The following is a 57,671-nucleotide window of genomic DNA, read 5'->3' as shown; positions in this document are numbered from 1 at the left end:
TTGCAATACATGGGTCGCCTGTTGGGTGTTGCCGATGTGCCGAAGAAATACTGGCCGCTGTTGATGCTGACCAGCATCATCAATGCGGTGATCGCCATGCTTGTGATGCGTTTTTTTGTTTAGGAGCTAACCGGTGTCCAACGTCTTAGAACATTATCATTTTCTGCATGAAATCCCGGAACTGGGTTTTCAGGAGTTTAAAACCTCAGCCTATATCGCCGACCAGCTGGAACAGGCGGGGATCAAAGTCACTCGCGGCATTAACAACACCACCGGCATTGTGGCGGAAATTGACAGCGGTGTGCCCGGCCCGGTGCTGGCATTGCGTGCGGATATGGATGCACTGGGACATGTCATTGATGGTGTCGCTTGTGCACGCCATACCTGCGGCCATGATGGTCACTCCTCGGTGGTACTGACTGCCGCACAGGAGCTGTTGAAAGAAGGGGCAATCAAAAAAGGCCGCCTGAAGTTATTGTTCCAACCCGCTGAGGAACTGGGCGCAGGCGCGCTGTCGATGATCGAGGGCGGGGCGATGGAGGATGTCGAGATGATCCTCGGTTTCCATGTGCGCCCGCTGGAAGAATGCCATGTGGGACAGGCGACGCCTGCGGTGATCTATTCTGCCTGTAGCACGCTGGAAGCGACCATCAAAGGCGTTCCGGCCCATGCGGCACGCCCGCACCTTGGCGTGAATGCGCTCGACGCGGCGGTACAGGCGGTGCAGGCCGTGAACAGTATCCATCTGTCACCGGGGCTGAACTGGAGCGTCAAAGCGACACGTTTTCTCTGTGATGCCGGTGTCACCAACTCGGTACCGGATGAAGCGCGCGTGGTGTGGGACCTGCGTTCGCAGGAAAACGAACCGATGGATATCCTCAAACATAAAGTGACGCAGGCGGTGCTCAATAGCGTTGCGGCACTGGGGGCAACTGCCGAGGTGGTGGTGCTGAAGGAAATGCCTGCGGCGGAGATCCATGAGGAAGCGACGGCGGTGATTCGGGCGGCGATTGTTGATGTGCTGGGCGAAGAGGGCCTGCTGGGCGCGAAAACGACGCCAGGCAGTGAAGATTTCTTCTATTACCCGGTGAAATGCCCAACGGTAAAAGCCGGATTCTGGGGATTAGGCACCAACCTGGTGCCGGGCCTGCATCACCCTGAGATGCGTTTTGAACTGAGTTCGCTGGAAATTGGGGTGAAGATCTTCAAAGCCGCTGTAACACGGGTTCTGGGTTAGTTTGTCCTTGCCCTCACCCTAACCCTCTCCCGCCAGCGGGAGAGGGGACCGATCGAGCATATAGCACACCTCCTTCTCCCGCTGGCGGGAGAAGGCTGGGATGAGGGGGCAGCGTGCACCCAACATTCCCCACCTCACTGAAATATTGTATGCTATGCCGCCTGAATAACCGCTGGCTCAGCCCCGGTCACCCTGATTTATTCGCAGCGCGCGGCTCGTGCGTTGCCCTTTGAGAAGATTTCACTGATGTCTAATGCTCCCTTTTTACAAGAGGTGGCGCGCCGCCGTACCTTCGCGATCATTTCGCACCCGGACGCCGGTAAAACCACTATCACCGAGAAAGTTCTGCTGTTCGGACAGGCTATCCAGACCGCCGGTACGGTAAAAGGCCGTGGATCAAACCAACACGCCAAATCCGACTGGATGGAGATGGAGAAGCAGCGTGGTATCTCCATCACCACCTCGGTGATGCAGTTCCCCTATCGTGACAGCCTGGTGAACCTGCTGGATACCCCCGGGCACGAAGACTTCTCGGAAGATACCTACCGTACGCTGACGGCGGTGGACTGCTGCCTGATGGTGATCGATGCCGCCAAAGGTGTTGAAGATCGTACCCGTAAGCTGATGGAAGTGACCCGTCTGCGTGATACGCCGATCATCACCTTTATGAACAAACTTGACCGTGATATCCGCGACCCGATGGAGCTGCTGGATGAAGTCGAGAACGAGCTGAAGATCGCCTGTGCGCCTATTACCTGGCCGATCGGCTGCGGCAAACTGTTTAAAGGCGTGTATCACCTCTACAACGATGAAACCTACCTGTACCAGACTGGTCAGGGGCACACCATTCAGGAAGTGCGTATCGTTAAAGGGCTGAACAACCCGGATCTCGACAAAGCCGTCGGTGAAGATCTGGCGCAGCAGCTGCGCGATGAGCTGGAGCTGGTGCAGGGTGCATCCAACGAATTTGATGAAGAGTTGTTCCTGAGCGGCGAAATCACCCCGGTGTTTTTCGGCACCGCGCTGGGTAACTTTGGTGTTGACCATATGCTGGATGGCCTGGTTTCCTGGGCACCGGCACCGATGCCGCGTCAGAGCGACACCCGTACCGTGGAAGCTAAAGAAGAGAAGTTCAGCGGCTTCGTGTTCAAGATTCAGGCCAACATGGACCCGAAACACCGCGACCGCGTGGCTTTTATGCGCGTGGTATCCGGTAAATATGAGAAGGGCATGAAGCTGCGTCAGGTTCGCATCGGCAAAGATGTGGTGATCTCTGACGCGCTGACCTTTATGGCCGGTGACCGTTCACATGTGGAAGAAGCCTATCCGGGCGATATCATCGGTCTGCACAACCACGGCACCATCCAGATTGGCGACACCTTTACCCAGGGTGAGAACATGAAGTTCACCGGTATTCCGAACTTCGCCCCTGAGCTGTTCCGTCGTATTCGCCTGCGCGATCCGCTGAAGCAGAAACAATTGCTGAAGGGTCTGGTGCAGCTGTCGGAAGAGGGTGCGGTACAGGTATTCCGTCCGGTGCATAACAACGATTTGATCGTTGGTGCGGTGGGTGTGTTGCAGTTTGACGTGGTGGTCGCGCGCCTGAAAAGCGAATACAACGTTGAAGCAATTTACGAATCGGTCAACGTGGCAACCGCGCGTTGGGTTGAATGCGCTGACGTGAAGAAATTCGATGAATTTCAACGTAAAAACGAGATCAACCTTGCGCTGGATGGCGGTGATAACCTGACCTATATTGCCCCGACCATGGTGAATCTGAATATCACCCAGGAACGTTATCCTGACGTGACTTTCCGCAAAACGCGCGAGCATTAATCGCCGTTTTCTCCAGGGCCTGTGGTTTCCACTGGCCCTGTTTTTCCCTTCCAGACTCCTCTTAAAAACGCTGTTTTTTTCGCTTTTTGGCGAGATATCAACCACAAAAACCGGCAAAACCCTCAGTCCCGTCTATGATCATTCTGTCGGACGAGAAAAGAAACTTCAGGTTTCATTGCGTCTATTATCGCAGCAACGCCGTTTGTTGCTGGCTCATTCGCGGTTGCGGATGCGTAAACGGATAGAAGGATGATATCGATGATTAAGACTAAGATTGCCAAAACCCTGATTGCCGCGCTGGCGGGTTCGGCCCTGATGAGTGGCGCTGCACTGGCCGATGAATCCCTGACGCAAAAAGCGCAGGCGACCGCCGACAGTGCCGGGGCAAAAATCGATAGCTCTATGAAAAAAGTCGGTGGGTATATGGATGACAGCGGTATCACCGCCAAAGCGAAAGCGGCGCTGGTGGATGATGAAGCGATAAAAAGCACGGATATCTCAGTAAACACGCATCAGGGCGTGGTGACCTTGAGCGGTTTTGTCACCTCTCAGGACCAGGCGGAAAAAGCCGTGGCCGTGGTGCAGAAAGTTGAAGGGGTGAAATCCGTCAGTGACAAACTGCACGTTAAAGACAGCAAAACCACTTCACTGAAAGGTTATGCCGGGGATGCGGCAACCACCAGTGAAATCAAAGCTAAACTTTTAGCGGATGACATCGTGCCATCACGCAACGTGAAGGTGGAAACCACGGATGGCGTGGTGCAGTTGTCCGGTACGGTCGCCAACAAGGCGCAGTCGGACCGCGCTGAGCAAATCGCCAAAGCCATTGAAGGCGTGAAAAGTGTCAAGAATGACCTGACGATTAAATCTTAACCCTGGGCGCTGCGGCTTTTCGTATCCGCCGCAGCGTAATAACAACATCTTTCTGCACACCCACATTGGGATGAACTAAGCAGTTCGATTTTCACGATGGTAAGGAGAGGCTTATGTTTCGTTGGGGCATTATCTTTCTGGTGATCGCACTGATTGCTGCAGCATTAGGATTTGGCGGTCTGGCGGGTACGGCAGCATGGGCGGCTAAAATTGTCTTTATTGTCGGTATTATTCTGTTCCTCATCAGCCTGTTTACCGGGCGTAAACGACCCTGACTCTGAGTCATAGTTCGCTCACCCGGCAGTAGCCTGAAGCGGAGACCAGTCAGGGCATAATAATGACTGGTTCTCCGGGTTGCGGGCGGTGGCGATTCTGCGCTTTAGCACCCCTCAGAGAAAGAACCGCTGAGGGACACATCTTGGGTATACGCATCCCTGTGACGCTGGGAACCATCGAACCCTTAGCGCTCACGCCCTTCAAATCAAACAAAATTGCGCTGGTGTGCGAAGGTGGCGGTCAACGCGGCATTTTTACCGCCGGAGTGCTGGATGAGTTTCAGCGCGCAGGCTTCAATCCTTTTGATCTGATGCTTGGCACCTCCGCAGGCGCACAAAATCTCTCAGCGTATGTCTGCGCCCAACCGGGTTATGCGCGGCGCGTGATCACCCGTTACACCACCAGCAAACTCTTCTTTGATCCGGTGCGTTTTGTGCGTGGCGGAAATCTGATCGATCTGGACTGGCTGGTAGATATCACCAGTCAGGAGCTGCCGTTGGCGATGAGCACGGCGGAGGGGCTGTTTGCCAAAGGCAGTGAGTTTTATATGTGCGCCTGCCGCAGCGATGATTACAGCGCGCATTACTTCAGCCCAACCCGCAATACCTGGCTCGATATCATCAGAGCCTCCAGCGCCATTCCGGGGTTCTATCGCAGCGGCGTGGAGATGGATGGCATCAGTTATCTGGATGGCGGTATCAGCGATGCCATTCCGGTGCGTGAGGCGGCCCGGCGGGGTGCCGATACCGTTGTGGTGATTCGCACCGTTCCGTCGCAGATGTCGTACACACCGAAATGGATCAAGCGCATGGAACGCTGGCTGAGCGACAGCGCTTTGCAGCCAATGATCAACATCTTGCATCAGCACGAAGAAAGTTATCATGATATTCAACAATTTATCGATCAGCCGCCGGGGGATTTGCGCATTATCGAGATCTTCCCACCCAAACCCTTAGCCAGTAACGCGCTGGGCAGTCGCATCGCCTCGTTGAATCAGGATTACCATCTGGGGCGGCGCTGCGGCCGCTATTTCCTGGCCACGCTCGGTCAGTGGCTGAGTGATGCTGAGCCATTTGTGCGGCATACTGTCGTTACGCCACCTGCTGCGGTGGCGAATGCGCCGGATAACCGCGAGGTCAACACGCCTGACGTGGCCGGTAACGATGCTGATTATGATGCAGGTTCGCTGGCATGAGATTTATCGATACCCACTGTCATTTTGACTTCCCGCCGTTTGTTGATGCGGCGGAAGCGAGCATTGTGCGTGCTGCGCAGACAGGGGTTGAACGTATTATTGTACCCAGCGTCGATGCCAGTCGCTTTGCGCTGGTCAGCCAGTTGGCACAACAACATGCCGCGTTATATGCCGCGCTGGGGCTGCATCCGATTCAGATCGCCGTGCATCAGGATACGCACCTCGATCAACTGACGGATTGTCTGCACACCCCGGACGTAAAACGCGTGGCATTGGGGGAGATCGGACTCGATCTGTATATGGACGATCCCCAGTTCGACAAACAAACCCGGCTGTTGGATGGGCAGTTGAAGCTGGCCAAACGTTTCGATCTGCCGGTGATCCTCCATTCACGTCGTACCCACGATCAGCTGGCGCTGCATTTGCGCCGTCACGATCTGCCGCGCCGTGGTGTGGTGCACGGTTTTGCCGGTAGCCTGCAACAGGCACAGCGTTTTATTCAACTTGGCTATGCGATCGGCGTCGGTGGCACCATTACCTATGAACGCGCCAGTAAAACGCGTAACACCATCGCAGCATTGCCGCTGGATTCCCTGTTACTGGAAACCGATGCGCCTGATATGCCGCTGAACGGTTATCAGGGCGAACCCAACCGCCCGGAGCGAGCACGGCTGGTGTTTGATGTCTTGTGCCAGCTACGCCGTGAGCCGCCGGATATCATCGCTGATGCGCTTTGGCAAAACAGCCTGCGCGTCTTCTATCTCCCCGACTGAGCCTGGTCTGATCCCTGCGTGCTGCTCTGAATTGGCTACATTTACAGGGTGGTGGCGACACAACTTTCTCAATTAATGTGATAATAATAACATCTGCATTCCCGATCATGTCGGGCGCGCAATGGCGATATTTTGTGATGTTTATCACTTAATAAATGTATTATTTGCACAGTTTTCTTTTTTCATGTGATGAGTGATCGAATATTTCGTCGCTCAGATTGTTAGAATTATCACATTCCCTGGCGGGCGACTTCCGCCCAGGCTGACTTTTTTGGAGAGCACCATGACTGATTTCACCGCAGCCGCGCAGCGCGCACTGCAACTGATGGATTTGACCACACTGAACGATGACGATACTGACGAAAAAGTGATCGCGCTGTGCCGCCAGGCCAAATCACCCGCCGGTAACACCGCCGCTATCTGTATCTACCCGCGCTTTATCCCGGTGGCGCGCAAAGCGCTGCGTGAGCAGGGCACACCGGAAATCCGCATCGCCACGGTGACCAACTTCCCGCATGGCAATGATGATCTGGATATCGCACTGGCGGAAACCCGCGCGGCGATCGCTTACGGTGCCGATGAGGTGGACGTGGTGTTCCCGTATCGCGCGCTGCTGGCGGGCAACCGTCAGATCGGTTTTGATCTGGTGAAAGCCTGCAAAGAAGCTTGTGCGGCATCCGGTGTATTGCTGAAAGTCATTATCGAAAGCGGTGAACTGAAAGATGCGGCGTTAATCCGTGAGGCTTCCGAAATCGCTATCGATGCCGGTGCCGACTTTATCAAAACCTCCACCGGTAAGGTGCCGGTCAACGCCACGCCGGAAACCGCCGCTATCATGCTGAGCGTGATCCGCGATAAAGGCGTGCAGCAGCAGGTCGGTTTTAAACCGGCAGGTGGCGTGCGCAGCGCAGAGGATGCGGCCCACTATCTGCAACTGGCCGACGATATCCTTGGTGCGGGTTGGGCGGATGCGCGCCATTTCCGCTTTGGCGCTTCCAGCCTGTTGGCGAGCCTGCTTAATACGCTGGGCCATGCCACCACCGCCAGCAAAGCTGGGTATTAATTGTTTTCGTAGCGGCGCGATTTATCGCGCGATTTTCAGCCGGGGAGGCAACCTTGTTCCTGCCACAAGAAATTATTCGCAAAAAACGCGATGGTCGTGAGTTGAGCGAAGCGGAGATCCGTTTCTTTATCAACGGTGTGCGTGATAACAGCGTATCAGAAGGACAAATTGCCGCGCTGGCGATGACCATCTGGTTCCACGATATGTCGCTGGCCGAACGCGTGGCGCTGACGATGGCGATGCGTGATTCCGGCACGGTGTTGAACTGGCAGGCGCTGAACCTCAACGGGCCAATTGTCGATAAACATTCAACCGGCGGCGTGGGTGATGTGACTTCGCTGATGCTTGGCCCGATGATCGCCGCCTGCGGTGGTTATGTGCCGATGATCTCGGGTCGTGGTCTTGGCCATACCGGCGGCACGCTGGATAAGCTGGAAGCGATCCCCGGTTTTGACATCTTCCCGAGCGATGATCGTTTCCGCGAGATCATCAAAGAAAATGGGGTGGCGATCATCGGGCAGACCAACTCGCTGGCACCGGCTGACAAACGTTTTTACGCGACACGCGATATCACCGCCACCGTTGATTCGATCCCGCTGATCACCGCCTCGATCCTGGCGAAAAAGCTGGCGGAAGGGCTGGATGCGTTGGTGATGGATGTCAAAGTGGGCAGCGGTGCCTTTATGCCAACCTTTGAAGCCTCAGAAAATCTGGCACGGGCGATTGTCGGCGTTGCCAATGGCGCAGGGTGCAAAACTACCGCGCTGCTGACCGACATGAATCAGGTGCTGGCTTCCAGCGCCGGTAACGCTCTGGAAGTGCGCGAAGCGGTGCAGTTCCTTACCGGCGAAGCGCGTAATCCCCGCCTGCTGGAGGTAACGCTGGCGCTGTGCAGTGAAATGCTGATATCCGGCAAGCTGGCGTCAAATGACTCCGAGGCTCGGCAGCAGTTGCAACGGGTGCTGGATAACGGCCAGGCGGCAGAGGTGTTTGGCCGTATGGTAGCCGCGCAGCAAGGCCCGACGGACTTTATCCAGCGTATGGACCATTACCTGCCTGCCGCCATGCTGAGTAAAGCGGTGTATGCCGACCAGCCGAGCATTGTCAGCGCGATGGATACCCGCGCCCTCGGCATGGCGGTGGTGGCACTGGGCGGTGGCCGTCAACGCGCCAGCGATACCATTGATTACAGCGTCGGTCTGAGCGAAATGATTACCCTTGGGGCGCAGGCTGATGCACAACGCCCGCTGGCGGTAATCCACGCCGCAACCGAAGCGCAATGGCAGCAGGCTGCCGCTGCGGTCAAAGCAGCCATCACCCTGAGCGACATTGCACCGCCTGAGACGCCGGTGGTTTATCGCCGCATCAGCGAATAGTTGCCGCCGCCGCGTGCCAGGCCGAAGCCATTCGGGTATACTGATCTGATCGCTTTTTTTTGACTTGTCATCGCGCAGTTGCGCAGGAGACTTGCATGAAACGTGCTTTTATTATGGTGCTCGACTCCTTTGGGATCGGCTCCAGCAAAGACGCCGCTAAGTTCGGCGATGAAGGATCGGATACGCTCGGCCATATCGCCGAAGCGTGCTTTGCAGGCCAGGCCAATGAAGGCCGCGAAGGCCCGCTGCACTTGCCAAACCTCACCGCGCTGGGGTTGGGTAAAGCCGCTGAACTCTCCACCGGGCGTTTCCCGCCAGGGTTGGATCCGCGTGCAGAAATTATCGGTGCCTATGCCTACGCCAGTGAACTCTCCTCCGGTAAAGATACGCCGTCAGGCCATTGGGAAATCGCCGGTGTGCCGGTACTGTTCGACTGGGGCTACTTCAGCGACAAGGAGAACAGCTTCCCGCAGGAACTGCTGGATAAACTGGTACAACGCGCCGATCTGCCAGGCTACCTCGGCAACTGTCACTCATCCGGGACGGTGATCCTTGACCAACTCGGCGAGGAGCACATGAAAACCGGCAAGCCGATTTTCTACACCTCGGCGGATTCGGTATTCCAGATTGCCTGCCATGAAGAGACGTTTGGACTGGAGCGGCTATACCAGCTGTGCGAAATCGCCCGTGAGGAGCTGACAGAAGGTGGCTACAACATTGGCCGTGTGATTGCGCGCCCGTTTGTTGGCGACAAGGCCGGTCACTTCCAGCGCACCGGCAACCGCCACGATCTCGCGGTTGAACCACCGTCACCGACCATGCTGAAAAAGCTGGTGGATGAGAAGGGCGGCGAAGTGATTTCCGTGGGCAAAATCGCGGATATCTACGCGCAGCAGGGCATCACGCAAAAAGTGAAAGCCACCGGTCTGGATGAATTGTTCGACGCCACGATCGCGCAAATGAAGAAAGCGCCGGATCAGTCGATTGTGTTCACCAACTTCGTCGATTTTGACTCGACCTGGGGCCATCGTCGCGATATCGCCGGTTATGCTGGCGGGCTGGAGCTGTTTGACCGTCGCCTGCCTGAGCTGATGGAGCTGGTGAAGGAGGATGACATTCTGATCCTGACCGCTGACCACGGTTGTGACCCCAGCTGGCACGGTACCGAACATACCCGTGAGCATATTCCGGTGTTGATCTACGGCCCGAAAGTTAAACCCGGCTCTCTGGGTTATCGTGATACCTTTGCCGATATCGGCCAGACAATCGCACACTATTTTGGCCTGTCCAGCATGGACTACGGCAAAAGCATGCTGTAAAACAGCGACCAATTTTTAATAAGGAAAATAACGATGGCAACGCCTCATATTAATGCAGAAATGGGTGATTTCGCGGACGTGGTTCTGATGCCGGGCGATCCGCTGCGTGCGAAGCACATTGCAGAAACCTTCCTCGAAAATGCGGTTGAAGTGAACAACGTACGCGGCATGCTGGGCTACACCGGGACATACAAAGGTCGCAAAATTTCGGTGATGGGCCACGGTATGGGTATCCCATCCTGCTCGATCTACGCCAAAGAACTGATCACCGAGTTTGGTGTGAAGAAGATTATCCGTGTAGGTTCCTGCGGCGCGGTGCGTGCGGATGTGAAACTGCGCGATATCGTCATTGGTATGGGTGCCAGCACGGATTCCAAAGTGAACCGTATGCGCTTCAAAGACCACGATTTTGCTGCGATTGCCGATTTCGACATGGTGCGTAACGCCGTTGATGCGGCTAAAGCTCTGGGTGTTGACGCGCGCGTTGGTAACATCTTCTCCGCTGACCTGTTCTACACCCCGGACCCGCAGATGTTCGACGTCATGGAAAAGTACGGCATCCTCGGTGTGGAGATGGAAGCGGCGGGTATCTACGGCGTGGCAGCAGAATTTGGTGCCAAAGCGCTGGCGATCTGTACCGTGTCGGATCATATCCGTACCCACGAGCAGACCACAGCGGCTGAGCGTCAGACTACCTTCAACGATATGATTAAGATCGCGCTGGAGTCGGTGCTGCTGGGGGATTAATTCCTCTGCGCTTGGTTACCCTCACCCCGGCCCTCTCCCATGAGGGAGAGGGAGACGTGCAATATGCTCGATCGTTCCCTCTCCCGCAAGCGGGAGACGTGCAATATGCTCGATCGTTCCCTCTCCTGCTTGCGGGAGACGTGCAATATGCTCGATCAGTTCCCTCTCCCGTTTGCGGGAGATAGAAACACGCTCGATCGGTTCCCTCTCCCGCTTGCGGGAGAGGGTTAGGGTGAGGGGTGAAACCATCTGTCACACTTTTACCCAGGCTTGTGCATCTTCCTGCTGGCTCTGACGCGAGAACTCCCTATCATTAGCGGGCTAACGATGAGATAAAGCCCCCCAATGAATTTCCGTAATTTCGAAGCCGAAGAGAAACTGTTTGTTCGCCGCGCGATCGTGGCCTTTGCGTTGGTGGTGATCTGTTTCACTATCCTCGGTGTTAACCTCTACCATTTGCAGGTGGATGAGCACAGCTACTACGCGACGCGATCCAACGAAAACGACATCAAAATGATCCCCATCGCGCCGACGCGCGGGCTGATTTACGATCGCAACGGCATTCCGCTGGTGCGTAATGTCACCTGGTACGACATCCTGCTGACCCCTTACAAAATCGATGATATGAAGGCGACCATTGCAGCGCTGACGCCGATTGTCGATTTAACCCCGGAAGAGATCGACACCTTCTGGAAAAACCTCAAGCAAAACAGCCGCTACAAACCGGTGGTGCTGAAAGAAGAACTGACTGACGAGCAGGTGGCGCGATTTGCAGTCAACCAATTCCGCTTTACCGGCGTGAGTATCGATACCTACCAGGATCGCCAATATCCCTATGGTGCTGACCTGGCGCATGTGGTCGGTTATGTGTCGAAAATCAACGATAACGACTACAAACGCCTGAACGAAGAGGGCGTGGGTGAAAACTATGCCGCTGACCATAACATCGGTAAGCAGGGCATTGAAGGCTATTACGAATCGGTTCTGCATGGCAAAACCGGTTATCAGGAAGTCGAAGTGGATAACCACGGTCGCATCGTGCGCGTCCTGAAAGAAGTGCCGCCGGTTGCCGGGAAAAATATCTATCTGACGCTCGACCTGCATCTGCAACAGTATGTCGAGAGCCAACTGGTGGGGCAACGCGCGGCGGTGCTGATTGAGGATCCGCATGATGGCAGCGTGCTGGCAATGGTTTCCAGCCCCAGCTATGACCCGAACCCCTTTGTGAAAGGCATCAGTTATCAGGCGTATAAAACCCTGTTGCAGGATAAGAACCTGCCGTTGATTAACCGTGTGACCCAGGGCCTTTACCCGCCTGCTTCAACGGTGAAACCCTATATGGCGATGTCGGCGCTGCTAACTGGTGTCATCACCCCGCAAACCACCTTCTTTGGCGCGCCGACCTGGACGCTGCCGGGGACCGATCGTAAATACCGCGACTGGAAAAAAAGCGGTCACGGCATGCTGGATGTGACGCGCGCGATTGAGGAGTCGGCGGACACCTTCTTCTATCAGGTGGCGTTTATGATGGGGATTGACCGCATCCACCATATGCTCAGCCAGTTTGGCTACGGTAAACCGACCGGTATCGATCTCAATGAAGAGTACGCCGGACTGCTGCCGAGCCGCGAATGGAAACAGAAAGTTCATAAGAAGGGCTGGTATCAGGGCGACACCGTCTCGGTGGGGATTGGACAAGGCTACTGGATTGCGACGCCGATTCAGATGGTAAAAGCGTTGGTGGCGTTAATTAACAATGGTCGGGTGATTAATCCGCATCTGTTAGGGAAAGTGCAGCTTGGCACCACCCAGCAGGCATATGAGCCAAAAGATCCGCAACCGCAAATTGGCGACCCGAAATCACCCTACTGGTCGCTGGTACGCCATGCCATGTTTGGCATGGCGAATGCACCTAACGGCACCGGTTATAAATATTTCCACACCGCCCCTTACGGCATAGCGGCAAAAAGCGGGACATCACAGGTATTTAGCCTGCGGCAGAACCAGGTCTACAACGCGAAAATGATCCCGACGCGCCTGCGTGACCATATTTTTTACACCGCCTTTGCGCCGTTCAACGATCCTAAAGTGGCGGTGGCGTTGATTCTGGAAAACGGCGGGAATGAAGGGATTACCGCTGCGCCGGTGATGCGTAATATCCTCGACCATATCTTTCTGCCGCCGCCAGCCGTGCCGCTGGAGACCGCGAATATCGCTAACACGCCTGCGGCTCATTAATGGAACCACCCCGCTGTGTCACCAGGTCAGCGGGGTAGTGCCGATTACTCGCCTTTTAACGTCTTGGTGACGTGGCTAATGGCACGCACGACATCGTCGGCACTGTCACGGATTTCTGTCATCACGCCGCCAGCCTGTTGGGCCAGCGCAACGCCCTGATCGGCGCGCTTCAGGTTGGATTCAATCCCTTTCAACGCCTTATCCGCCAGTTGGTGGTTCTGCTGCACCTTGCTCTCAATTTCGCTGGTGGCGCGGTTAATGTTGGCCGCCAGGGTTCGCACCTCGTTGGCGACCACCGCAAAGCTGCGACCGTGTTCACCGGCGCGCGCAGCTTCAATTGCCGCGTTAAGCGCCAACAGATTGGTTTGATTTGCGATACTGCGAATACTTTCCACAATCGCGCCGATACGGTCGGAGGAATTGCTCAGGTTATGGATATCGCCGGAAATATCCTGAAGCTCACTGGCAAGGTCATGCATGGTTTGCACGCTGCTCTCAATCACCGTTGCGCCAAGTCGGGTGTTTTCCGTGGTTTGCTGGGCGGTTTGATAGGCCTGCTGGGCCGCCTTGCGCTCCTGTTGGTTCTTCTCCACCTGTGCCGTGACGTCAGTGGCAAACTTCACCACTTTATACAGCTCACCGTGTTCGCTAAATACCGGGTTATAGGTGGCACGCAGCCAGACGATGCTGCCTTGTTTGTTCACGCGCTGAAACTGACCGGAAATAAACTCACCTCGATTCAGTTTCTGCCAGAACTGCTGATATTCTGGGCTGTTACGTAGCTCCTCCGTGCAGAACAGGCTGTGATGGCGACCCACGATCTCATCGGCATGATAATGCATGGTGTTGAGGAAGTTAGCATTGGCTTGCAGCACTTCACCTTTCAGGTTAAAGGCAATGACGGCCATAGAGCGCTCAATGGCCGTGGTCATGGCGCGTTGTTCCTGGGCATCAACAATATGCTCAGTAATATCCGTCGCCAGCTTAATGATTTTAATCACCCGACCGCTGCGATCCTGCACCGGCACATAATTGGCTTCCAGCCAGATGGGACGGCTGTTTTTAGCCACCCGCAGAAACTTATCGCTGAAGGCTTCGCCGCGATTCAGCCGCCGCCAAAAATCACCATATTGGGGTGACTGGATCAGATCGGCCGTACAGAACATGTTGTGATGTTGACCGACGATTTCCGCCAATGTGTATCCCATACAACTGAGAAACAGGTCATTGGCGGTCAGGATACGTCCTTGCGGTGTGAACTCGATGATGGCGATAGCATCATGCAACGCGTGAAGCGTGGCTGAGGGATGGCTGCGCCGCTGCCACGCCAAACGTGACAGAATGCCTGATGTGATAGTGGTAAACATGGTGAACCTTATTTTATTGGTATGGTATCAGTTCGGTTATCGGCGCGATCGATTAAAAATTCACCGAAAAAGCGTGACTGGACATGAATTTTTACCACTTAGTCCGTTGGTTGCTGCAAAAGACGGCAGTCAGTTGCATTTCGCTGAAAAGCGTTTGACGGTACGGGCTGGTTAGGGTTTAATGCGCCCCGTTGCCCGAATAGCTCAGTCGGTAGAGCAGGGGATTGAAAATCCCCGTGTCCCTGGTTCGATTCCGGGTTCGGGCACCAAAATTCAGAAAACCCAGCCTTATGGCTGGGTTTTTGCTTTTGGGGCCAGAACAAACCTTTTGCTCAGGGCAACGAATCAGCAAGGATTAATGGTATTTCCATGCCTGAGTCCAACTGATTCCTTTACCTGGCTCATAATGCATCTGTGACCACTGGCCCGTCTGGCTGCACCAGCCGGCAACGGTACACTCAAACAGCTTACCGTCATGTTTCACCACATCACCTTTCGTATAACGGGTGCCATACACCCAGGCTGGGTAATCGCTACCTCCGTTCGCAATAGCCGGAACCGTAATTTCCTCCTCCAAATCGCGACTATGGTTACCTGCGGTGACGGTCACTTTAACCTTCAGGGTTTGTGGCTGAGTGGTTTTGGTCACCGTGAAACTTTGGTTAGCCCAGCCGTTAGTGCCACCGTGAGCAACGGCGGGTAAGGTCCAGCGATAAGACGGGGTGCTGGTTGAGGTGACGTCAGCGGAGACGCCGCCGCTAAAGACCATGCTTTCACCTCTGTCATTGGCAATCATCTTCAGCTTCGCAGCGGTGACAAATGCCTGATCACTATTCTGTACCGGCGTTGTCACATTGATCGTGTGGTTTTGTGAGGCAGTACGTGCACCTGCGACACTGGTTGCGGTCACTTTTACGGTGTAGCTACCGGCTTCCAGACCGGATTTCACCTGCCCATGTTGGTCAATTCCTGCGGTAACAACCTGGTTGCCTTTTAACAGTGACCAGTTATAACTGGCTTGTTCAAAGTTAGCCTGCGCCTCCAGTTGAACCGGTGAAGTGGAATCCATACTTACCGGGCCGATAACGTCGACTGCTGGCGCGATGGCGGAGACGGTCAGCGTTTTTCTGTCGCTTCCGTGCTTACTGCTCGCCGTAACTTCAAAACGCGTAGAGACGTTAGCCACATTCTTAGGAATCACCACCTCCACTGTCGCGGTGTTGTTGGTTTTGGTGTAGATACGCGCATCGCCATCAATGCGCTTCCATTGATAGCTGACATCATTCTGGTCGCTGCTGGCGGTGACGCTATAACCAAAACCATTGTTGTAAGTTGCGACAGCGACGATGTTGTCCCGACTCAGATTCACCTGGGGTGCCTGCTGCTCGCCTTGCTCTTCACCTGGTTGTGGTAGTTTGAGATCAGCAACTTTCTGTCCAGCCTGGGCGCTGAAATTCAGTCCCCACTGCGTGAAGTACTGGCGTAAATCCTGCCCGGCAGCCTGGCTGTAAGCCACCACACTAAAGTCGATGACCTTTTGTTTTGAACCAATAACGGAATCGGTCTTTTCTGCGATGGTAGTGCCTGGTGCCTGCTGAATTGCCTTCAAACGCCTTTGGTTAACGTGAGGGAAGAAATCTTCACCATATGAGAAGCGTAAACGTGAAAAGAAGTTGAGTTGCTTCCAGAGGTTATTAATGGCGCTGTAATCTGGATAATGCATGCCGGAAGCAATAAAGTTAGCCACTGCCTGCTTGTCCCAGATACCCTCTTCAGGAGAAATATCGACATGGCACTGGTTCAGGGGAACTTCGCGACCCTTAAACATTTGGCAGGCTTCAATGGAATAGCGGTTAACCTGGATTTCAGAGAAGGTGCTAAAGGCCTCTTTAATCGGCTCGTACTCATGACCAATTTCATGCCAGATTCCCCAGTTATCGCCGTTCTTATCATTCATGCGATTGGCATGGAAGCCGACACCGATATAACCGTTGCGATAATCCGCGAAGCAACAGTTATCGTAATTCGTGAACATCGAACCCATGGGGGAGGTGAATAGATATTCTGTACCATCCATACCATTGATCTTTTCGTACAGCGCCGCGACACGCAGGTTGTCACCCAATACTTTGCCAACTATTTCATCGGTTTGCTGTGCGATTCGGTTCGGAACTACCGTGTTTGCATGCCCGTCATATAAGAGCGCAAAACCAAATTTACCTGCAACCGTTTTACTTCCCGCCCAATCACTTTGGCGACTCTGCCCTAAAATAAATAAATGGCTGTTGCTGCCGCCATTTATTTTAAAGGGAACAAATTCGCTCACTTGTTGTTTATCCGGATCACCACAGCCTAATAATAAAACGCCGGATTTTTTAAACGTGTAGGTGTTGTCGCTTTGCGAGGTTAATTGTTGTTGGTCCAGATACATGGCATCTTTATCCGCAAACTCACGCCCAGTCGCCGCATAGCACTTTGCGCCCGCAGGGATATTGCCAACACTCACGGTGATATTTTGTCCGGCTTCACCAAAGGTTCGGGTAAAAAAGAAAATACCACGACCCATGGTGGCATAAGGTGCGTTGATCCAATCTTTGGTTTCATGGTGGGCCACCGGCATATTGTAACGATCCGGGAACCCGGGAGGGTACATCTCCATCGTTCGTTTCAGCCAGAATAAAGGTGTGCGGCTATCGAACGAATCTCGGAGTCCTTTCTCCGTATCCTGACGTAATTCTTCCAGGCTGGTGCCAATATGCGGCAGCGCCTCAATAAACCCGGCATTGCTGCTAAATTCTTCCCACCACGGAGAGCTGCTGGCGCTTGCATGACCTGTAAGCAGCAGCGGGGAAAGTGCCAGGGTGATCCCCATAGCTAATTGATTTAACTTCACGATTTTTCATTCCATTGAGATGTAGTCCCGGTATTCTTGTTGCTGTTGAAATATTTTGAAATCAGATAGTGGAATGCGGTGATAAGAAGATTCCAGGCCGCGGTGAGATGCCTCTGCTTTCTCTACGCTGCAACGTGCGATACAAGTAGACGCCTGGCTCAGGCGATCGTCAGCAGGCAGGACAGAAAATTCCGATAAAGTTGGGTGACGTCTTCGCTATTCGGCCCATTTTTGTTTAAAAATGGTCTGGTTTTCTTTATCAACTCCATGATAAATAATTATTTATTTTTTTATTTAGATCCGCTTTTTAATAAAGTTTTCTCATGGTGGTAGGTCCAATAATTATCATGGTTTTTTTGTAATGCCCGGTACAATTCGCCAGGGTTCTGCGCTATTTCTCATGGGGAGGTGGTGGGGATCTATTCATATTTCGACGACGATGGTAAAATTTTGCCCATAACCTTCAGGGATGGATGTATGCCAATAAAATCAGAAAAACTCCGCATCCCGAGTGGAATGCATTCCTTTATGTCGGTAATTACCCTGACCAGGATGTTCATTATCTCTCTCCCTTGTATCTTCCTGTTTATTTTAATGCCCTCGCGTGCCGTCGCTGCACAAGACGACGCGGCGAATCGCATTGTCAGCGGGATTATCAGCTTTACACATTGGCCGGGTCTGGAACGTCTGCCGAAACTCTGTGTGCTGCCTTCTTCACAGCATCTCTCTTTGCCGTCAACCCAGACGGGCAATGGCTATACGGTGAGTTATCTCGTCAGCGAGAATGATCTGTTAACCGCGCAGTGTGATGCCGTGTATTTTGGCGCTCAGTCCCCGCAGCAGCAGGCACAGTTGCTGGAGCAAATCAGCAGCAGACCCGTTCTGGCGATTGCTGAAAATAACCCGGAATGTACCATTGGCGCGGCTTTTTGCCTTATTTTCCATCAGGATAAAACGGTGTTTTCTGTCAATCTCGATTCACTGGCCCGGAGCGGTGTGAAAGTAAATTCAGAAGTGTTGTTACTGTCTCGCAAAGGAAGTCAGTAAGATGAAATTCGAAGATATAAAAACAGAAAAATCATCTATACGGAATAAGTTACGAAAAATCAGTACCATCAATGCTGCGGTTATTTTACTGCTGTGCTGGTTATTACTTTTTTCCACCTCCATGTTGTTTATTAAAAGTTATGAGAAAAGAAACCTCGAACTTATCGCGAATACGTTAAGTACCAGCCTGACTGCGGCCACCGTATTTGAAGACAGCTATGACGCGAAGAAAAAAGTGGTACTGCTTGGTTCGCAGGGGATGTTCTCTGCGGCAAAACTGATCTCGTCGGAACAAACGGTGTTAGTGGACTGGCAGGATACGACCAATGACGATAGCCGGTTTCAGCGCCTGCTGCGCCAATGGATCTATGCCGAACCTTTAACGGTGAATGTAACCCATGAAGATGCTGTGGTGGGGACGCTGACGCTGTCGGGGACCGTAACCAATGTGGCGGATTTCATTGAATACTCAGTCATTATTCTGTCCTGTAGCATGATTTTCGTTTTTATCGTTTCGTTTCTGGTCAGTGAGCTTTTGCATCGTGGCATTCTTGCCTCCTTCAGAAATATCACCAGCACCATTCATTATGTCATCCGTTCCGGGGATTTTTCCCCACGTATTTCTGGCAGTTCCACCAAAGAGTTTCAGGTGTTCTCCGAGGACCTCAACTCGTTGCTGGCAGAGATGCAAACCCTGAAAGCTTCACTGCTGCGGGATAATAAGTCACTGGCGGCTAAAGCGCTGAAAGATCCATTGACCGGGCTGGCAAACCGGACGGCATTTATCAGCAAACTGAATCAACTGCTGGATCAGCAACTGGCGCAGGAAAATTTCGTGCTGTTGTTTCTGGATGGTGATCGTTTCAAAAGCATTAACGACACCTGGGGCCATGCCGCAGGCGATGAAGTGCTGCAAAGCATCGCTTCCCGACTCTCTGGCCTGGTGACGAAGCGTGACCTGGTGGCGCGTCTGGGAGGCGATGAGTTTGCTATTTTGATCACCAGTATGACCAGTGAAGAGGAGTTGCAGCAGCTCACCAGCACGATTGAAACGAGTATCACGCAAAAGATCGCCATTTCGGCAGGCGTCAATATCACCACGTCCGTGACGATTGGTTATGCCTGGTCGCAACACGGTGATTCTGTGACCTCGATTCTTGAACGTGCAGATATGCACATGTACAAAAATAAAGGGATTACAAAGGTATCAGGATGAAAATTAAAGCGTTCCTTCTCTTGTGCATCATTGCTTGCGCCGGATGTCAGTCAAAAAGAACCTTCACGGACGAGCAAATTGCGGCTATGCGTCAGGAGGGATTCAGCCCGAATGCCGAAGGCTGGGGACTGGGGATGTCTGACAAAATTCTGTTCGGGATTAATGAGTCAGAGCTGACGCCAGAAAGTAAAACTACCATTAACCGTATGGCGACCAACCTGGCCGCGACCGGTATTGAGCATTTGCGTATTGATGGTCACACCGACAATTACGGCACCGACAGTTACAACGAACAGCTGTCACTGAAGCGCGCCAACGCGGTGGCAACGCAGTGGGCTGAGGGGGCGTCGCTGCCGCGCAGCAATATTGAAACCCGCGGATTAGGAAAGAAATATCCGGTAACCAGCAATAACAACGCCCAGGGACGTGCGCAGAACCGGCGTGTGGCGGTGGTGATTACCGCACCATAGCCCTCTCTGTCGCGCGATAAATCGTGCCGCTACAAACTATCGAACATTCCGTAGCGGCGCGATTTATCGCGCAGAAAAGTTGGCTACCCCAGATACTCAATAATCGATAACCCACCGTTGTAATCGGTGCTGTAAATTATCCCCTGCGCATCGACAAACACATCACAACTCTGAATCACCCGCGGGCGATCGGGCCGGGTGTCCATCATGCGTGCAGGTGCTGCGGGCACCAGCGCGCCCGTTTCTTTGGGTTGATACGGATTGGAGATGTCGTATGCGCGCACGCCAGCATTCTGATAAGTGGCGAAAATCAGCGTGTCGCTAACAAAGCTGCCGGGTCGATTCTCATGCAAATTATGCGGGCCAAAATGCGCCCCTTTTGCCACATAATCGCGTTCATCAGGTTGCGGGAAGGTGGCGATGCTCACCGGGTTGGCCGGTTCGCGGATATCAAACAACCAAATCAGCTTCTCGCCATCTTGTTGGTTATCCAGCACCGCTTCATCCAGCACCACCAACAGATCGCGCGCCGGTAACGGCAGCGCGGTATGAGTGCCGCCGCCAAAGGGAGGGCTCCAGTTGCGATGGCTGATGAGTTGCGGCGCGCTGCGATCGCTGACATCCAGCAGCGTCAACCCGCCATCGCGCCAGCATCCATAAGCGGTATCGCCGCTGATAATCGCGTGGTGCAATGCATAACGTTTTCCTTCCGGCCAGTCAGGCGTTTCACCGCCAGCGGTATGCATGCCCGGCAGCCACCAGCGTCCGGCGACGGCAGGGTGTTGCGGATCGGCTAAATCAATGGTCAGCAAAATATAATCGCTGAAACCCGCAATCAGCGCAGATACATAGGCCCAGCGCCCGCCAACATACCAGATACGATGGATGCCAATGCCATCGAGCGCGAGAAAGGCGATTTCACGCGGCTGCGCCGGTGAGGAGATATCAAAAATGCGCAGCCCGGATTGCCAGCTTGTTTCCTGAATATCCGCCGTGGTCTGACCGACCGCGCGGGTGTAGTAGACCTTTTCATCCGCGAAACGCACATCAGCAAACAGATCACGCGCGTTGATCACCAGCAACAGGTCGTCATGGGCCTGCAAATGCACATTCCAGGTACCGGGTGGCGCGGCGACGTAGTTGACGGTTTTGGGTTGGCGCGCATCGCGCACGTCAATCACACTAAAGCCTTGTGACACCATATGGCCGACGTAAGCAAAACCGCGATGCACCATCACCTGCACGCCATCCGGGCGTCCGCCCTGATCGCTGTGCCCAATCAGCCGCATGTTGCGGCTGTATTCCGGGGTGGGGAGTGAGGTTGTCATGGCTGACCTCATTGCGCTTTGGCGGCCAGGGTGGCAAACCACGGCGCGACAAAATCGTTACTCTGGCCCCAGCCGGGGATCACTTTTTGCAAAGCTGCCACGTTGGCCGCGCCGGGTTGGCCGGTGACCAACGATTGTGGGATAGCCGAAGCTTTAAAGTCATAACTGGCCGGAGTGGCTTCACCCGCCAGTTTATAGGCAATCAGGCGCATATTGATGGCACCAATCAGCCGGGGATCGACTGCCACGCTGACCTTCCACGGGCTGTTTTTTTCGCGCATCAACTGCAAATCGCCGTTGGAGATATCGATGCTGTAGAGCTTGATTTCAGTGCGGCCATTCTCCTGCAAGGCTTTATAGGCCCCCTGGCTGAAGGCATCCCAGGTACCCCAGATGGCATCGATTTTCCCTTTCGGGTATTTCGCCAGCAGCGCACCGACTTTGTTGGCGGTATCGCCCTGCACATCGGCGGAAACCGCGCCTACGGACTCCAGTTCATGAATGCCGGGATTGGCTTTCTTGATCTCCGCCCAGGCGGCCTGGCGGCGCTCCATCGGCGGGAAGCCCGCCACCCACAATTTGATGATGTTGGCTTTGCCGTTGAAGTCTTTGATTAACGGTTGCAGCGACAGTTGTGTCAGTGACGCGTCATCCTGCTGCGTCACCGTAACGCCCGGCGGCGTGTTATCCACCGATGTATCAAAAACGGACAGCGCAATGCCGCTGTCATGAATACGTTTCACCAACTCGGTGGAGTAGGGCGCGCGTCCCTGTGACAGGATGATGCCGTCATATTTCTGGCTGATCGCCTGATTCACAAAGTCCTGAAAACGCGCATCGTCGCCCTGACTCAGGAAGGTACTGACTTTAAAGCCCAACTGTTTACCCTGCTGGATGGCTCCGGCGACAAACTGGGTGGTGTTATCGTCGGAACCCAGATTGCGGATCACTGCCACCCGAATCGGTCCCTGATGATTTGCCAACGCCGCAGGCAGCGGTGCCAACGTTTGTGCGGCACTGGCAAAGCTGCTGATCAGGCTCAGCGATAACAACGTAACGGCCAATGATTTCATGCAATTTCCCCGAATAGTGATGAATGATAAGCAGGTGGCGCGCCGCTGATTTTTATTGTGGTAAGCGGGCGATCTGTGCGGATTTTTCATCCTCCGCGTAAGGTTGGCAATCAAGGAAAAGGCATAAGTAATGCCAGATAAATCATTAGCTTTGCAGGCAGCGGAGGCTGACGATAACGGTTTCTTTTTCAGGGAAACCCCATTATGAGCGAACATCCGATTCAGGTCGTACCCGGCCCGGCCAACTACTACTCACATCCCGGCGCGATTGCCCGACTACGTGATTACTACAGCGAAGATCAGCTGCGCCATGCCATCTGGGTGGGTGGGCGCCAGGCACTGGCAGCGGCACGGCACTGGCTGGAGCCGTTGACGTTGCCAGGGGCGATGGTTGATATCTTTGGCGGCCATTGCAGCGCGCATGAGGTCACGCGGTTGGCGCAACGGGCAGGCAACGATCGTCAGGTGGTGATTGGCGTCGGCGGCGGTACGGTGCTGGATACCGCCAAAGCGCTGGCGCATCGGTTGAATTTGCCGGTGGTGACGATACCGACCATCGCCGCCACCTGCGCGGCCTGGACGCCGCTTTCCGTCTGGTATAACGAGGCGGGCGAAGCGCTGCATTTTGAAATCTTTCCCCACGCCAACCATCTGTTGTTGCTGGAACCGGAGATCATCTTGCAGGCACCAGCGCGTTATTTGCAGGCGGGCATTGGCGATACGCTGGCGAAGTGGTATGAGGCGGTGGTACTGGCACCGCAGCCTGAAACCCTGCCACTGACGGTACGGCTCGGGCTGGATGTGGCGCAGACGCTGCGCGATGTCTTGCTGGAGAAAAGCGCCGCCGCGCTCAGCGACCAGCGTGCGCAGCAACTGACGCTGGCGTTCCGCGATGTGGTGGACGCGATTGTCGCCGGGGGCGGCATGGTCGGGGGACTTGGTGAGCGCTATACACGGATTGCGGCGGCGCATGCGGTGCATAACGGCTTAACCACCCTGCCACAAACGGCAGCGTTCCTGCATGGCACGAAAGTTGCGTATGGGATTCTGGTGCAGAGCGCGTTACTGGGGCAACACGACATCACCCGGCAACTGATTGCCGCCTATAAACGCTTCGATTTACCCACCACGCTGGCGCAGTTGGACGTGGATATCCGCCAGCGCGATCAGGTCGATCGTGTTATTCAGCACACGCTGCGTCCGGTGGAATCGATTCATTATTTGCCGGTTACGTTGACGCCTGCAACGCTGTGGGCAGCGATTGAGCAGGTAGAGGCGCAGGGCGTTTAAACAAAACTGCGCGATAAATCGCGCCGCTACACAATGTTCCGTGCTGTAGCGGCGCGATTTATCGCGCATGTCAGTACAAAAGGATCAACGCTTACTCAGCGCTTCCCACAGTCCCAGCAGGTAGGTGGTGCCCAGTGCGCGGTCATACAAACCATAACCCGGGCGGCCGGTTTCTCCCCAGATAAAGCGACCATGATCGGAACGGATATAGCCGTCGAAACCATTGTCGTACATCGCCTTCAGCACCTGATACATATCCAGCGAGCCATACTCGGTGGGGTGTGCGCATTCATAGAAATCCTTGTCCTGAATGATTTTGATATTACGCACATGGGCAAACGGGATGCGCTTGCGGCGTGAGAATTCGGCCAGAATCGCATACACATCGTTCTGCGGATCTTCGGCGATCGAGCCGGTACACAGGGTAATACAGTTGGCTGGTGAATCGACCACATTACAAATCCAGTCGAGATCGTCGCGGTTTTTGACCACGCGCGGTAGGCCGAAGATCGAGTACGGTGGATCATCCGGGTGGATCGCCATCTTCACACCCACCTCTTCACACACCGGGATCACCGCTTTCAGGAAATATGCCAGGTTTTCACGCAGTTTTGCGTCATCCACCCCTTCATATTTAGCAAACAGCTCCTGCACTTTTGCCAGTCGCTCCGGCTCCCAGCCTGGCAGAACAAAACCGTTGGAGCTGGCCAGTACCTCTTTCACCACTTCGTCGAGACTTTTATCGATACCTTTCTTCTCGAACGCCATAGTAATGGAGCCGTCCGGCAACACGTAATTCATTTCGGTCTTCATCCAGTCGAACACCGGCATGAAGTTGTAGCAAATCACCTTCACCCCGACTTCGGCCAGGTTACGGATGCTTTGCTTGTAGTTCTCAATATATTGATCGCGACTTGGCAGGCCGATTTTGATGTCGTCATGAATGTTGACGCTCTCAATTACTTCCACGGTCAGGCCCGCAGCATGTGCCTGATCGACCAGCGCCTTGATCTTATCTTTCGGCCAGGTTTCACCCACTGGCACATCGTAGAGCGCACCGACGATGCCACGCACGCCCGGCACCTGGCGAATATATTCCAGCGAAACTTTATCTTCTTTCGGACCAAACCAACGCATTGTCAGCTGCATAATGTCATCCACCGTCATCGTGTTTCTGTGATAACTGCTAAGCTACCATTCTAGTATTCATGATGACAGCACCCTGCTGCCGATAAGCCTTGATCCGTGTCACAGAACACAATTTATCCATTGGCCGCGCGCTGGCGATCACGGATAAACCGCAGCGGCCCAAAATGCAATCTTAATCCGGTCGCAGATATGCCTTATTAACTACCAGAAATAGTTAAAAACAGCGTGGTTTGCTGCTAATCAGCAAGCGGAACGGTATTACATCTGATTTTGTGGAAATTTAACGCCACTGATCGGCTTTTCAATTGGAGCATTTACAGAATATTCCTGGCAGGCACAATAAACCTTATTTGCTCGCCGTCCGTGAATTATGTCCGATGAAGCGCTGCTCCAGCAGATTCAGAACCTGAAAAAGCATAATGCGCGACTCAAGCGTATAGCGCATGACGCCCGCAATAAGCTGAGCGCAGCGCTGGACGGCACCGGGCTGTGCCTGTGGCAACTGGATATCCCCAGCGGAAAATTGGTTATTTTTAACCGACGTTGGGGAGCGATGCTGGGCTTCCAGCCGAAAGAGTTGAACGCGAAGTTTGAAGTGTGGCGCGAGCATCTGCACCCGGAAGATGCGGATGATGTGCTGAAAGCGTTCTACGACCATATCGAAGGCCGTGCTCCTTATTACGAAGCGTTGCATCGCATGGTGGCGAAAAACGGCACCATCACCTGGGTGCTGGATCGTGGGCGCGTCAGCGAATGGGACGAGCAGGGCAATCCGCTGAAGGTGACGGGTACGCATATCGACATGACCAAAGAGAAGAATTATGAAGCGCAGCTTTCGACGCTGGCGAATCATGATCCGCTCACCGGTCTTACCAATCGTCATTCGCTGCAAACCCATTTCAGTCAGATGAAAAAGCAGGGGCCGCTGTGTCTCGCTTATATCGATCTGGATAACTTTAAACACGTCAATGACACCCTCGGGCATCGCAGCGGCGATGAAGTGTTGATGCAACTCAGTCAGCGGATGCGGGATGCGGTGCTGTCTTCGGTGGTGATTGGTCGTATTGGCGGTGATGAGTTTGTGCTGCTGATGCCGTTTTTGATCGACTTCCCTAAGGTGAGAATCATGGCTCAGACTCTGCTGGACGCCGCCCTTACACCGTTCGAAGTGGGGAATGGAACGGCAGAAATTGGCGCATCGATTGGGATTGCGCAGGTACAGATGCATGATGGCTTCGACGACGCACTGATGCGCGCCGATGAAGCCATGTATAGCATTAAAAAGAACGGCAAACAGGGCTTTGGCCTGGTGCCCTAACAGCACGATAAATCGCGCTGCTACGTCTCAAAACAGCGCACCATCTTAAAACGCAAAGCAGGAACACCCCAGCGCGCCCCAGAAGGCATTGTTATCGGACACTGGCACCGATGACTGACGCGCAACATCATGCGCATGGCTGTGCACGCCACACGGGCCGCTGCATTGATGCACTTTCGGCATCATCGCGGCGCGACCCGTTGCCTGCGGTGGGGCGCTACGATAATGACCTGGCACCGTCACCACTGGCGACCACTCCGGCAACACCGGCACCGGCGGCGGTGCCAGCGGGGTAAAGCCACCTGCCGCATACACCACAGCGCCATCAACAAGGGTCAGCACGGATTCAATCCCCTTGATCTCCTCTTCTGCCACGCTGAAGAAATCTTTCGACAGCAGCACCAAATCTGCCAGTTGGCCGACTTTGATCTCTCCTTTAGCATTTTGTTCGCTGGAGAACCAGGCGCTGCCTTTGGTCCACAGCATCAGCGCGGTTTCGCGGTCGATGCGGGCGTTATCATCATACAGTTGCATTCCGCCGACGGTGCGGCCAGAAACCAGCCAGTAAAGCGCGGTCCACGGGTTGTAACTGGCAACACGCGTTGCATCCGTACCCAGACCCACCGGGACATCTGCATCCAGCATCCGCGCTACCGGCGGCGTCTGTTTTGCGGCTTGTTTGCCATAGCGATCGACAAAATATTCCCCCTGGAACGCCATGCGGTGCTGCACCGCGATACCGCCGCCCAATGCTTTGACGCGTTCGATATTGGCTTCGGTGATGGTTTCGGCGTGATCGAAGAACCAGTGCAGGCCGTTAAACGGAATGTCACGGTTAACTTTCTCAAACACATCCAGCATGCGACTGATCGATTCGTTGTAAGTGGCGTGCAAGCGAAACGGCCAGCGATGCTCCACCAGGTGGCGTACCACACGCTCCAGCTCATCTTCCATACCGGGCGCAAGGTCAGGGCGCGGTTCAAGGAAGTCTTCAAAATCTGCCGCCGAGAACACCAACATTTCTCCCGCACCGTTGTGCCGCAGGAAATTGGTGCCCTGGCCGGGTTTCAGCATATCGGTCCATTTTTCAAAATCTTCCAGCTCATGGCCGGGACGCTGGGTAAACAGGTTGTAAGCGATGCGCACCGTTAGCTGCTTTTGGGCGTGCAGCTCAGAAATCACATCATAATCATCCGGGTAGTTCTGGAAACCGCCACCGGCGTCGATGGCGCTGGTCAGACCGAGGCGATTCAGCTCGCGCATAAACTGACGGGTGGAGTTGACCTGCTGCTCCAGCGGCAATTTTGGCCCTTTCGCCAGCGTGGCGTACAGCAGCATGGCGTTGGGACGGGCAATCAACATCCCGGTCGGGTTGCCGTTGCTGTCGCGCTGGATTTCGCCGCCCGGCGGATTCGGCGTATCTTTGGTGTAACCCACCACCTTGAGCGCCGCACGATTCAGCAATGCACGATCATACAGGTGCAGAATAAACACCGGCGTATCCGGTGCTGCCGCATTGATTTCATCCAGCGTCGGCATGCGACGTTCGGCAAACTGGAATTCGCTCCAGCCACCCACCACGCGAACCCACTGTGGTGAGGGGGTGCGCAGTGCCTGCTCACGCAACATTCGTAGCGCATCCGCCAGTGACGGCACGCCTTCCCAGCGCAGTTCAAGATTGTAGTTCAGACCGCCGCGAATCAGGTGCAGGTGCGAGTCGTTCAGGCCGGGAATGCCGGTATGGCCTTTAGCATCAATAACTTGCGTGTCGCTACCGGCAAAGCGCATCACCTCGGCTTCGCTGCCTACGGCAAGGAATTTGCCATCTTTAATCGCCACAGCGGTTGCCAGCGGATTGGCGCGGTCAACGGTGTGGAATTTGCCGTTGGTCAAAATCAGTGAAGCGGTGGTCATGTTTCGTCTCCTGTCAGATTATGCTTTGCGGCCAATCAGCCATTGTTTCAACACGCGGGTCAGCAGTGGCATCCACAGGAAAACCACCAAAGCCACGACGCTGGCATTATCGAGAAAGTTCCCCCACAGCGTGCCGTGACTGACCGGCAACACCGTATTCCAGAACCAGGGGACCAGGTTGGCTGAGGGAAAAATCACCCCCAGCGTGAGTAAGTATTGTTTCCATTTGGCCGGTTTGACCTGGCCTTTTTGCGTCGGGGTAAACCAAAACGCGGCGCCGGGACGCACTTCAATATGTTCCGGTTGCGCCAGGATGGCCGGGAGTTCCTTGACCAGGTCCTGACGGGCCGGTGATTTCAGCCAGGCGTACAGCTCATCCATACCGACAAAACGAATCAGCACGGTGTAGGCGTTGTCGCCGTGGACCGGGCGCAGCACGTTCACTCCGAGGTGTCCCGGAAAGCTGGCTGCCTGCGGCATGATGGTTTCCAGCCACTTTTCATAGTCGGCCTGTTTTTCCGGCTGGATGCTGTGCGTGATCACCAGCGTGACGTGATGAGCCTGTTGTGGGTAATTCATGATGGATTCCTCGCTGGTGAAAGTGCTTGCGTCGTTGAGGAAAAAAATACGAAATGAGAGCGTTTATTGATAACGGATTGTTTTTGGGTTGTTGTTCAACAAATTTTGGGGAGGCGGTTGGAATGCGTTTAAACCTCGAGGCGCTGCTGATTCTGGATGCGCTCGATCGTCATGGCACCTTTGCCGCGGCGGCGGCACGGCTGTTTAAAACCGCGTCTGCACTCAGCTATACCGTGCAGAAGATGGAGAGCGATCTCAAAATCACGCTGCTGGATCGTTCCGGTCATCGTGCCACCTTTACGCCAACCGGGCGTCTGATGCTGGAAAAAGGCCGGACGCTGCTGCGTGCGGTGAATGAGCTGGAGCAGCAGGCGCGCTACGTGGAGAGCGGTTGGGAGAGCCAACTGGTGATCAGTGTAGACGCCTCGGTGCCGTTTAGCCTGCTGACGCCGCTGATTGATGAGTTTTACCAGCAGCATTCGCATACTCAGCTGCAATTCCGTCATGACGTGCTGGCGGGGTGCTGGGAAGCGCTGCATTACGGTGAAGCGGATATCGTGTTTGGTGCGGTGCAGGAACCGGCCACGCGTAAAGAGATTGGCTGTCAGCCGTTGGGTTGGCTGGAATACGTGTTTGCCGTTGCGCCGGAGCACCCGCTGGCGTCTGCACCGGAACCGTTGTTGCGCGAGCAAATTCGTCAGTATCGTGCGGTGACGGTGCATGATTCATCACGCCACGGCGCAGGGATGGATTTGCGCGTACTGGATGAACAGAAGACCCTCAGTGTGCACGATTTTCCGTCTAAGTTGCAGGCGCAGCTTGCCGGATTGGGCTGCGGTTACCTGCCGCGCTATCTGGCGGAGCCGCATTTGCGCAGTGGGGCGCTGGTAGAGCGTCAATTGGATAGCGAATGCCGACGCGATATGGCCTATCTGGCGTGGAACGAAAGCGCCAGCGGAAATGCCGCCAACTGGTGGCGTGAGCGCTTACTCACGCTACCGGGGCTGCACGACATCTACCTGCCAGCCTGAGATTAGATAGAGATATGGTGGCTGACCTGTGGCGGTTCGTCACCCTGATGATATTGCAGCACCGCCTGTTGCAGCGCCACATCGGCGCGTGAGACGCGCTGGTGTTGGCGCAGGTGCTCCTGCCATGACTCCACCAGGAACCACTCCAGCAGGGTGGTGGGGTCGTCGCTCTGCTCCATCAATCCCCAGGCATAGGCACCATCACGACGGCGTGCGGCGGCCAGTTTGCGCATGGCGCGTTTGAAATCGGCACGATCCTCCTGCGGAACCTGATAACGCACCTGAATCATTACCGGGCCACGATGACCATTCATTTCACCGCTTACCGTCGGGTCAGCCCAGTGCTGCGCCGGTTGCAGATCCGCCTCACCGGCAGGCAGCACCAGACGTTTCAGCAGCAGAGCGGTGATCAGCAACATGCCACCGGCCAGTAGCAGCGCCTGCGCCAGCCCGATATGCTGAGCAATCAACCCCCACGCCAGACTACCGCCTGCCAGCGTACCGTTGAATACCATCAGATAGACCGCCAGACCGCGTCCACGTACCCAGTCCGGCAGCACCGCCTGCGCCACCCCGTTCAGGGTAGTGAGGGCGATAATCCAGCCAACGCCGAGCAGTACCATCAACAGCAACGCCAGCCACTGTGCCGGGCTGATTGCCAGCGCCAGCATCACGCCCGCACTGAGCAGGGCGGAGAGCAGCAGCAGGCCATCATTACCCATGTGCTGGCGCAGACGTGGCAACAACAAGGCCCCGCCAATCGCCCCGACACCGACCGCGCCAAGCAGCAAACCGTAGAACCCGGCGGTGCCCTGCAACATGTTACGCGCCACCAGCGGCAGCAGCGCCCAGACGGCGCTGGCGAAGGCGAAATACAACGCGGCGCGCAGCAGCACGCGGTGTAAATCGCGGCTGGCGCGCACATAACGCAGCCCGGCACGGAAGGCACCGAAGAAGTGTTCGTTAAGTTCAGTTTTGGCCTTCGCCGGACGTTTCCAGTACAGCAGCGCGGCGACCACGAAGAAGTAACTGGCGACATCTGCGCCGTAGGCCGCCATCGCGCCGAAACTGGCCAGCAGCAAACCGCCGGTGGCCGGTCCGATAGCGCGCGCGATATTGATCCCCAGTGAGTTGAGCGCCACGGCGTTTTTCAATTCATGGCGTGGCACCAGTTCCGGCACAATCGCCTGCCACGCCGGACCAAACAGCGCCGCTCCGATGCCGCCGACGAAGGTCAGACCGATCAACCATTCGGTGGTCAGCCAGTTGTTGTGTGACAGTACCAGCAGGGTGCCGCTGACACTCGCCATCAATATCTGTACCGCAATCAGCAAACAGCGACGGTCAACGATATCGGACAACACACCAGCCGGCAGCGCCAGCAGAAACACTGGCAACGTGGCGGCGGTTTGCATCAGAGCGACGGCGGCAGGGTTATCCGACAGTCCGGTCACCAGCCAGGCGCTGGCGACATCCCGGATAAAGCTGCCGGTGTTGCCCAATACCGAGGCGGTCCAAATCAGGGCAAACAGCCCGTAGGCGAAGGGGGAAAAAGCGCTGCTGCGCAGGGCGTTGGTTGGGGGCTGGCTCATGGTCATTCTCCAATAAGGTTGCGATAACTGCACCTTACGAACCCTGGCCGATGGTTGATAGCGGAAAAAATCGGCCATCTTGTCCAGGCTTTTTTGACAGCTTAGAAGCGCAAAAAAGTTTGAACAAGTTGTCAAAATCTCTGCTTTAGGTTTTTCCGGCAGTGCAGGGTAGTTTGATTAGCGAGACACAACATTACTCACCTGACGGAGAAAAATTATGAGCACTTTCAAGACTAAAGACGGCGTGAACCTGTACTACAAAGATTGGGGCAAAGGCCAACCGGTACTGTTCAGCCACGGCTGGCCGCTGGATGCTGACATGTGGGACAGCCAGATGAATTTCCTGGCGGAACGTGGCTACCGGGTAATTGCCTTTGACCGCCGTGGCTTCGGTCGCTCCGAACAGCCGTGGGAAGGTTATGACTACGACACCTTTGCCGATGATATTCATGGCCTGATTGAGCATCTGCAACTCAGCGATGTCACCCTGGTGGGCTTCTCGATGGGTGGCGGCGATGTGTCGCGTTACATTGGCCGTTACGGCACCGCGAAGGTGAAAGGACTGGTGTTGCTGGGCGCAGTCACCCCCATTTTTGGTAAAACCAGCGATCACCCTGAAGGGGTGGAAAGTGCGGTATTTGATGGCATTAAAGCGGGATTACGTCAGGATCGTGCGCAATTTATTAAAGATTTCGCGGTTCCATTTTATGGCACCAATGCCGGACAGACGGTGTCGGATGGCGTGATGATCCAGACGCTGAATATCGCGTTACTGGCTTCGCTGAAAGGTACGCTGGATTGTGTCACGGCGTTTTCCGAGACTGATTTCCGTGCCGATATCGCCAAAGTGGATGTGCCGACGCTGGTAATCCACGGCAGCAATGACCAGATTGTCCCGTTTGAAGCCACCGGTAAGCTGGTGCATGAGATGATTAAAGGGTCTGAGCTGAAGGTGTATGAGAATGGTCCGCACGGCTTTGCGGTAACGCACCAGGATCAATTGAATGCGGATTTGTTGGCGTTTTTACAGCGCAACTAAAACCCGTGCGGTAAACCGCGTACCCAAACCCGCGCGATAAATCGCTAAAAACTTGCGCGATAAATCGCGCCGCTACGGATTTTGCACACATCGTGTAGCGGCGCGGTTTACCGCGCATTGTTAGATATCAATCCGCCAGTAAATGCCCGTACATCGCCAGCAGGCGACGGGTGACACCGTTAGTCCAGCCGAAGCCATCCTGTAACGGATACTCACCACCCCCACCCGGACGGGCGCGGTCGCCGCTGATGTCATACTTCTCCACCAACTTATGGTGCAGCGAATAGAAATTCTTCACCGTGGTCAGCCAGTTCACCGCAATCTCCGTGGCCAGCGTCTCTTCGCCGTAGTTATTTAACCCGACAATTGCCATCCATTGCAGCGGTGCCCAGCCATTGGGTTTGTCCCACTGCTCACCGCTTTCCACCATTGAGGTCACCAGCCCGCCCTGAGTTAACAGTAACTGACGCAATGCCACCGCCTGCAAATGTGCCTGCTCAGGCGTCGATAAGCCGAGGAACAGCGGCACCACCGCCGCCGCCGTGAAGGCACCAAAACGTTGGCGACGCCAGTCGTAATCGCGATACACCCCGGCGGTTTTATCCCACAGATAACGATGAATCGCACGCTTACGCACTTCGGCCTTTTTCTGCCATGCCAGAGCGGTCAGCTCCTCGCCTTTGGCGTGCGACAAGGTGGAGATCATCAACTCCAGTTTGTAGAGAAACGCGTTCAGATCGACCGGGATGAACTGTGTGGTGCGAATGCTCGCCAGGCGGTGGGGATCGCGCAGCCAGCGGGAGGAGTAATCCCAGCCGGAAGCCGCTCCGGCACGCAAATCGCGGTAAACCTCATTGGCCGGACGACTTGATTTGCTGGCGGTTTCCACATCTTCAATCCAGGATTCATCACGCGGCGTGTCGCGGTCGTCCCAGTAGCGATTCAGCAACGAACCATCAGGCATACGCACCACATGGCGGTAGGCCTGATCGGGCATCAGCGATCCGGCACCGTCCATCCAGAACTGATACTCCTTCATCAGATGGTCGAGATAACGTTTCGCGCCGCGAATCCCGTCTTCTTCAAACAGCTCAACCATCAACGCAAACACAGGCGGTTGCGAGCGGCTGAGATAATAGGTGCGGTTGCCGTTGGGCACATGGCCATAGTTATCAATCAGCCAGGCGAAGTTATCCGCCATATCGCGCAGTAAGTCGTCGCGCCCACTCTCCGCCAGACCAAGCATGGTGAAGTAAGAATCCCAGTAGTAGGTCTCACCAAAGCGTCCCCCCGGCACCACATAAGGTTTCGGCAGTGGCAACAGCGACGAGTGCGGCATATGTTGTTGCGGCATTTTAGTTAACACCGGCCACAGCTCATCAATATGTTCTGTCAGGGTTTTATCCGGGTTCGATACATAAAAACTTTCATGGTGCTGCGGCAGATAAAAATGATCATGCACGAACTTAGTGAGATCGAATTGGGCAGAACGTTTCCGGCGGCGATAGTGGATTAAAATATCCAGCGGATCATATTTCGGCGCACAATCGGGAAAGGTTTTGCTGTCGGCAAATATCCGCGACATTTGTACATGCTCGAAAAGCTCCAGATAACGATCGGCAGGCGTCAGCGCATCCGGGGCGGGCAGACCTTCAATCAGCTCCGGCTCCGGCTCCGAATCCTCCATGCCTTCAAGAATTAGCTCGTGAGGATCGTATTGATACTCCAGTTCAGCATCAGTACGTTTTTCCTCGAACGCATTATTTTGCTGTTGGTTAGTATTAATAGCGGCCTCCTGGAAACTCCGGTTTATACAAAGTGCAAATTATAGATCTCTCAACCCTCAGGGCAACAATGCGAAATATCTATGAACGTAATAAATCATGTCGATTGATCGGCTATTTTTGCGATTTTTCAGCGATAACAATGCTCTATATTTCAGGAAATGAAAACAGCATTTGAAATGAAGCTATAAATAAGCAGGCAGAATTATCTGTAAATAAGAAAAACGCCATTGGCGGGCAAAATCTGGCGGGAAATATTGATCAATTGATGGCAAACGCAGCGGCAACCCGTAGCGGCGCGATGTATCGCGCGTCTTTTAAAACATACGCGATAAATCGCGCCGCTACGGAAAGTGTAAAACTTAACCTTCACTGACCCTATAGCGCTCCAGCCAGTGGGCATACGGTGCCGGTAGCACCCACGACGGCTCGCTTTTACCCAGCGCCAGCGCAGCATGATACGGCCAGTGCGGGTTTTTCAGGTGCGCACGACCTACCATCACCAGGTCCAGTTGACCTTGTTCAATGGTGGCGTTGGCGATGTGCGGCGTATCAATACCCCAGGCGGAGGCAACCGGAATGTCAGCCTCACGGCGCACACGCTCGGCGATCGGGGCCATAAACGGGCTGCCCCAGGGAATATTGGCATCCGGGGTAGAGAAGCCCATGCTGACGCTCAACAGATCCATGCCGTTGCTGCGCCAGTATTTGGTCAGGGTGATGGCTTCCTGCATTGTCTCTTCGTCGCGGCCATCAAACTCCAGCACACCAAAACGTGCGGTCAGCGGCAGGTTTTCTGGCCACACTTCACGAACCGCATCAAAGGTTTCACGCAGGAAACGACTGCGGCCAAAGGCATCGCCGCCATATTCGTCAGTGCGCTGATTGGCGTGTACCGAGAAGAAACTCTGCGCCAGATAGCCGTGGGCGAAGTGCAACTCCAGCCATTCGAAACCAGCGTCACGCGCACGTTTGGCGGCACTGACGAAATCATCGCGCACGCGTTTGATGTCAGCCAGCGTCATGGCTTTTGGCACGCGCGGCAGGTTGTTACCAAAGGCGATGGCCGATGGGGAGAGTGTTTCCCAGCCGTTGGCGTCGCTTTCCGCGATATGATCGTCACCTTCCCACGGCTTATTGGCGCTGGCTTTACGTCCGGCATGACCAATCTGGATGCCGGGCACCGCGCCTGCGGCTTTAATTTCCCGCGCGATACGTGCCAGTTTTTCGGCCTGGGTATCGTTCCATATCCCCAAACAGGCCGGGGTGATGCGGCCTTCTGGTGATACTGCGGTGGCTTCAACAATCACCAGACCGGCTCCGCCGCGCGCCTGGCTACTGTAATGAACGTAGTGCCACTCGTTGCTCAGACCATCAATGGCGCTGTACTGGCACATTGGTGGAATCGCGATACGGTTACGCAGCGTCACGTCTTTCAGCGTGAACGGAGAAAATAACCCTGACATAACAACCTCTTAATATGGTTAAAGCAAAATAATCTGTTTGCCGCTGAAGTTACGATGCTGTAACGCCTGCAACTGTGCAGGGAGCTGGTCGTAAGGAAAATGCAGCAGTAACTCGCTGTGTAAGATTCCCTGCGTGATTTGCGCCAGCATACGTTCACCTTGTTGCGTCAACGTATGCCACTGCTGCGCGTCACCATGCAGATGCAACGCGCCCAGCGCCACTTCGTGTAGCGACAACGCGCGCCCAAACGCCGTGCAGGGCCACTGCTCAACCCGGCCCTGAATACAGACCAGATGGCCGTTTGCCAGTAACAGATCGGCCAGACTGGCGGCATGTTCCGGGCTGATGGCGTCAATCACGGCATAGAAACGTGTGGCATTCTGCCGGGGATCGTTGAGCGTGTGCTTCGCACCCAGTGCTTGCAGACGTGAAAAGTGACGTTCGCTGCTTTGCGTTGTCACTTCAAATCCGCGAGCCTGCGCCAGTTGCACCAGAAAATGCCCGACGGAACCACCGGCACCGGCAATCAACAGCGGGGCACCCGGTTGTGCAGGCACTTTCTCAATCGCCTGCCAGGCGGTAAGGGCCGGGCAGGGGAAGGCGGCAGCGGTGGCAAAATCGATGGCGTCCGGGACGCGCATCAACACCTGAGCGGCGATCGGGGTGAATTCAGCAAAACTGCCAGGACGTTGCAGGCTTTGGTGATAAGCCACGCGCGTACCAAGCCAGCGTTGATCGACCTCCGGGCCAATCGCCACCACGGTACCTGCGCCATCCACGCCGGGCACTTTGCCGATTTGGCTGTCGAGCACCTTCCAGTCCACCGGATTGAGGCCAATCGCTGCGTTCTGTACCAGTACATCGCCGGGTGCTAAAGGGGCAGTCGTCAGATAACGATCCTGTAAATCATTCGGCGTGTTGCCGCCTTGCCATACCCAGCCGCGCCAGTCGTCAGGCAGGTTAAACATAGGCACCTGCTGAGTAGGTCAGCTCGTAGCTGTGGCTGTAGATCTCAATGATGTTGCCGAACGGATCTTCCATATACACCATGCGGTACGGCTTCTCGCCGGGGAAATATTCACGCACCGGCATACGTTGTTTGCCGCCAGCGGCGACGATTTTCGCTGCCAGACCTTCAACATCCGGGTCCTGGACGCAGAAATGGAACACGCCGGTTTTCCAGTATTCGAAGTTGTTCTCTGGTTTTTCCGCCGCTTTAAATTCGAAGATTTCTACCCCAACGCGGTCGCCCGTGGAGAGATGCGCGATGCGGAATTTCTCCCAGCCACCGCCAAATACGTCACTGCACATCACGCCAATCGCGGAATCATCTTCCTGAATTTCGGTCGGCGGCATAATCAGATACCAGCCCATCACTTCGGTATAAAACTTGACGGCCGCGTCGAGGTCGGTGACCGACAGGCCGATATGGGAAAAGGTACGCGGGTAAGGAGCAGTCATCTGCGTTCTCCATTTGTCGAAAAGATCTACAGGCTACTGCGCAACAGGTATAATGAAAACAGTGATTCAGTTATGGGTTTTATAAAATTTCATTATGTTCAATCCACAGTGGTTAAAATCATTCGCCATGCTGGCGGAATTAGGGAGTTTTACTGACAGCGCGGATCGGCTGGGGATTACCCAGGCGGCGGTAAGTCAGCACATCCGCCATCTGGAGCAGCAACTGGGGCCGTTGATCCTGCGCAGCAAACGCCCGCTGGAGCTGACACCCGCCGGACTGGCGCTGCTGGACTATTGTCAGGAAGTGGATCGCGCTCAGCGTCATCTGACGCTGCGTTTAAGCGAAGAGGATCTGACCTGTGGCGAAGTCAGCCTGATTTCACCGGGCAGCATCGGTCTGCGCCTCTACCCGTTGCTGCTGGAACTTCAGCAACAGTACCCGGATCTCAGTATTCGGCACCGTTTTGCACCGGATAGTGAGGTGATAGATGCGGTGCTGCATAACCGCTACGAAATGGGGCTGGTGACGCAAAAGCCGGATGATAAACGGCTGGTGGCGGAGAAATTCGCCGAGGAGCCGCTGGAGTTGGTGGTGCCCGCCGGGGTGAAGATCCATAGCTGGGCGGATCTGGAAACGCTGGGTTATATCGACCATCCTGATGGTCAGGCGATGGCGACGCGTTTGCTAAGCCGCCGTTTTCCTGGCAATCCGGGAGTACGGAATTTGCCGCAGCGAGGTTTCAGTAATCAGATCAGTTTGATCCTTGAACCGGTGGCGCTTGGGTTGGGGTTTGCGGTGATCCCACAATCGGCGCGGCTGGCGTTTGCCCGTCAGGATGCGATTCAGGTAGAGCGTTGCGGCGTGTCGCTGGTGGATACCATCTGGTTGATCCATCGCGCCGAATGGCCGCTATCGGGACGTGCGCAGCAGGCACTGCGCTGGCTGGAGGGTAAGGTGTGATGGCCCTCTCCCGCAAGCGGAAGCGGGGATGCATTGGCATATTGCACATCTCCTTCTCCCGCTTGCGGGAGAAGGCCGGGATGAGGGCAACAGCCAGCACCTATTTCGCTAACGCAGCCTTGATGACTTCCGCGTAAGCGGTGGTCGGACGCCCAATCAGCGTGCTCAGGGTTTTGCTGTTATCAAACAATCCACCCTGTGCAGCACCGGCATCTGAATCCGCCAGCATCTCTGCCAGGCCGTCCGGCAAGCCCGCACCTTTCAGCGCTGCGGCGAAGTCAGCCTGCGGCAGGTTGACATAATCCACCTTCTCGCCGGACTGCTTAGCAATTTCTGCCGCGAATGCTGCCAGGGTATAGCTGTCGTCACCCGCCAGCTCATAGATTTTACCCGCCTGATCGTCACGGCTGATCACTTCCGCTGCCGCTGCCGCGTAGTCAGCACGCGCGGCTGAGGCGATGCGGCCTTCACCTACCGAACCGATAAATGCATGATGCGCCAGTGCCGGTGGGATGCTGGCAGCATAGTTTTCGGTGTACCAGCCGTTGCGCAGCAGCGCGAACGGAATGCCGGAAGCCTTGAGCTGCGCTTCGGTGGCTCTGTGCTCGACACCAAGACCCAGCGGCGTGGTATCCGCATGCAGCAGGCTGGTATAGGCAATAAAACCCACGCCAGCCGCTTTGGCTGCGTCAATCACCGCTTTGTGCTGTGCTTCTCGCTGTCCCACTTCGCTTGAGGAAATCAGCAACAGTTTGTCGACACCGGCAAAGGCCGTTTTCAGCGTCTCTGGCTGGCTGTAATCCGCAGTACGCAGCGTCACGCCCAGCGCAGCCAGATCGGCAGCCTTCTCTGGCGAGCGAACGGCGGCAATCACTTCACTGGCCGGGACTTTTTTCAGTAACGCGTCAATCACTAAACGGCCAAGCTGACCGGTGGCACCTGTAATCGCAATCATGTTGTTCTCCTTCAGTTTGAACTGGTATGCCATCAGGTTAGGAGATAAACTAACTTTTAGTAAGTACTTACAGATTTGTTAGTTTGAAGAGATGACATTAAATGTCTGAAAACCTGAGTGAAAAATTTAGTCGCGGTGAGTTGCTTAACGTGAATTGCCCGTCGCGTGAGGTGTTGAAACGCATTACCAGCCGCTGGAGCGTGCTGGTGCTGCTGGCGCTACGTGAGGAAACCCTGCGTTTTAGCGAACTGCGACGCAGGATTGGTGGTGTCAGCGAACGCATGCTGGCACAGACGCTGCGCTATATGGAAGAAGATGGCTTTGTGCAACGCATTGCCTATGACGTGGTGCCGCCGCATGTGGAGTATCACCTCACGGAACTCGGACGTGAGGTGGAAGGACAGGTGATTGGTCTGGCTGACTGGCTGGAAAGCAACCTGCACCGGATTCTGGATGTGCGTGACAATGTCTGATGAGCGTAGCGGCGCGATTTATCGCGCGGTTCCGTACGTGGTGCCAGAAAAATCCGCGCGATAAATCGCAAATGGGTTAACCGTGCAAATATTTTTCAAACCATCCTAATGTGCGGCTCCACGCCAGCTCGGCTGCCGCTTTGTCGTAACGCGGTGTCGAATCATTATGGAAACCGTGGTTCACGCCGGGATAAATGTACGCCTCATACACTTTATGATTGGCTTTCAACGCGGCTTCATAAGCCGGCCAACCCTCATTGATACCTTTATCCAGCTCGGCGTAATGCAGCAGCAGCGGAGCCTGAATGCGCGGGACATCCTCCGCCTTCGGCTGGCGGCCATAAAACGGCACCGCGCAGGCCAGTTCCGGGAAGGCCACGGCGGCGGCGTTGGCGACCCCGCCGCCATAACAAAAACCGGTGATGCCGACTTTGCCGGTGCCCGCTTCGTGGTGCATCAGAAAATCTACCGCCGCGAAGAAATCATTCATCAGCTTGACCGGATCGATCTTCGCCTGCATCGCTTTGCCTTCTTCATCGTTGCCCGGATAGCCCCCCACTGAACTCAGGCCATCAGGGGCCAGCGCGATATAGCCCGCTTTTGCCACGCGTCGTGCCACGTCTTCGATATAGGGGTTCAGGCCGCGGTTCTCATGCACCACCACCACCGCAGGCACTTTGCCACTGGTTTTCGCCGGACGCACCAGATAACCGCGCACTTCGCCGTGGCCTTGTGGCGATGGATAATGGATGTATTCGGGGACAATGTCGGGATCGGTAAATTCTACCTGCTGCGCCAGCGCATAGTTCGGGCTCATCGCGCTGAGCAGCGCCGCGCCCGTCATCCCGGCGATGGTGAACTTCGCGGCCAGCGCGATGAACTCGCGTTTGCTGATTTTGCCGTGGGCGTAGTAGTCGTAAAGCTCCAGCAGTTCCTGCGGAAAATCCTGTGCGGTAAGACGTGTCATAACCTCTCCTTCGCTGATTAACCAGATGGTATTGCCGCTCTAACAAAGCACAGCTTTTAACATCTGGCAAATCGCATGCCGCAGAGGGTTAACTGCATGGACGTGAATAGACGGTTTATTTTTGACGTTTTAATTAGCGGCGAGCAGATCAGCAGCGGGTGAATTTGTACCAGAAATTAACTAATTCCCTCGTTTCGATAAATAATAAATAAAACAACACCTTCACCATGAATAAAAATATTTGTCTTTAATTCAGTTGGATAGCGTTTTTGTAACGCAATGATCATAATCAAAAAATACTGTTATAGTTTTATCAATCCTCACTGTTTATTTTTGTTCGAATCACTTCCTTTTACAGTGAACCGCCTTTTCTTTAGCGGCCACTAAATAAATGCGTGGCGCTTTGTTTGTTAATTATAAGTAAAAACCTGGTGCAATATGCGGCAAAGAGGTAAGCAATGTTCGGATTAGATGCTTTTCACCTGGCAAGGATACAGTTCGCGTTTACTGTCTCCTTTCATATCATTTTCCCGGCCATCACCATCGGTCTCGCCAGCTTTTTGGCGGTGCTGGAAGGTCTGTGGCTGAAAACCCGTAACGAAACCTATCGCGATCTCTACCATTTCTGGTCCAAAGTCTTTGCCGTCAACTTCGGTATGGGCGTGGTTTCTGGCCTGGTGATGGCGTATCAGTTTGGTACTAACTGGAGCGGCTTTTCACAGTTTGCGGGGAGCATCACCGGCCCGTTGCTGACCTATGAAGTCTTGACCGCCTTCTTCCTTGAAGCCGGTTTTCTCGGTGTGATGCTGTTCGGCTGGAACCGTGTTGGCCCGGGCCTGCACTTCTTTGCCACCTGCATGGTGGCGCTGGGCACCATCATCTCTACCTTCTGGATTCTGGCGTCCAACAGTTGGATGCATACCCCACAGGGTTACATCATTGAGAACGGTATTGTGGTGCCGCAGGATTGGTTGAAAATCGTTTTCAACCCCTCGTTCCCGTATCGTTTGCTGCATATGTCGACAGCAGCGTTCCTCGCCAGCGCCTTTTTTGTCGGGGCATCAGCGGCATGGCATCTGTTGAAAGGGAATGACAACCCGGCCATTCGCAAGATGTTTTCTATGGCGCTGTGGATGGCGCTGATCGTTTCGCCGATTCAGGCGATGATCGGTGACGCGCACGGTCTGAACACCCTTGAACATCAGCCAGCGAAAATCGCGGCGATTGAAGGGCACTGGGAAAATCCGCCAGGTGAAGCCACTCCGTTGATTCTGTTCGGTATCCCGGATATGGAGCAGGAGCGCACCAAATACGCGCTGGAAATCCCTTATCTCGGCAGCCTGATTCTGACCCACAGCCTCGATAAACAGGTTCCGGCACTGAAGTCGTTCCCGAAAGAAGATCGGCCAAATTCCACCGTGGTGTTCTGGTCGTTCCGCGTGATGGTGGCGCTGGGCTTGCTGATGATCACCCTCGGCGTGGTCAGCCTGTGGCTACGTTTCAAAGGCCGCCTGTATCAGTCGCGCCCATTCCTGTGGTTTGCGCTGCTAATGGGACCCTCGGGACTGCTGGCGATTCTGGCGGGCTGGTTCACCACAGAAATTGGCCGTCAGCCGTGGGTGGTGTACGGCGTGCAGCGCACCATTGATGCGGTTTCCGCCCACGGTGACCTGCATATGAGCATCAGCCTGTTGGCGTTTATCCTCGTGTACAGCTCTGTATTCGGTGTGGGCTATGTCTACATGATGCGTCTGATAAAGCAGGGGCCGAAAGTCGGTGAAGGTCACGATGTGAATCCGGGTGGTCCGGGTCAGAGCAACACCCCGGCACGTCCACTGTCTGCCGTATCTCATCAGGAAGGAGAACGCTAAATGATCGATTTTTCAATTATCTGGTTTGCGATCATCGTCTTCGCCATCCTGATGTATATCGTGATGGATGGCTTTGATCTCGGTATCGGTTTGCTGTTCCCGTTCAATAAAGATGCGGTTGAACGCGACATGATGGTCAATACCGTGGCCCCGGTCTGGGACGGCAACGAAACCTGGTTGATCCTCGGCGGTGCCGGGCTGTACGGGGCGTTCCCGCTGGCCTACTCAGTGATTGCCGACGCGTTAACCATCCCGCTGACGGTGATGCTGATTGGCCTGATTTTCCGTGGCGTGGCGTTCGAATTCCGCTTCAAAGCAACCGAATCACACCGTCCTTTCTGGGACAAAGCCTTTATCGGCGGTTCGATTCTCGCCACCTTCAGCCAGGGTGTCTCTGTCGGTGCCATCATCAACGGCTTTCCGGTCAGTGGCCGTACCTTCGCGGGTGGCCCCCTGGACTGGCTGGCACCGTTCCCGCTGTTCTGCGGTGTTGGTCTGGTGGTGGCGTATGCGTTGCTCGGCTGTACTTGGCTGATTATGAAAACCGAGCACGACCTGCATCGTAAGATGTCAGCGCTGGCAACGCCGCTGGTAATCGCCTTGCTGGTGATTGTCGGCATTATTAGCCTGTGGACGCCGTTCAGCCATCAAGCCATTGCACAACGCTGGTTCAGCCTGCCAAATCTGTTCTGGTTCCTGCCGGTTCCGGTGTTGGTGCTGGTGTGTGCGTGGGGCATTGTGCGGGGCATCAAACGCGAAGCACACTACAGTCCGTTCCTGCTGACGTTGCTGCTTATTTTCCTCGGCTTTTCCGGCCTGGGGATAAGCGTGTGGCCCTATATCATTCCGCCTTCCATCACCTTGTGGCAGGCAGCATCTCCGGCGATCAGCCAGGCATTTATGCTGGTGGGGGGGCTGCTGATTATCCCGGTGATCCTGATGTATACCTTCTGGAGCTACTACGTGTTCCGGGGAAAAGTGAAAGCCAACGAAGGATATCATTGATATGTCAGGACACACTGAAGTGAAAGCACCACTGTGGAAGCGGGTGATGTGGCTGGTGATTATTTACGCTGCAAGCGTGCTGGCACTCGGTGTGGTGGCATCGCTGTTTCGTATGATGATGACGGCTGCGGGGATGCGCTCGCATTGATTAAAAACGTAGTGGCGTGATTTATCGCGCGTTTTTTTCTGACATCGCGCACGAAATTGCGCGAGAAATCGCGCCACTACGTGATCTGCGTCAGTATTCATTGCTGGTGAAAATATTAGCGAACTAAGCAATTAATGCTTTTCCCGTTGCGCTTTCTTTACCCTTCCTTACATTAGCAATACATTTTTGTTATATTTGTGTGACCGAATACGCAATTCTGCGTCTCCATTTCCTTTCGATCATCACAGAAAATGCTCAGCCTGACTCTGAAAAAACAGTACATCAACGATTTGGTGGACTGGATTGAAGCGAACCTGACCGACGAACTCAACATCGATCTGATTAGCCTGAAATCCGGTTATTCCAAATGGCACATGCAGCGCATGTTCAAAGAAATGACCGGACAAACGCTGGCGTCGTACACCCGCAAGCGTCGTCTGACCATGTCAGCGATGGCGCTGCGCCTGACGCGTATGCCGTTGATTGATATCGCCGTGCGTTTTGGTTTTGATAACCAACAGAATTTCACCCGCGTGTTCAAAAACCATTTCTCGCTGACCCCGGGTGCATATCGCCGCATTCCGGAACTTCAGTTAAAGGATTTCCACAGTCGCATCCCCACGCAGCATCGCTGGGTTGACGTGCGGCTGGCGGAGAAGCCCGAGTTGCGCCTGTGCGGTGAAGTGATTGAATGGGAATGTCGTTTTGGGGAGTACATCCACGATCATGGTGATGTGGTCGCCCAACACGCGCGCGATTTCGTGGCTTTTGCCGGACAGCATGTGAACAAAGGCTGGCTCGGTTTTCAGTTCAGTCCGGGGGAAGGCTCCGCCGACCAGCAACATATCAGCCTGTTTCAGGCGCTGGAAAGCCAGCATGGCGATGTGCTGCCGGGTAATGCGGTGAACTGGACCGGTGAAAGTGGTTTGTATGCGGAAATTGACTGGCAGGGTACGCCGGAGCAGATCAACGCCTTTACCGCCGATATGTACTATATCCATCTACCGGCGTTGGGCGTTGCCCGTCGTGAGGGCAAGGATCTGCTACGTCTTGATCTGAAAAACAGCACCCCGGATCTGTTAACTGGCACCTTCTTCATTCCGGTTAGTGCCGGATAATGCATAATTCGTGCGGTGAACTGTGATAAACCGCACGATTTTATAAAATACTTCCCATAACCGGCGTAAAATTCTCCATCGAAACCTGATCCCCCGCGTAAAACCCTGACGCCCCCGAATCAGGCTGAATAATCACCTGCATTCCTGGTCCAGCCCGGACCACTAAAGAGAAGAAAAATGATGCGACTTTTACCGTTGTTCCTTGTGACAGCGCTGACCGCGTTTTCGGCTATTGCCGGCGCTCAGCTCTCTGAACCATTCTCACCGCCAGCCGGTTTGCATCCGCACCAGAGCTGCCAACAGCATGAGATTTCCGGTGATAACCCGTTACCGCAAAATAATGGTGGCATGCTGGAGTGTGGTCATAACGACGCGCTGCAAAACTAAGTTTGCAGCGTCTGACGTTCAGCCCGCCGCGCCAGCAAGCTGGCACGGATAAACGCGACGATAAACACCGCGGAAAATAACACCACGATGGTGGGCGCAGGTGCGCTATCCAGATAAAACGACAGATACACCCCGCTAAGCGAAACCAGCACCGCCACCGTCACTGCCGCCATCAGCGCGTGTGAAAAGCGTTGCGTCAGCAGCAAGGCAATTGCCCCCGGCGCAATCAGCAACGACACCGACAAAATAATGCCCACCGCCTTCATGGTGGCGACGATGGTCAGCGCGACCATGCACAGCAGGCCGTAATGTAACCAGCCGGTACGCAAGCCGCTGGCCTGTGCCTGTTGTTGATCGAAGCAGAACAACAAAAAATCCCGCCACTTCACCGCCATGATTAGCAAAATCACCGCTGTGATAAGCGTGGTTTGCACCATGTCGCTGAGGGTGATGCCCAACATATCGCCGAACAGGATATGATCCAGATGGACTTCCGGTTTGGTGGCGATATACAGAATCAACCCGACCGCGAACATCCCGGAAAACACAATGCCCATCACCGTATCCTGCTTGATGCGGCTGTTGTCCTTCAGGTAGCCGCTGGCGACAGCGCAAAATACGCCGGCAACAAAAGCGCCCAGCGCCAGTGGCAGACCGAGTATCCACGCCAGCACAATCCCCGGAAACACCGCATGACTCATGGCATCGCCCATCAAGGCCCAGCCTTTCAGCACCAGAAACACGGATAACAACGCGCAGGGAATTGCCACCACCAGCGCAATCAACAATGCCTGATTCATAAAGGCAAACTGGAAAGGTTCCAGCAGCAGCGTCAGCATGGGATATCCTCCTGATGCGTGCGGGCGCGGCGGCGTTGCGCCAGCAGCCCCTGCTGCGGAGCAAAGACAAATGCCAACAAAAACAACAGCGTTTGCGCCACTACGATGATGCCGCCGGTGGCACCGTCAAGATAATAGCTGGCCCAGGCACCAAGAAAACTGGTGGCGCTGCCGATAGCCACGGCGATAGCCAGCAGGCGCGGGAAGCGATCGGTCAACAGCCAGGCGGTAGCCCCCGGCGTCACCACCAGGCAGATCACCAGAAATGCGCCGACAGTTTGTAGCGCTGCCACGGTGGAAAGCGCCAGCAGGGTGAAAAACAGCAGCTTCAACCGTTGTGGATTGAGGCCGATGGCGCGCGCATGGTTCTCATCAAAAAAGGTCACCAGCAGATCTTTCCATTTGAAAAACAGCACGCAAATGGAGACTGCGCCAATCAGCGTCAGTTGCAGGATATCGGCAGGAGCGATGGCGAGAATGTTACCTAATACAATGGTTTGGATATTCACCGCGGTCGGATTTAGCGACACCATAAACAGCCCGAGGCCGAAAAACGAGGAGAAAATCAGACCGATAATCGCGTCCTCTTTTAAGCGAGTACGCTGGTTGAGAAACAACATGCTGCCCGCGGCCAATCCTCCCGAGAGAAAGGCACCGAGGGCGAAGGGTAAACCGAGCATATATGCGCCTGCCACGCCGGGCACAATCGAGTGCGACAGCGCATCGCCAATCAGCGACCAACCTTTCAGCATCAGGTAGCAGGAGAGAAAAGCGCATATCCCGCCGACCAGTGCCGATACCCACATGGCGTTCAGCATGTATTGGTAGGTAAAGGGTTCCATCAGCCATTGCATAGTCAGGCCCTCTCGCTGCCTGGCGGCAGATGTGACACAAACGGCCGTTCATCATCGGTGATGATGCGGTCTTCCGAGCCGTTCAGCACCACATGGCGCAGCACCCCGCTAAAGGCACGTTCGAGATTTTCCGCCGTGAAGGTGGTGGCAGTTGGGCCGCTAGCCAGTACCGTGCCTTTCACCATCACCGTGTAGTCACAGAATTCGGTAACGGAACCGAGGTTATGGGTCGATACCAGCATGGTTTTGCCCTCGTCTCGCAGCTCACCCAGCAGGCTGATGATCTTCGCCTCCGTCTGCACATCCACCCCGGTGAAAGGTTCATCCAGTAGGATGACCTCTCCCTGCTGGGCTATCGCGCGTGCCAGAAACACGCGTTTTTTCTGCCCACCGGACAGCTCGCCAATCTGGCGTTGGCGAAAGGCCAGCATATCAACCCGTTCCAGAGCGGCATTGACGATGGCGTGATCGTGCTCTTTGGCGATACGCAGCATCCCCATATGGCCATAACGCCCCATCATCACCACGTCTTCGACCAGCACCGGAAAGGACCAGTCAACCTCTTCGGCCTGGGGCACGTAGGCGACCAGATTGCGCCGCAGCGCCTGGCGCGTGGGCATGCCGAGAATGCGGATTTCTCCCTGTGCCAGGCGCACAAAGCCCATCACCGCCTTGAACAGCGTTGATTTGCCGGAACCGTTAACCCCGACCAGGGCGGCGATCGAGCCGCCTGGTACGTTAAAATTGGCCTCACGCAGCGCCGTGTGTCCGTTACGGTAAGTGACGCTGACCCCGGAAGCGCTAATCGCTGGCAGCTTTGTCATGGATTACTCCTTCAAACCGTCTTTGATGCCCTGCACCAGGGTGCTGGTGGTGACGTTGAGCAGGTCGAGATAGGTCGGCACCGGGCCATCAGGGCCGCTCAGCGAGTCGACATACAACACGCCGCCATAATGTGCGCCGGTTTCGCGTGCCACCTGACGTGCCGCTTTATCGGATACCGTGCTTTCACTGAACACGGCGGGGATCTGATCCGCACGCACGCGGTCAATCACCCGACGTACCTGCTGTGGTGTGCCTTGCGAATCGGCATTAATCGGCCACAGATAGAGTTCTTTCAGCCCCAGATCGCGCGCCAGATAGGAAAATGCACCTTCGCTCGACACCAGCCAGCGTTTGTTTTCCGGCAGTTGTGCCACCTGCTGACGCAGTGGTTGCAGCGTATCAGTGATTTTTTGTTTGTAAGCGGCGGCGTTGCGCTGATAGATCGCCGCATTGTCTGGATCGTATTTCACCAGCGCATCGCGAATATTATCAACGTAAATCAGCGCGTTATCGGGTGACATCCAGGCGTGAGGATTCGGTTTGCCGTTGTACGGGCCTTCGGTGATGCCCATCGGTGTCACGCCCTGGGTGACGATAACCTCGGGCACATCTTTTAAGTGCTGATAAAAACGACGGAACCACAGTTCGAGGTTCATCCCGTTGGCAAGAATCAGCTGAGCACCCTGCGCGCGTTTGATATCCCCCGGCGTCGGCTGATATTCATGGATTTCTGCCCCCGGTTTGGTGATGGAACTCACCTCTGCGGCATCCCCGGCGACGTTTTTCGCCATATCGGCGATTACCGTAAAGGTGGTGATGACCTTCAGTTTTTCGCGGGCATAAGCGCCGGGGTTGAACAACGTACTCAGCAGCGCGCCGAGCACGATTCCTTTCATCATTTTCATACCGTCAGTCCCGAAGTGATTGAAAATCGATCTGATATAGCAATTGCTATACTTTATAGCAGTTGCTAATGAAATGAGAAAGGTCTGGTGTGTAAAGCTGTGTATGCGCTGGCGAAGCGGAGTAAATAAGTTGCACTTCTCCTTCTCCCGCTGGTGGGAGAAGGCCGGGATGAGGGAATCAGTCCGCACGAAATTCCGCGCGATAAATCGCGCCGCTACAGATAGCTGGATGTAGATAGCATTTTTCGGCATTGCGCTTAAGATATATCATAACTATTCTGTCCAGCGTCAGATGAGAATGAGTTTCGCTTTCATATTTGATTCATGCGCGGGCTTCTGACGCCCGACGCGAGGCAAAATAATGGAAAAAAAACCTGAATCGACCAGCGCAGTGCTGGCCCGGACCTATCACTCGATTTCGCTGGCGGCGGCACGCACCGTTATCTCGGCAGCACTGGAAACCGCTGCACAGCATGGCTGGCATATCAGCGTAGCGGTGGTGGATCGCGCCGGTGAGTTGGTCAGTCTTGACCGCAGCGATGCGGCAATTGGCATCAGCCCGAGTGTCGCGCAGGGTAAAGCGCGGACTGCCGCGTTGCTGCGCGCTCCTTCGAAAGAGTTTGAAAGCTTTATCAACAGCGGCAGCCCGAGTTTTCTTGCCACACCGGGTGTGACGCCGCTGGAAGGCGGCATTCCGCTGTGGTTGCACGGCGAGGTCATTGGCGCGGTAGGCGTGAGCGGGGCACATGGCGCGAACGATTCGCTGGTGGCTGAACTGGCGGCTGAAGCGCTGGCTGCATTCTGAGGAGCAGGGAATGGCATCATTACAGGCTAAACATTTGGTGGTGATTGGCGGCAGCTCCGGCATTGGCTGGCAGGTGGCTCAACTGGCGGCAGCGCAGGGGGCACAACTGACCCTTCTCGGTCGCAATGCCGAACGTCTGGCACAGGCGCAAGCCACGCTGACGCAGCAGGGCGCTCAGGTAGCGACGCTGGTGGTCGATGCACACGATCATGACGCACTGCGCAGTGCGTTTAAACAGCTCGATGCCTTCGATCATCTGGTTTCGATGGTCGGCGATGCGATGGGCGGTGGTTTCCTCAGCGCCGATATGGCGCTGATTGAGAAAGTGATTTACTCAAAATTCCTCACCAATGTGCTGATTGGCAAACTGGCGGCAGAAAAAGTGCGGGCAGGTGGTTCTCTGACCTTCACTGCCGGTACCGGCGGCCGCGCTCAGGATGCCTGCGCCAGTTATGTGGGTAATCAGGGCATTGTGTCGCTGGCGCAGGGCCTGGCGGTGGAGCTGGCACCCAAAGCGCGTGTCAATTGTGTCGCCCCCACCTGGACGGTGACGCCGTTCTGGCGACAGCAGGCGGCGGAGCAGGTGGAACAAACCCGGCAGCACTTTGCTGAGATCATTCCGCTGGGACGCACCGCTGAGATTGACGAACTCGCCAGCGCTTATCTGTTCTTAATACAAAACGACTTTATTACCGGACAACAAATTGCGGTGGACGGCGGCATTATGCTCGGCTGATCCTCGCAGGGAGATATGACTTGAGAAAACAGACCTCTTCGGCCAACCCACGCGCACCCCGTCGCGTACGCAATGAACTGCGTTTTCGCCACATTACCGTGGCGAGCAAAACCCGTGTCGCCGGGCAATTCTGGCGTATCGTTTTTACCGGCAGCGATCTGGCCGGTTTTAACTCGCCTTCTTATGATGACCACATCAAAGTGTTCTTCCCGGAGCCGGGTAGCGCGCTGACACTGCCGACCATGACCGACGAGGGCGTGGTGTGGCCTGCTGGCGTACGTCCGGCCGCGCGTGATTACACCCCGCTGGAATTTAACGGTGTCGATTCGCTAACCCTCGATTTCTATATCCACGATGGCGGCGTCGCCAGTAGCTGGGCCAACAACGCACAGCCGGGCGATCAACTGGCGATGGGCGGCCCGCGTGGCTCCTGTGTGGTGCCGGTCGATTATGCTTGTCAGGTTTATGTCTTTGATGAAACCGGCCTGCCTGCCATCAAACGCCGTCTGGCGGAAGTTGAGGCGCAGGAGGTGCATCTGCTGGCGTTTGTTGATGAGGCCACCGGGCGTGATTATCTGGGCGATCTCGACGGTGTGAATATTAGCTGGCTGGGCAGCGGCACCATGCAGAGCGATAACCTCGGCGCGCTGATTGCAAAGCTGGATAAGATCTCCATCCCCAGCGAGGAGTACTTTATCTGGCTGACCGGGGAAGGTGAGGCGGTGAAACTGCTGAGCGATTACTTTACCCAACGTCGCGGTGCAGATACCGATTTTGTTCGCGCTGTCGCCTACTGGCATCAGAAATAACCGACTCTTGCCCGTCCAGTTGCCGCCTGTGTTGAATTTTGCCAGGCGGCAGACTACTATCAACCTCCCTTAACCGACCCCTCAGGCAGGCAATGAAACAGCATCGCGACTCTCCCTGGCACGGCGACCACGCCCAGCGTGCATTTTGTGCAGGCGCACGCAAAAAGCGTCGGGAACGTATGCTTGATGCCAGCGATATCCGCCTGTTAATGCTGCACTTTCTCGCCCAGAGCGACGCTCACGGCTATGAGCTGATCAAATCGGTTGAAGAACTCTCTAAAGGGGAATACTCCCCCAGTCCCGGTATTATCTACCCCAACCTGACGCTGCTGGAAGAAACCGATGCCATTCGCGTGGTGGATGCGCAGGAGTCGCGTAAAGCCTACACGCTTAACGACAGTGGCCGCGCGCTGTTGGCTGAAAATCGTGAAAATGTGGATACCATTATTAGCCGCTTAACCTCGCTGGCTATTCTGGTAAATAATCGCAGCATTCCGGCAGTAGAACAGGCAATTCACAATATTAAATTCACGTTAAATCATCGTCTGGCGCAGGAAAATATTTCTGAAGATGCATTGAATATTGTGATTTCCGCACTGAATGAAGCTGCGGAAAAAATTGCAAAGAGTTGATCTAAATCATTTTTACCCCGAAATTTGTTGCAACATTGTTTTATTTAAATAAACAAATAAAAACAAACCTGTAGCATAAATATCATCCAAACCAAAAAGGTTTGGGTGGTAAATATAAACGGTAGTTTTTCCCGCAATTATTCAGCGCTACTTTCCCCTCATCGCATTCACTCTGAAGCGTTAAGGGAAAAGAATATGTCTGAAACAAAAAAACAGCCGGTGCATGATCTGCGTTCGGCTATCGCATTGCTGCAAAGTCTGAAAGGCGAATTCGTCAGTACCGATACCGAAGTTGACCCCCATGCGGAACTCTCCGGCGTATACCGCTATGTTGGTGCCGGTGGCACCTGTGAACGTCCGACGCGCAAAGGCCCGGCGATGATGTTCAACAAGGTGAAAGGTTTTCCTGATGTGCGCGTGGTGACCGGCCTGATGTCCACCCGTGAACGTGTTGGTCATCTGCTGGATTGCGCGCCGGAAAAACTTGGTTTTCTGCTGAAAGATTCGGTGCATCACGCGGTGGCACCGGTAGTGATCAGCGAGAAACCCTTGTGTCAGGAAGTGGTGCATTACGCGGAAGACCCCAATTTTGATCTGCGTACCCTGCTGCCCGCGCCAACCAATACCGAAGAGGATGCCGGTCCTTACTTCACAATGGGGATGTGCTACGCCTCCGACCCGGAAACTCACGAATCGGATATCACCATTCACCGTCTGTGCATCCAGAGCCGCGACGAACTGTCGATGTGGCTGACCCCTGGCCGCCATATTGATGCCTTCCGTGAGAAAGCTGAAAAAGCCGGCAAACCGCTGCCGATCTCCATCAGCATCGGTGTTGACCCGGCAATCGAAATCGCCGCCTGCTTTGAGCCGCCAACAACTCCACTGGGCTTTAACGAACTGAGCATTGCCGGTGCACTGCGTGGCAAACCGGTTGAACTGGCTCCCTGTGTCAGCATCAACGAGAAAGCCATTGCACACGCTGAAATCGTGATTGAAGGCGAGCTGCTGCCAAATGTGCGGGTGCGTGAAGACCAGAACACCAACACCGGCAAAGCGATGCCGGAATTCCCGGGTTATACCGGCGAAGCGAAAGCCGAGCTGCCGGTTATCAAGGTGAAAGCGGTGACGCACCGTAAACATCCGATTCTGCAAACCACCCTTGGCCCAAGCGGCGAACACGTCAGCATGGCCGGTATCCCGACCGAAGCCAGTATTCTCGATATGCTGGAACGCGCGATGCCAGGCCGTGTGCTGAACGTCAATGCGCACACCTCCGGTGGCGGCAAACTGCTGGCGGTGATCCAGTTTAAAAAATCTGCGCCAGTGGATGAAGGTCGTCAGCGTCAGGCTGCCCTGATTGCTTTTGCCGCGTTCTCAGAACTGAAACACGTCATTCTGGTGGATGACGACGTGGACGTGTTCGACACCGACGACATTCTGTGGGCCATGCAGACCCGCTTCCAGGGCGATGTCGATATCGCCACCATCGCCGGGGTGCGTTGCCATCCGCTCGACCCATCGCAGCAGCCAGGCTACAGCGCCAGCATTACCCAGCAAGGGATGACCACCAAAACCATCTTTGACTGCACCGTGCCGTGGCATATGAAAGCCCACTTTGAACGTTCGAAGTTCAAAGAGGTAGATGTAAAACGTTTCCTTCCCGATTTTGAGTAAGTGAGGTTGTAGTGAGCAGAAGGCGCATTATCGTCGGCATTAGTGGCGCATCCGGTTTTCAGTACGGCATGAAGGCGCTGCAACTGCTGCGCGATCAGGATATTGAGGTGCATCTGGTGGTGACCAAAGGTGCAGAGGTGACGCGTTCCATGGAAACCACCTGGCAGCGGCAGGAGATTACCGATTTGGCGGATGAGGTGCACAGCATCAGCAATCTCGGTGCCTCGATCTCCAGCGGCTCGTTTAAGACCCTCGGCATGCTGATTGCGCCCTGCTCAATGAATTCGCTGGCGTCCATCGCACATGGGCTGACCGGCAATCTGCTGACCCGTGCAGCAGATGTGATCCTGAAAGAGCGGCGTCGGCTGGTGCTGATGGTACGTGAGACGCCGCTCAATCTGGTGCACATCCGCAATATGGCGGCAGTGACGGAAATGGGCGGGATCGTTTATCCGCCAGTTCCGGCCTTTTACCAGAAGCCACAATCCGTGGATGAAATGGTGCATCACAGCGTATCGCGTGCCCTCGACCTGTTTGATCTCGACGTCGGCAACCTGAAGCGCTGGGGTGAAAAACATAATGAAGCCTAAGGAGTAAATTATGGTAGTGGGACCCTTTGTCAACGGCAGCGCCGTGCTGATTGGTGGGATGGCAGGCGCTTTTCTCGGCACCAAAGTGCCGGAACGCTTACGCGTAGCACTGCCGATGACCTTCGGCCTGTCGTCGATGGGCCTCGGGATTGTATTGATTGGTAAGATTCACAGCTTACCGGCGGTGATTCTGGCGCTGATTATCGGTGCCGCTCTCGGTGAACTGGTGTTTCTGGAGGAGAAAATTGGCCGCCTCGGTAATCTGGCAAAAGGGCTGGTTGGGCGTTTCCAGGGTGAACAAACCGAAACCGGTCTGACGGGCGCGGCCTTTACCGAGAAGTACGTGGCGATTATGGTGTTGTTCTGCGCCAGCGGTACCGGCATTATCGGGGCGATGACCGAAGGGATGACGCACGATCCCAATATCCTGTTTGTTAAATCCATTATGGATATCTTCACCGCCGCGATTTTTGCTACCTTGCTGGGTTATGCAGTAGCGGTAATTGCCGTACCGCAACTCATCATTCAGCTGGCGCTGGCGTCAGCCGCAGTACTGATTATGCCGCACACCACCGCAACCATGATGAGTGACTTTACCGCGGCGGGTGGATTTATCATGTTGGCGGCGGGTTTCCGTATCGCCGGAATTAAATCATTCCCGGTGGCGAATATGTTACCCGCGTTGGTGCTGGTGATGCCGATCAGCCATCTGTGGACGATGTTTATTCATTAAGCAGTACGACAGCCGCGGTTGGATCGGGGTTAGCCATGTCGTATCAGGCGCGAGGAGGCGCGGAGCATCATGGATCTCAAACGATTGCATTACTTTTGCACAATAGCGGAACAGGGCTCCATCAGTAAAGCCGCAAAGCTATTGAACATCGCACAACCGCCGCTGGGTAAACGTCTCCAGGAACTGGAAGAGGAAATTGGTTCGCCGCTGTTTACCCGCACCCCACGCCGTATGGTGCTGACCGAGGCCGGAACCTTTCTTTATCGTCAGGCATGCGACATCCTGAGTCGGGTCAATCAACTGAAGCGTCAGACCATCACCATTGCCACGCGTAAGCAGCGTCGGGTGAATATCGGTATCTCCTACCTGTATCTGCGCTATTTCAATACCATCCTGATGGATTACTACCGCAACCGCCCCGACTGGGATATTAACGTTATCGTGTCTGACTCCAGCCATCTGGAAGCGATGCTGCTGGATAACACCGTTGATATTGCGCTGATGCAAACCCCTGGCGATCGTCAGGCGTGGTTTGTGCGCGAGCTGGAACCGATTGATACCATTGCGGTGATCTCTTCACATTACGCGCCAATGCTGGCGGGAAAAGCGTTGCAGTTTGCCGATCTCAGCGGCATTCCGCTGATTCTGCTACACCGCATTGGTGGGGAAGGAACCTATGAAGTGCTGCGCAGTAAGCTGTTCAGTAGCCTTGAACAGGTGAACATCAGTATCAAGGTATCCGAACCCCGTCTGGTGCTGGAAATGATGGAGCAGGGGTTTGATGGCGCGGCCTTTTTACCGCGCTCGGAGTTTATCCCCAGTGCGCAGGGCAGATATATGGTGTGTCCACTGGCGGAACCCTTCGCGATTTACCATCCGGCGATTGTTGCGTTGAGCACCGCGCAGGATCGCCTGCTGTGGCCGCTGGAACATGAAGTGGCGTAGCGGCGCGATTTATCGCGCGTTTTTGGCTGCGGTGCGGTTGTAAAAGAGCGCGATAAATCGCACCGCCACGATTCGGCTCGCTAGTTTTTTTTCTTATCCACATGGCCCAGCTCCCGATCCGGGAAGCAATAATCCCGCACCCGCTGCTTTAACGCCGCCGCATCGGGGAAGCCGCCTTCCTGCTTGCGTTCCCAAATCACGTTGCCATCGATGGTGATTTCAAACACGCCTCCGGTGCCGGGTTGTAACGTCACCGAAGCTAAATCATCAGCAAAAGTATGCAGCAACTCCTGCGCCATCCACGCTGAACGCAGCAACCAGTTGCATTGCGTACAGTAATGAATATTCACCGCGGGTTTCTGTGCCATGTCATCGCTCATCTTAATTAATTGATTAGTAATAAGTTAACTATGGTTAACAAATTGTGCTGTCTAAGATACATCTTAGTGTAAATGCTATTGATAATGATTACCACTTACATTACATTCCTGACGAAATCATTTATAACATAAAAAAAGTCTGTAACTTTTTACGGTTTTATCTACAAAACCTGTGGTTTTCTGGCAGCAAGCAAGTGAGCGAATACTAACAATTAACCAGGTATTTCGCGTCTATGTCCTCATTATTTTCGGGGTTAACTCACCAGCGTCTTTTCAAAACGGCGATCTTAGCGTCAGCGATTCACGCGGCTTGTGGCTATGCAGCGACCAGCGATAATCAAGATCTGACCATTTCAGGCAAGAAAACCACCACCAATGAACCGGTGATGACCGTTACTGCACCGAAACAACCGTTGGTTGCTGGCAGCCGTAACACCATCTCAGCTGAAGAAATGCAAAAGCAGGGTGGTAATGATTTCGGTTCAATTATGCGTTATCAGCCGCTGGTTAGCGCGCCGGGCGCCGCAGGCGGTAGTAACACCGGCAAAAGCGGCTACACTGGCGACCGTGGTGGTTATACCGGTTATAACATCCGTGGCCTGGAAGATAACCGTGTCTCTATCGACGTAGACGGTATCGAACAGCCTTTTGCAACGGGGCGTAGCTCCGTAGGCCGCACAGGTTCAGGCACCTTCGGGATTGGCCGCGACTATATCGATCCTTACATGTATGGCTCAGTCGGTATTGTTTCCGGTGCGACCGATGTTTCCTACAAGAATAACGCCCTCGGTGGCTCGGTGTCCTTCCGTCCCAAATCACCGGATGATTACCTGTCGCCAACTAAGCAGACCTACTTCGGTTATCAGAGCGACTATGATTCTTCCAACCGTAGCTGGCACAATGGCATCACCGCCGCAGCAGGTGATGAAACCCTGCGTGGTATCGTGGTGATTAGCCGTCGTGACGGTCAGGAAACCCGTAACAATAGCGGCACTATCGATGCCTACCCGGCCAACTGGCACTCGGATGCCATCGCTGCCACCGGAATCTGGCAGCCGAACAGCGAGCATCAGTTCAGTGCCACGCTGGACTACTACCACAAAACCAATCACACCAACTTCGATTACTGGGGCACCGGCACCACGACCATTTATGGCCGTGCCGATCAGAGCAGCCAGACTCGTCGCTGGAGTGGCATGTTGAAAGATCTCTGGACGCCGGACAACAACCTGCTGGTAGATTCGCTTGAGAGCAGCATCTATTACCAGGAAACGCAGGCACACGATGATACTGCTGTGCCAGTCGCCGGTTCCGTTGCAGCGCACAATATCTATTCAGACTACAACACCAAAACCTATGGTTTTGAAACCAAAGGTGAAAAGAGCTGGCTGTTTAACAACTTCAGCTATGGTCTGAACGCCAGCATCGCGAAAACTGAGCGTCCATACTGGATGGACCCGGCGCAGACGTCTTACAACAATATCACTCCGCCTGAAGCCAACAGCCGTAGCTGGACTTTCGGGGCTTTTGTTGAAGACACCATGAGCTGGGATTTGAACGGCCATACCTTCTCCGTGATTCCTGGCGTGCGTTACGCTTATCAGAATACCAAGCCGCAGAACCTCTCCAGCATTTCGGGCGGGGATGCTGATGTGTCAACGGGTGCGGTATCAACGCTGTATGGCAAAAGCTTCAGTGATGGCCAGCTGCTGCCGTCAATTGCCTTCCAGTACAACCTGACGCCGAAAATGATGGCTTACCTGCAATACAAGCGCGGCGCACAGTTCCCGAACCCAAGCCAGTTGTATGGTTCATGGAACCTGACATCCAATTATGGTGGTTCAAATCAGTATGCGCTGTTGGGTAACACCGACCTGAAAACGGAAACCAGCAACAACTTTGAGTTCGGCCTGAAAGGCGAAGCGGTTGAAGGGATCACCTTCTCCGCGGCGACCTTCTACAACAGCTACAAAAACTTTATCGATTACACCCGTTACAGCCGTAGTTCGAATCCGGAAGTCTTTACTGACATCCCGAGCAACATTGGTATTGCTTACCGTGCAGAAAACCGTGACAAAGCCTATATCTACGGCGCGGAATTCGGT

54 protein-coding genes and 1 tRNA gene (2 of these 55 only partly in view) are annotated in these 57,671 nt (G+C 54.7%); 36 read left to right on the top strand and 19 right to left on the bottom strand.

Going from position 1 to position 57,671, the window contains the following annotated elements:
• From AC6I8R_RS17375 to mrdA, 12 genes are all read left to right on the top strand, one after another.
• Positions 1–123 carry the 3' end of a YjiG family protein gene (locus AC6I8R_RS17375; RefSeq protein WP_021183410.1) on the top strand. The gene continues 351 nt to the left of window position 1, outside the view, so 123 of the gene's 474 nt are visible here — the last part of the coding sequence; its start codon lies off the left edge, out of view; its stop codon occupies positions 121–123.
• Positions 124–133: 10 nt separating this feature from the next.
• Positions 134–1,237 (top strand): amidohydrolase, encoded by a 1,104-nt coding sequence (locus AC6I8R_RS17370; RefSeq protein WP_415173203.1) that lies wholly within the window; start codon positions 134–136, stop codon positions 1,235–1,237.
• A 246-nt stretch (positions 1,238–1,483) separates the two neighbouring features.
• Entirely contained in the window at positions 1,484–3,073 is a 1,590-nt protein-coding gene (gene prfC, locus AC6I8R_RS17365; RefSeq protein ID WP_013510477.1) for a peptide chain release factor 3, read from the top strand.
• Positions 3,074–3,331: 258 nt separating this feature from the next.
• Positions 3,332–3,946, top strand: coding sequence for a molecular chaperone OsmY (gene osmY, locus AC6I8R_RS17360; protein WP_021183407.1), 615 nt, complete (start codon positions 3,332–3,334; stop codon positions 3,944–3,946).
• A gap of 113 nt (positions 3,947–4,059) precedes the next feature.
• Positions 4,060–4,221, top strand: a complete 162-nt coding sequence (locus AC6I8R_RS17355) for a DUF1328 domain-containing protein (protein ID WP_013510475.1) — start codon at positions 4,060–4,062, stop codon at positions 4,219–4,221.
• Between the two features lie 143 nt (positions 4,222–4,364).
• Positions 4,365–5,417, top strand: coding sequence for a patatin-like phospholipase family protein (locus AC6I8R_RS17350; protein ID WP_036625486.1), 1,053 nt, complete (start codon positions 4,365–4,367; stop codon positions 5,415–5,417).
• Positions 5,414–6,190, top strand: a complete 777-nt coding sequence (locus AC6I8R_RS17345; protein ID WP_497832626.1) for a TatD family hydrolase — start codon at positions 5,414–5,416, stop codon at positions 6,188–6,190. The genes AC6I8R_RS17350 and AC6I8R_RS17345 overlap by 4 nt, the downstream gene beginning before the upstream one ends.
• A 283-nt stretch (positions 6,191–6,473) precedes the next feature.
• Complete coding sequence (deoC, locus tag AC6I8R_RS17340; RefSeq protein WP_415173206.1) at positions 6,474–7,253, top strand: deoxyribose-phosphate aldolase; 780 nt, start codon at positions 6,474–6,476, stop codon at positions 7,251–7,253.
• Between the two features lie 53 nt (positions 7,254–7,306).
• Entirely contained in the window at positions 7,307–8,629 is a 1,323-nt protein-coding gene (deoA, locus tag AC6I8R_RS17335) for a thymidine phosphorylase (RefSeq protein WP_497832625.1), read from the top strand.
• Between the two features lie 95 nt (positions 8,630–8,724).
• Positions 8,725–9,948, top strand: a complete 1,224-nt coding sequence (gene deoB, locus AC6I8R_RS17330; protein WP_497832624.1) for a phosphopentomutase — start codon at positions 8,725–8,727, stop codon at positions 9,946–9,948.
• A 33-nt stretch (positions 9,949–9,981) separates the two neighbouring features.
• Positions 9,982–10,695, top strand: coding sequence for a purine-nucleoside phosphorylase (gene deoD, locus AC6I8R_RS17325; RefSeq protein ID WP_013510469.1), 714 nt, complete (start codon positions 9,982–9,984; stop codon positions 10,693–10,695).
• Between the two features lie 345 nt (positions 10,696–11,040).
• A complete protein-coding gene (mrdA, locus tag AC6I8R_RS17320) occupies positions 11,041–12,933 on the top strand; it encodes a penicillin-binding protein 2 (protein ID WP_497832623.1) in 1,893 nt (630 codons plus the stop codon).
• A 44-nt stretch (positions 12,934–12,977) separates the two neighbouring features.
• Here the strand turns inward: mrdA and AC6I8R_RS17315 are convergent, their stop codons facing one another.
• The gene (locus AC6I8R_RS17315) at positions 12,978–14,300 is read right to left on the bottom strand and encodes a methyl-accepting chemotaxis protein (protein WP_497832622.1); all 1,323 of its coding nucleotides are present in this window, start codon (positions 14,298–14,300) and stop codon (positions 12,978–12,980) included.
• A 193-nt stretch (positions 14,301–14,493) separates the two neighbouring features.
• Here AC6I8R_RS17315 and AC6I8R_RS17310 point away from each other — a divergent pair.
• Positions 14,494–14,569: transfer RNA gene (locus AC6I8R_RS17310), tRNA-Phe, on the top strand.
• Positions 14,570–14,655: 86 nt separating this feature from the next.
• Here the strand turns inward: AC6I8R_RS17310 and AC6I8R_RS17305 are convergent.
• Entirely contained in the window at positions 14,656–17,193 is a 2,538-nt protein-coding gene (locus AC6I8R_RS17305) for a M60 family metallopeptidase (protein ID WP_497832621.1), read from the bottom strand.
• Between the two features lie 477 nt (positions 17,194–17,670).
• Between AC6I8R_RS17305 and yfiR the strand changes: the two genes are divergently transcribed.
• The 3 genes from yfiR to yfiB are packed head-to-tail and all read left to right on the top strand — an operon-like array spanning position 17,671 to position 19,926.
• Complete coding sequence (gene yfiR, locus AC6I8R_RS17300) at positions 17,671–18,240, top strand: regulatory sequestration protein YfiR (protein WP_497832620.1); 570 nt, start codon at positions 17,671–17,673, stop codon at positions 18,238–18,240.
• A gap of 1 nt (position 18,241) precedes the next feature.
• A complete protein-coding gene (gene dgcN / locus AC6I8R_RS17295; RefSeq protein ID WP_415174829.1) occupies positions 18,242–19,456 on the top strand; it encodes a diguanylate cyclase DgcN/YfiN in 1,215 nt (404 codons plus the stop codon).
• Complete coding sequence (gene yfiB / locus AC6I8R_RS17290; protein ID WP_036625454.1) at positions 19,453–19,926, top strand: outer membrane lipoprotein YfiB; 474 nt, start codon at positions 19,453–19,455, stop codon at positions 19,924–19,926. The genes dgcN and yfiB overlap by 4 nt, the downstream gene beginning before the upstream one ends.
• 83 nt (positions 19,927–20,009) lie before the next feature.
• Here the strand turns inward: yfiB and AC6I8R_RS17285 are convergent, their stop codons facing one another.
• Both AC6I8R_RS17285 and AC6I8R_RS17280 read right to left on the bottom strand, forming a co-directional pair.
• Positions 20,010–21,254 (bottom strand): LVIVD repeat-containing protein, encoded by a 1,245-nt coding sequence (locus AC6I8R_RS17285; protein ID WP_415174916.1) that lies wholly within the window; start codon positions 21,252–21,254, stop codon positions 20,010–20,012.
• An 8-nt stretch (positions 21,255–21,262) separates the two neighbouring features.
• The gene (locus tag AC6I8R_RS17280) at positions 21,263–22,327 is read right to left on the bottom strand and encodes a sugar ABC transporter substrate-binding protein (RefSeq protein ID WP_208723625.1); all 1,065 of its coding nucleotides are present in this window, start codon (positions 22,325–22,327) and stop codon (positions 21,263–21,265) included.
• A gap of 204 nt (positions 22,328–22,531) precedes the next feature.
• On the opposite strand from AC6I8R_RS17280, the gene AC6I8R_RS17275 reads away from it, so the two are divergent.
• A complete protein-coding gene (locus tag AC6I8R_RS17275; protein ID WP_497832619.1) occupies positions 22,532–23,617 on the top strand; it encodes an oxidoreductase in 1,086 nt (361 codons plus the stop codon).
• 84 nt (positions 23,618–23,701) lie between these two features.
• Here the strand turns inward: AC6I8R_RS17275 and uxuA are convergent, their stop codons facing one another.
• Complete coding sequence (uxuA, locus tag AC6I8R_RS17270; RefSeq protein ID WP_036625611.1) at positions 23,702–24,766, bottom strand: mannonate dehydratase; 1,065 nt, start codon at positions 24,764–24,766, stop codon at positions 23,702–23,704.
• Between the two features lie 370 nt (positions 24,767–25,136).
• Between uxuA and AC6I8R_RS17265 the strand changes: the two genes are divergently transcribed.
• Positions 25,137–26,084, top strand: coding sequence for a diguanylate cyclase domain-containing protein (locus tag AC6I8R_RS17265; protein WP_497832618.1), 948 nt, complete (start codon positions 25,137–25,139; stop codon positions 26,082–26,084).
• A 45-nt stretch (positions 26,085–26,129) separates the two neighbouring features.
• On the opposite strand, the gene AC6I8R_RS17260 is transcribed toward AC6I8R_RS17265, so the two are convergent.
• Together AC6I8R_RS17260 and AC6I8R_RS17255 are read right to left on the bottom strand one after the other, a co-directional pair.
• On the bottom strand, positions 26,130–27,998 hold the full coding sequence (locus AC6I8R_RS17260) for an amidohydrolase (RefSeq protein WP_497832617.1): 1,869 nt from the start codon (positions 27,996–27,998) through the stop codon (positions 26,130–26,132).
• An 18-nt stretch (positions 27,999–28,016) separates the two neighbouring features.
• Positions 28,017–28,577 carry an antibiotic biosynthesis monooxygenase gene (locus tag AC6I8R_RS17255; protein WP_021183385.1) on the bottom strand — a complete coding sequence of 187 codons (561 nt, stop codon included), beginning with the start codon at positions 28,575–28,577 and terminating at the stop codon, positions 28,017–28,019.
• A 122-nt stretch (positions 28,578–28,699) separates the two neighbouring features.
• Here AC6I8R_RS17255 and AC6I8R_RS17250 point away from each other — a divergent pair, with 122 nt between their 5' ends.
• Positions 28,700–29,608, top strand: a complete 909-nt coding sequence (locus AC6I8R_RS17250; RefSeq protein WP_415174920.1) for a LysR family transcriptional regulator — start codon at positions 28,700–28,702, stop codon at positions 29,606–29,608.
• A 2-nt stretch (positions 29,609–29,610) separates the two neighbouring features.
• On the opposite strand, the gene AC6I8R_RS17245 is transcribed toward AC6I8R_RS17250, so the two are convergent.
• Positions 29,611–31,200, bottom strand: coding sequence for an MFS transporter (locus tag AC6I8R_RS17245; RefSeq protein WP_415174921.1), 1,590 nt, complete (start codon positions 31,198–31,200; stop codon positions 29,611–29,613).
• 217 nt (positions 31,201–31,417) lie between these two features.
• Between AC6I8R_RS17245 and AC6I8R_RS17240 the strand changes: the two genes are divergently transcribed.
• Positions 31,418–32,239 (top strand): alpha/beta fold hydrolase, encoded by an 822-nt coding sequence (locus AC6I8R_RS17240; protein WP_415174922.1) that lies wholly within the window; start codon positions 31,418–31,420, stop codon positions 32,237–32,239.
• Between the two features lie 127 nt (positions 32,240–32,366).
• On the opposite strand, the gene treF is transcribed toward AC6I8R_RS17240, so the two are convergent.
• The 4 genes from treF to AC6I8R_RS17220 form a co-directional block, all read right to left on the bottom strand.
• Positions 32,367–34,025, bottom strand: coding sequence for an alpha,alpha-trehalase TreF (treF, locus tag AC6I8R_RS17235; RefSeq protein ID WP_051337999.1), 1,659 nt, complete (start codon positions 34,023–34,025; stop codon positions 32,367–32,369).
• Between the two features lie 360 nt (positions 34,026–34,385).
• Complete coding sequence (locus tag AC6I8R_RS17230) at positions 34,386–35,489, bottom strand: NADH:flavin oxidoreductase/NADH oxidase (protein ID WP_415174923.1); 1,104 nt, start codon at positions 35,487–35,489, stop codon at positions 34,386–34,388.
• Between the two features lie 18 nt (positions 35,490–35,507).
• Positions 35,508–36,458, bottom strand: a complete 951-nt coding sequence (locus AC6I8R_RS17225; RefSeq protein ID WP_497832616.1) for a zinc-binding dehydrogenase — start codon at positions 36,456–36,458, stop codon at positions 35,508–35,510.
• Positions 36,451–36,951 (bottom strand): lactoylglutathione lyase family protein, encoded by a 501-nt coding sequence (locus tag AC6I8R_RS17220; RefSeq protein ID WP_013510426.1) that lies wholly within the window; start codon positions 36,949–36,951, stop codon positions 36,451–36,453. The genes AC6I8R_RS17225 and AC6I8R_RS17220 overlap by 8 nt, the downstream gene beginning before the upstream one ends.
• A 94-nt stretch (positions 36,952–37,045) precedes the next feature.
• Here AC6I8R_RS17220 and AC6I8R_RS17215 point away from each other — a divergent pair, with 94 nt between their 5' ends.
• Entirely contained in the window at positions 37,046–37,912 is an 867-nt protein-coding gene (locus AC6I8R_RS17215) for a LysR family transcriptional regulator (protein ID WP_497832615.1), read from the top strand.
• 100 nt (positions 37,913–38,012) lie between these two features.
• On the opposite strand, the gene AC6I8R_RS17210 is transcribed toward AC6I8R_RS17215, so the two are convergent.
• Positions 38,013–38,867 (bottom strand): SDR family oxidoreductase, encoded by an 855-nt coding sequence (locus tag AC6I8R_RS17210; RefSeq protein ID WP_497832614.1) that lies wholly within the window; start codon positions 38,865–38,867, stop codon positions 38,013–38,015.
• Between the two features lie 101 nt (positions 38,868–38,968).
• Here AC6I8R_RS17210 and AC6I8R_RS17205 point away from each other — a divergent pair, with 101 nt between their 5' ends.
• Entirely contained in the window at positions 38,969–39,340 is a 372-nt protein-coding gene (locus AC6I8R_RS17205; RefSeq protein WP_021186363.1) for a winged helix-turn-helix transcriptional regulator, read from the top strand.
• Positions 39,341–39,416: 76 nt separating this feature from the next.
• Here AC6I8R_RS17205 and yghX read toward each other — a convergent pair whose 3' ends face one another.
• Entirely contained in the window at positions 39,417–40,307 is an 891-nt protein-coding gene (gene yghX, locus AC6I8R_RS17200; RefSeq protein WP_021186364.1) for a YghX family hydrolase, read from the bottom strand.
• Positions 40,308–40,765: 458 nt separating this feature from the next.
• On the opposite strand from yghX, the gene AC6I8R_RS17195 reads away from it, so the two are divergent.
• The 5 genes from AC6I8R_RS17195 to AC6I8R_RS17175 all read left to right on the top strand — a co-directional run bounded on the left by AC6I8R_RS17195 (position 40,766) and on the right by AC6I8R_RS17175 (position 44,836).
• Positions 40,766–42,178, top strand: a complete 1,413-nt coding sequence (locus tag AC6I8R_RS17195; RefSeq protein ID WP_415173745.1) for a cytochrome ubiquinol oxidase subunit I — start codon at positions 40,766–40,768, stop codon at positions 42,176–42,178.
• On the top strand, positions 42,179–43,183 hold the full coding sequence (gene cydB, locus AC6I8R_RS17190; protein ID WP_021186366.1) for a cytochrome d ubiquinol oxidase subunit II: 1,005 nt from the start codon (positions 42,179–42,181) through the stop codon (positions 43,181–43,183).
• Between the two features lies 1 nt (position 43,184).
• On the top strand, positions 43,185–43,331 hold the full coding sequence (locus AC6I8R_RS17185; RefSeq protein WP_021186367.1) for a DUF2474 domain-containing protein: 147 nt from the start codon (positions 43,185–43,187) through the stop codon (positions 43,329–43,331).
• A 251-nt stretch (positions 43,332–43,582) separates the two neighbouring features.
• Positions 43,583–44,449, top strand: coding sequence for a helix-turn-helix domain-containing protein (locus AC6I8R_RS17180; protein WP_021186368.1), 867 nt, complete (start codon positions 43,583–43,585; stop codon positions 44,447–44,449).
• Between the two features lie 177 nt (positions 44,450–44,626).
• The gene (locus AC6I8R_RS17175) at positions 44,627–44,836 is read left to right on the top strand and encodes a hypothetical protein (RefSeq protein WP_021186369.1); all 210 of its coding nucleotides are present in this window, start codon (positions 44,627–44,629) and stop codon (positions 44,834–44,836) included.
• On the opposite strand, the gene AC6I8R_RS17170 is transcribed toward AC6I8R_RS17175, so the two are convergent.
• The 4 genes from AC6I8R_RS17170 to AC6I8R_RS17155 are packed head-to-tail and all read right to left on the bottom strand — an operon-like array spanning position 44,833 to position 48,250.
• Positions 44,833–45,675, bottom strand: a complete 843-nt coding sequence (locus AC6I8R_RS17170) for a metal ABC transporter permease (protein ID WP_497832613.1) — start codon at positions 45,673–45,675, stop codon at positions 44,833–44,835. The genes AC6I8R_RS17175 and AC6I8R_RS17170 overlap by 4 nt on opposite strands.
• Positions 45,669–46,529, bottom strand: a complete 861-nt coding sequence (gene sitC / locus AC6I8R_RS17165; RefSeq protein WP_497832612.1) for an iron/manganese ABC transporter permease subunit SitC — start codon at positions 46,527–46,529, stop codon at positions 45,669–45,671. Before sitC ends, AC6I8R_RS17170 begins: the two co-directional genes overlap by 7 nt.
• A 2-nt stretch (positions 46,530–46,531) precedes the next feature.
• Positions 46,532–47,353, bottom strand: coding sequence for a manganese/iron ABC transporter ATP-binding protein (locus AC6I8R_RS17160; protein ID WP_021186372.1), 822 nt, complete (start codon positions 47,351–47,353; stop codon positions 46,532–46,534).
• Between the two features lie 3 nt (positions 47,354–47,356).
• Positions 47,357–48,250, bottom strand: coding sequence for a metal ABC transporter substrate-binding protein (locus AC6I8R_RS17155; protein ID WP_497832770.1), 894 nt, complete (start codon positions 48,248–48,250; stop codon positions 47,357–47,359).
• A gap of 370 nt (positions 48,251–48,620) precedes the next feature.
• Between AC6I8R_RS17155 and AC6I8R_RS17150 the strand changes: the two genes are divergently transcribed.
• The 8 genes from AC6I8R_RS17150 (at position 48,621) to AC6I8R_RS17115 (ending at position 55,186) form a co-directional block, all read left to right on the top strand.
• Positions 48,621–49,064 (top strand): GlcG/HbpS family heme-binding protein, encoded by a 444-nt coding sequence (locus tag AC6I8R_RS17150; protein WP_021186374.1) that lies wholly within the window; start codon positions 48,621–48,623, stop codon positions 49,062–49,064.
• A complete protein-coding gene (locus AC6I8R_RS17145) occupies positions 49,006–49,800 on the top strand; it encodes an SDR family oxidoreductase (protein ID WP_235056640.1) in 795 nt (264 codons plus the stop codon). Before AC6I8R_RS17150 ends, AC6I8R_RS17145 begins: the two co-directional genes overlap by 59 nt.
• A gap of 20 nt (positions 49,801–49,820) precedes the next feature.
• Entirely contained in the window at positions 49,821–50,609 is a 789-nt protein-coding gene (locus tag AC6I8R_RS17140) for a siderophore-interacting protein (RefSeq protein WP_415173747.1), read from the top strand.
• A gap of 92 nt (positions 50,610–50,701) precedes the next feature.
• Positions 50,702–51,241 carry a PadR family transcriptional regulator gene (locus AC6I8R_RS17135; protein WP_021186377.1) on the top strand — a complete coding sequence of 180 codons (540 nt, stop codon included), beginning with the start codon at positions 50,702–50,704 and terminating at the stop codon, positions 51,239–51,241.
• Between the two features lie 195 nt (positions 51,242–51,436).
• Positions 51,437–52,918, top strand: coding sequence for a UbiD family decarboxylase (locus AC6I8R_RS17130; protein ID WP_021186378.1), 1,482 nt, complete (start codon positions 51,437–51,439; stop codon positions 52,916–52,918).
• Between the two features lie 11 nt (positions 52,919–52,929).
• Entirely contained in the window at positions 52,930–53,508 is a 579-nt protein-coding gene (locus AC6I8R_RS17125; RefSeq protein WP_021186379.1) for a UbiX family flavin prenyltransferase, read from the top strand.
• Between the two features lie 10 nt (positions 53,509–53,518).
• A complete protein-coding gene (locus AC6I8R_RS17120) occupies positions 53,519–54,241 on the top strand; it encodes a DUF554 domain-containing protein (protein WP_021186380.1) in 723 nt (240 codons plus the stop codon).
• A 69-nt stretch (positions 54,242–54,310) separates the two neighbouring features.
• Positions 54,311–55,186, top strand: a complete 876-nt coding sequence (locus AC6I8R_RS17115; RefSeq protein ID WP_021186381.1) for a LysR family transcriptional regulator — start codon at positions 54,311–54,313, stop codon at positions 55,184–55,186.
• An 80-nt stretch (positions 55,187–55,266) separates the two neighbouring features.
• On the opposite strand, the gene AC6I8R_RS17110 is transcribed toward AC6I8R_RS17115, so the two are convergent.
• On the bottom strand, positions 55,267–55,554 hold the full coding sequence (locus AC6I8R_RS17110; RefSeq protein ID WP_021186382.1) for an Rdx family protein: 288 nt from the start codon (positions 55,552–55,554) through the stop codon (positions 55,267–55,269).
• A 245-nt stretch (positions 55,555–55,799) separates the two neighbouring features.
• On the opposite strand from AC6I8R_RS17110, the gene AC6I8R_RS17105 reads away from it, so the two are divergent.
• A protein-coding gene (locus AC6I8R_RS17105) for a TonB-dependent receptor domain-containing protein (RefSeq protein WP_415173748.1) crosses the window boundary here: on the top strand, positions 55,800–57,671 show its 5' portion. It continues 525 nt past the right edge of the window; only the first 1,872 of its 2,397 coding nucleotides appear in the window; its start codon is at positions 55,800–55,802; the stop codon falls past the right edge of the window.

It is taken from the genome of Pantoea sp. X-Soil-OKNW-713, assembly GCF_059730685.1.
Note: the sequence above shows the minus strand (reverse complement) of the source record. Positions and strands in the feature narration are given on the sequence as shown.

Bases quoted from the DNA above. Each gene is read 5' to 3' on its own strand.
- yfiB (WP_036625454.1), top strand. From the start codon at position 19,453: ATGAAAATTAAAGCGTTCCTTCTCTTGTGCATCATTGCTTGCGCCGGA.
- AC6I8R_RS17240 (WP_415174922.1), top strand. From the start codon at position 31,418: ATGAGCACTTTCAAGACTAAAGACGGCGTGAACCTGTACTACAAAGAT.
- AC6I8R_RS17215 (WP_497832615.1), top strand. From the start codon at position 37,046: ATGTTCAATCCACAGTGGTTAAAATCATTCGCCATGCTGGCGGAATTA.
- AC6I8R_RS17155 (WP_497832770.1), bottom strand. From the start codon at position 48,250: ATGAAAGGAATCGTGCTCGGCGCGCTGCTGAGTACGTTGTTCAACCCC.
- dgcN (WP_415174829.1), top strand. From the start codon at position 18,242: ATGAAATTCGAAGATATAAAAACAGAAAAATCATCTATACGGAATAAG.
- AC6I8R_RS17130 (WP_021186378.1), top strand. From the start codon at position 51,437: ATGTCTGAAACAAAAAAACAGCCGGTGCATGATCTGCGTTCGGCTATC.
- AC6I8R_RS17185 (WP_021186367.1), top strand. From the start codon at position 43,185: ATGTCAGGACACACTGAAGTGAAAGCACCACTGTGGAAGCGGGTGATG.
- AC6I8R_RS17135 (WP_021186377.1), top strand. From the start codon at position 50,702: ATGAAACAGCATCGCGACTCTCCCTGGCACGGCGACCACGCCCAGCGT.
- AC6I8R_RS17205 (WP_021186363.1), top strand. From the start codon at position 38,969: ATGTCTGAAAACCTGAGTGAAAAATTTAGTCGCGGTGAGTTGCTTAAC.
- AC6I8R_RS17250 (WP_415174920.1), top strand. From the start codon at position 28,700: ATGCGTTTAAACCTCGAGGCGCTGCTGATTCTGGATGCGCTCGATCGT.
- AC6I8R_RS17175 (WP_021186369.1), top strand. From the start codon at position 44,627: ATGATGCGACTTTTACCGTTGTTCCTTGTGACAGCGCTGACCGCGTTT.
- AC6I8R_RS17195 (WP_415173745.1), top strand. From the start codon at position 40,766: ATGTTCGGATTAGATGCTTTTCACCTGGCAAGGATACAGTTCGCGTTT.
- deoB (WP_497832624.1), top strand. From the start codon at position 8,725: ATGAAACGTGCTTTTATTATGGTGCTCGACTCCTTTGGGATCGGCTCC.
- AC6I8R_RS17220 (WP_013510426.1), bottom strand. From the start codon at position 36,951: ATGACTGCTCCTTACCCGCGTACCTTTTCCCATATCGGCCTGTCGGTC.
- osmY (WP_021183407.1), top strand. From the start codon at position 3,332: ATGATTAAGACTAAGATTGCCAAAACCCTGATTGCCGCGCTGGCGGGT.
- uxuA (WP_036625611.1), bottom strand. From the start codon at position 24,766: ATGCAGCTGACAATGCGTTGGTTTGGTCCGAAAGAAGATAAAGTTTCG.
- deoD (WP_013510469.1), top strand. From the start codon at position 9,982: ATGGCAACGCCTCATATTAATGCAGAAATGGGTGATTTCGCGGACGTG.
- sitC (WP_497832612.1), bottom strand. From the start codon at position 46,529: ATGCAATGGCTGATGGAACCCTTTACCTACCAATACATGCTGAACGCC.
- AC6I8R_RS17275 (WP_497832619.1), top strand. From the start codon at position 22,532: ATGAGCGAACATCCGATTCAGGTCGTACCCGGCCCGGCCAACTACTAC.
- AC6I8R_RS17260 (WP_497832617.1), bottom strand. From the start codon at position 27,998: ATGACCACCGCTTCACTGATTTTGACCAACGGCAAATTCCACACCGTT.
- AC6I8R_RS17120 (WP_021186380.1), top strand. From the start codon at position 53,519: ATGGTAGTGGGACCCTTTGTCAACGGCAGCGCCGTGCTGATTGGTGGG.
- AC6I8R_RS17285 (WP_415174916.1), bottom strand. From the start codon at position 21,254: ATGACAACCTCACTCCCCACCCCGGAATACAGCCGCAACATGCGGCTG.
- AC6I8R_RS17315 (WP_497832622.1), bottom strand. From the start codon at position 14,300: ATGTTTACCACTATCACATCAGGCATTCTGTCACGTTTGGCGTGGCAG.
- yghX (WP_021186364.1), bottom strand. From the start codon at position 40,307: ATGACACGTCTTACCGCACAGGATTTTCCGCAGGAACTGCTGGAGCTT.
- AC6I8R_RS17225 (WP_497832616.1), bottom strand. From the start codon at position 36,458: ATGTTTAACCTGCCTGACGACTGGCGCGGCTGGGTATGGCAAGGCGGC.
- AC6I8R_RS17355 (WP_013510475.1), top strand. From the start codon at position 4,060: ATGTTTCGTTGGGGCATTATCTTTCTGGTGATCGCACTGATTGCTGCA.
- AC6I8R_RS17115 (WP_021186381.1), top strand. From the start codon at position 54,311: ATGGATCTCAAACGATTGCATTACTTTTGCACAATAGCGGAACAGGGC.
- AC6I8R_RS17280 (WP_208723625.1), bottom strand. From the start codon at position 22,327: ATGAAATCATTGGCCGTTACGTTGTTATCGCTGAGCCTGATCAGCAGC.
- AC6I8R_RS17255 (WP_021183385.1), bottom strand. From the start codon at position 28,577: ATGAATTACCCACAACAGGCTCATCACGTCACGCTGGTGATCACGCAC.
- prfC (WP_013510477.1), top strand. From the start codon at position 1,484: ATGTCTAATGCTCCCTTTTTACAAGAGGTGGCGCGCCGCCGTACCTTC.
- AC6I8R_RS17110 (WP_021186382.1), bottom strand. From the start codon at position 55,554: ATGGCACAGAAACCCGCGGTGAATATTCATTACTGTACGCAATGCAAC.
- AC6I8R_RS17170 (WP_497832613.1), bottom strand. From the start codon at position 45,675: ATGCTGACGCTGCTGCTGGAACCTTTCCAGTTTGCCTTTATGAATCAG.
- AC6I8R_RS17210 (WP_497832614.1), bottom strand. From the start codon at position 38,867: ATGATTGCGATTACAGGTGCCACCGGTCAGCTTGGCCGTTTAGTGATT.
- AC6I8R_RS17265 (WP_497832618.1), top strand. From the start codon at position 25,137: ATGTCCGATGAAGCGCTGCTCCAGCAGATTCAGAACCTGAAAAAGCAT.
- mrdA (WP_497832623.1), top strand. From the start codon at position 11,041: ATGAATTTCCGTAATTTCGAAGCCGAAGAGAAACTGTTTGTTCGCCGC.
- AC6I8R_RS17150 (WP_021186374.1), top strand. From the start codon at position 48,621: ATGGAAAAAAAACCTGAATCGACCAGCGCAGTGCTGGCCCGGACCTAT.
- cydB (WP_021186366.1), top strand. From the start codon at position 42,179: ATGATCGATTTTTCAATTATCTGGTTTGCGATCATCGTCTTCGCCATC.
- AC6I8R_RS17180 (WP_021186368.1), top strand. From the start codon at position 43,583: ATGCTCAGCCTGACTCTGAAAAAACAGTACATCAACGATTTGGTGGAC.
- AC6I8R_RS17230 (WP_415174923.1), bottom strand. From the start codon at position 35,489: ATGTCAGGGTTATTTTCTCCGTTCACGCTGAAAGACGTGACGCTGCGT.
- AC6I8R_RS17145 (WP_235056640.1), top strand. From the start codon at position 49,006: ATGGCGCGAACGATTCGCTGGTGGCTGAACTGGCGGCTGAAGCGCTGG.
- deoC (WP_415173206.1), top strand. From the start codon at position 6,474: ATGACTGATTTCACCGCAGCCGCGCAGCGCGCACTGCAACTGATGGAT.
- AC6I8R_RS17245 (WP_415174921.1), bottom strand. From the start codon at position 31,200: ATGAGCCAGCCCCCAACCAACGCCCTGCGCAGCAGCGCTTTTTCCCCC.
- yfiR (WP_497832620.1), top strand. From the start codon at position 17,671: ATGCCAATAAAATCAGAAAAACTCCGCATCCCGAGTGGAATGCATTCC.
- AC6I8R_RS17160 (WP_021186372.1), bottom strand. From the start codon at position 47,353: ATGACAAAGCTGCCAGCGATTAGCGCTTCCGGGGTCAGCGTCACTTAC.
- AC6I8R_RS17345 (WP_497832626.1), top strand. From the start codon at position 5,414: ATGAGATTTATCGATACCCACTGTCATTTTGACTTCCCGCCGTTTGTT.